Source organism: Massilia norwichensis, assembly GCF_024753245.1.
GTDB classification, from domain to species: domain Bacteria; phylum Pseudomonadota; class Gammaproteobacteria; order Burkholderiales; family Burkholderiaceae_D; genus Telluria; species Telluria norwichensis.
This window is the reverse complement of sequence record NZ_JANUGX010000022.1, coordinates 1-57,671: the sequence shown is the minus strand read 5'-3', so window position 1 is coordinate 57,671 and position 57,671 is coordinate 1. Positions and strand designations below refer to the sequence as shown.

Here is a 57,671-nt window from a genome sequence, read left to right as displayed (position 1 = left end):
CTTCACGCCAGATGTCGAGCATCTGGGGGATGAATTCCGGCGGATCCTGCAGGTCCGAATCGAGCACGATGACAACTTCGCCCTTGGTATGGTCCAGGCCCGCACTGAGAGCGATTTCCTTGCCGAAGTTGCGCGACAGGTCGACCACGGTGACATGCGGATCGGCGATCCGCAAGGCATGCATCAGCGCCAGAGTGTTGTCGCGGCTGCCATCATTGACGAGCACGATCTCATAGTCACAGCCGATACTGCGCATGACTTCGCTCACACGGCGGTGGAATTCACCCAGCACTTCCTGCTCGTTGTAAGCAGGGGCGACGACGGAAATACTCGGCATCGCACCCGGCGCGCGCGGTGCCAACGCCGGATGGGAGGACGCGGCCTGCAATTGGTCGGCTACCGGAAAATCCATAATTTACTCACGGTGAAATTGATGACGAGAATCGCGACGGTGGCGATTATTTGGGCTAGCAGAAAATGCAGGCCAGCAGCACTGAGCATCGCCACCAGCATGCCGTTAAGCACAGCACCAACCATGGCCATCAGGGCAAAACGAGGCAGGGTTCGCGCATGGCTATGTTGATTGTCGAAGGTATAGCGGCTGTTGATCAGATAGACCGTACAAGCGCCGGCGGTCGCTCCCACGAAAGCGGCACTGCCTGCCGGAACACCGAACTGCGACACCAGCATGATCAGAATCACGTAATGGAGCGCAGTGCCTGCACCGCCAGCCGCCACGAATTTCGTGAACTGTATGCCAAGATTCCTGATCAATGGAATCTTGTAGGAAGGCTGGGAAGGTTTAAGCATGGCAGGTAAATACGGAGAAAATAACTTTATATTAACATGGGGCAAAGTTTATTACGTGTAAATAGTGAATATGCGTGACTAAATACCACAAATGAAAAGAGCCGCTCCAATGGAGCGGCTCTTTTCTATTTACGTTCAGGCGCAAATGCTGTGTCTGCCGTGCTTACTGCGCTTCGTAAGCACCGATGTCGAAGGCGCCCAGTACTGGGCGCGCCATGCCGGCGGCGGTGTGCTTGTACTGCGCAACCGGCTTGAGAGATACACCAGCGCTCGAGCTACCCGGCACCGAACCGGCATTGGTCACAAGCGTATTAGCCAGCGGACGCAGGTCCCATGCCGAACGGTTCACGAAGCCCGGCGACACCGAACGGTAGTTGGTTTTCTGCACAGCACTGGTCTGGGTGGTCAGGGTACCGGTACCGCCAAAGATGTTGTTTTGCAGAAGAGCCGCAGTGGTCACGCCCGAGCCGATCTGGACGAAGGTACCGCGCGAGCTGTCGTCGTTCAGGAAGGTGTTGTTGACCACGTACAGATCTTTCCCCGGGTTGCTCGCGCCTTCTTCGCCATAAGCCAGCATAGTCGGGTTGCTGTGGCTTGCCGGTTGTTGGATCACGTTGCCGATCACATAGCTGGTGCCAGCGTTCGGCAGGTCGATCTCGTAGCTCGGTTTGCCAATCGCGGTGCTGCCTGTAACGCCGGACGAGAAGCGGTTGTAGACGATTGTGTTGACGCGTGCGCGCGATTTCAGGTTGTGGCCGACATTCGCATCGTGCGAATAGTTGTAACGGAAGGTCAGGCTACCGACGTTGCCGATGTACAGATTGTGACTGTATCCGTCACCGTAGCCGTTATGGCCAAATTCACTGTACTCGATCAGGATGTTGCTAGCGGTGTTCACACCGGTCAAGATGCCGTTCTCGTTATCGTGCAGGAATGCGTTACGTAGCGTGAAGCCGGTGCCTTCGAGCCGTAGTGCGGCGCCGTTCTTGTCGGCGACCTTAGCACCGTACATCTCGACGTTATCGACGGTGACGTTGTTGCCGGAAACGACCCAGATACCTTTGCCCATGGCGTTTTTGCCGTTTGCATTGATTTTCGGACGGCCATTCACGCCGCGGATCGTGAGGTTGCTGGCAGCGATGCCGCAGACGTCGCCGCTATAGGTGGTGTTGCCGGTGATTTCGACCACGTCGCCGCTCTTAGCGACAGCAAAGGCTTTGCAGGGACTCGCGTAAGTCTTGCCTGGGCCGACGGGGAGCGTGGCGGCTACAGCAGAAGAAGTGAATACCAATCCGATAAGTATTGCCGGGACACAGCGGGTGGTCAAACGGATTTGAAACGACGATTTGATTTGATAACGTTGCATGAATATCCTTAAACCCAAACTTTGTTCATTATCGAAACAATTTTTCTCGGAAACACAACGGTTAAATTACATGACGTAATGAATTATGTTAAGTAACCATATGTAACATAATTGTTGTAATAATGAAATTATATGAGTTGCGTTTCACTATGAAAATTCCTCCTGTACCAAGTGTGAATGTTACAGAAAAAAAATCTGGTAGTTGCTAAATTGCGACATTAAGTCACATAAAAAGTTAATAAAAAGCCGAGGTACCGACTGGCGGTAACTCGGCTTCAAGCGTAATTAGAATTAGCGCGGAACGATGGCGAACTGCGGTCCGGTACCGTAGTTTGGTTTAACGCTACGGTTGGCAAACACAGTCCAAGCACTCTTGCCTGCAGAACCGCCGACTGTCGCAGCGTAAGCAAGCGCAGGTTGCATGTTTGCTGGATAACCTTCGGTCGAAGACGCGTAACCTTTCATTTCGCCCACTTTCAGGCCGAGCTTACTTGCCATTTCTGAGCTGTTGCACTGCAAAGCCAAAATGTCTGCCGTGTGGCTGGCCGTGTAAGTCTGGGCGATCGTGTTATAAATCGGGCTGTTCGACGAATCACGTACGTTCAAGGCGTAGATAGCGCCGTCGATCCAGCAAGTTCCAGCACCAGTCACGCGCAGGATTGGGAACTTCGATTTCCAGGCCAGCAGGGCGTCTGCCTTGGTAAAGCCGAGCTCAGCGGTATGGCCAACTGCCGAGGTAAAGAAGTCATCCTGCCATGGCGCAAGGCCTCTGCCGTTATTATAGGCAAATGCATGGCTGTCGGTCAGCGCACCGAGCGCATTCGCGCCCGAAGCGTTGGTGTAGGTCGTGTTATAGAAATCCAAGTTGTCGTTGACGATGTTCAAGAACGTGGCCTTCAATGGATTGCCGTCTGGCGTAGCGTATGCTGCTTCCGCCGCTGTACGCAAGGCCCAAGCTTGACCACGGATCTGCTCATTCTTATATAAACCCTTACCAAATTGACGATATGACGGATTCGACTGGAACGAATTCCACATCGCCCAGAACTGCAGTTCTTCTAGATAATAGTAATCACCGGTAACGAGGTAAGGAACATATGCAAAGTTTGGCTGGTGCGCCGGATCATGAACGTTTGGCGAAGCACAGGCCGAGGAGGATGCGCATGCTGGGAAGGCTTCATACTGGCCGATCGCCTTGTTGTAAGTGTCAGTGCGCTGCCCATAGACGGTCATGTATGGGTGATCTGCCACACTGATCGGATACCCTGTCTTGCGGTCGCGATAATGTGAAGACCAGCTACCGGACAGGTCGGCAGTGCCCAACGTCACGTCTTTCGCACGCTTGTCCATACTCAAGAGGTAAGCGACAGTCCAGCCCGGCAGTAAGCCAATATCCATACGACCGCCAGTACCTGGCATGCTAGGATTCGCAAGGCCAACAGCCATCGGTTCGGTGATCGCTCCGGTCCATTTACTCTTGAAACCTGCCAAAGTAGTTTCAGGAATCACGACACTCCGATCATAGTTCGGCAGTGCGCGTGAATTGATCAGGTAAGTCGTGTCGTGCTGGAGGTTCACCGTCGGCTCCACAGTGTTGTACCAGAACAGCTTGCGCCAGCGAGCATGGTGATAATGGGTCATCGATGCCTTACTGTAGACCGCCTTCCCACCCACGATGACACTTGCGTCATAGGTAAAGTTCTGCGGGGACGGCTCATATGCCCAGTCGTTTTCGACGACAACGTCGACACGTGCTTTATTTGCACCTGCATACCAGCGAATGGCGAAACGTGCCGAGAGATGAGGATGCTCGGCACCGCTACTCGTGCGCAATGGTGCTGAGACTTGCCACTCGGTAGCAACCGGCCCGCTCAACCAAGTGGTGGGTTTGGTGCTCTTGAGCAGCTCGTCGGCGGATGCATAATAATCAACGCCGCCGATCTTAGCGTGCACGGAAGTGCTAAAACCGTTGCGCAGCAAGGCATCGATGCTGGTGCTACCAGCGGGTGCAGATCCACCTTTGACCAAGCTCATAGTGCGGGTGACGTTAGCGGCCAAGTTAGGCAGCACCGCCGAGATCACGGCATGGCGCACTGAACCGTCAGTATGCTTGGCCTTGACGTCAACTTGCAGTGGCACGGTGGAGCCATCGTCGAGGCGACCGGTCAGCTGCTCGCCTGCTTGCAGGTGACCGACGGCAAATACTTGGCCGAAAGTGAGCGGCACATTAGTCTGAGCAGCGGTGCCAGTATTCTGAATGCCGATACTGGTGATTCCAGTGCCAACGACTGACGCCGGCATTGAAGTCGTTGGAGGGACAGTCGTGGTGATCGGACCGTTCAGTACATTGGCAGCCAGGCTAGACGAAGCAGAGCTGCTCAGCATGCCAGCGCTTTGGGTGACGGAAGAATTCTGGGATTGGTCGCTACCGGCGCCGCAGGCGGCCAGAGCAGCAGAACATGCAATAACGGAGAGACGACGAAGCGTCGAGAGTTGGTGATGGAATTTCATCTTAATTTCCCTGATTAAGCTCTGTTTCAATGGATATCTTCTTTTTGTACGAAACAGGTTACCCGACAGAAATTAATGACGCACGGAAAAATTACGGTTTTTTTGTGAAATGTCCCCCTGAGGCAACGAAATATTTTCCCTTCTATAACAAATATTGTTCGGTTTAAATGTCGAAAAACTATTTTTTTGCCAACCTGAAATATTTCAGCCGAAAAAAAGCCGCCTTTAGAAGGCGGCCTTTTTGGCGATGGGGCGGCTTACTTCGCAGCTGCCACCATGTAGTCGACGGCGCTCTTGACATCGGCGTCTGGGGCGCTTGACCCGCCTTTCGGCGGCATCACACCCGCTTTACCCTGGAAGCCCTTGATGGCGTGCTCGTACAGGACATTGGTGCCTTGCGCGATACGCGGCGCCCATGCGGCCTTGTCACCGAACTTCGGCGCCCCTGCGACGCCGGTACCATGGCAGGCCACGCAAGCCGAGCTGTACAAGGTCTTGCCTGCTGCGCTTGCCTGTGCAGTGTCGGCTGCGGCAGCGGGAACGGCAGCCGTTGCCGCAGCAGTCGCCGGAGCAGGGGCCGCAGCCGGCGCAACGGGAGCAGGTGCCGCTGCCGCTACCGGCGCAGCGGCGCCAGCCTGGGCGTTGGCGGCCGGCGCTTCCGGCTCCTTGAATTTGGCGCCGCTCTGGTTGGTCATGTAAACGACGGCGCGGGCTACTTCGATATCGTCCAGGTCCGGATTGCCGCCCTTGGCAGGCATAGCGCGGATACCATTGACAGCGTGCTGGACCAAAGTGTCATAGCCTTGTGCGATGCGGGCGCTCCAAGCGCCGCCGTCACCCAGCTTCGGTGCGCCTGCTGCGCCGCTGGCATGGCAGGCAGCGCAAACTGCAGTGTAGACAGCTTGGCCGTTCTGCAGGACCTTCGGTGCATTCATATCCTTGAGCACAAAGCCTTCCTCAGCAACGGGGCGCAGGCGCGCAGCGGTTGCCTCGGCATTCTGTCCGTCCGAACCTGCTCCAGCCCGAGGGTGATTGGTGACGAAGACCACTAACAAGATGATGCCGATAACAATGACCAGGAAAAATCCTGCTACTGCTGCAATCAACTGCTTGGGGGTCCTGATGAAAGACTGGTGCTCACTGTGGTTTGCGTCGCTCATGATTTCCTTATAAATAAAAAAACCTGCTGCGTCCGGCACTTGGTCCAACCTCTACGACAGATGGCTCGAACCGGCCGATTATAGATCGAAAACAACTTAATGGAAACGCAATTTCTCCCACAGCAACGTGCTCTCCATAGACGTGGCGCTTGAAACTCTGTATCCTTCGCATCACTCCTGCGCGGCTGTAGCTCAGTGGATAGAGTATTGGCCTCCGAAGCCAAGGGTCGTGGGTTCGATCCCCGCCAGCCGCGCCACTTCTTTAGGAGATCACTGGTTTACCGAAACGCCTGCCGTTGAAATACCGCTCTCTATTGGTGAGCGGAGTTCGGTCCCAGAACTTCTATCAAGCTCTTGAGAGTCCTCCGATCCATCGCTGCCATGCAGCAGCCGCAACGGCAGTTTCGCTGCCGACCAGTCCCGCTGATCTCGTAATTTATAGGCCGCATACCGGCAGGTCGGTCGCTTCAGGAGCGCTCTGGCCTGCTGTGGCTGAGCCATAATCCACTGGTTGACCAGTTCGGACGCCGTCTCCGGCAGCTGTTGCGCAGGCAGGCGCTGCACTGTCATGTGTTCGCGCAATGCGCGGTTTTCGAGTTCGCCCTGGGCCTGGCGCAGGATGCGTTTGAATTGCGCTTTGATGTTACGGAAAGCGAAGGGGACGTGGCCGGGGATGTCCCAAGTGGCGTCGGCCGCCACGACGATGCGCTTCGGCTCCCAATTCACACTTTCTGGCGCCAGCTTAAGCAGCAGCAGAGCGCCGACCAGCGAATCGGTTCGGTACAGCCCCAGCGGCAGGCGCAGGCCGCGCTCCCTGATGCCGACCATGGCTTCGCTGCTCAGCGCATGCATATTGCCCTGGAAGCCGCCGTGCTGAATCATGTATTGACGGGCTTTCGCGGCCGAACGGCCGACGCTCGGCACCCCGGTCACGCCAAGCGCTTCCGGAGACTCGGCAAGTCGTCGTCTCAGGGCGGTAAAGGCGTCGCGCCGAGCCGCCACATAGCCGTCGACGAAATAAGCGATTTCGCTGCCGGGCCAGATGTGGTGCACGTACTGATTCCAGGCATGGGCCTTATCGCCGACTGCGATCGACCAGACGCGCACCTTGCTGGGACCTTGCTCCAGGGCGCCGGACCGGACCAGTGCGGCAGTCTGTTCGGCCAGGTCTGCATTGCCATTGATGACAACATCGATGACTGCCCCATTGGAGGCGCATGCTGCCAGCGTTGCCGTAATGCAGCGGGTCAAGATATCGATGGATTCACGGGCCGCGATGATCGCAACTGTCCAGGGGGCAATGTTGTTGTACATGTTGGGAAAATATTGAAAACGAGTAAATTATTCTACGTTAAAGTCGTAGCCTGATGCTATTCTCGTCGATGGCGAATACGGCGCCATAACAAGGCGCGCACAATAGCCGCAAAGAAAAACTTGATTTTACGAAAATGCTAAAATTGCATCTGGGCCATGAGTGAAGCTGGACGGTATGCATGCGGCCCGTGTAGAGCCTAATCTCGACGACGCAAGCGTATCTGAGAAGGAGTGCGGGATAGCGCGTGACGGGAAAACCGGTCTCATTTATCTTGTTGGTTTCTTGATATTTCTTAAGACATTTTGGTTGTGGCGCAACAGAGTGGCCAGCATTGCTTGGTGTCACATGTTGTCTTAATACTATTAAATAATAGTAAAATTCCATCTATAAACGGAACGTAATATGAAAGCAGATGAGATCGTGGCAGTAGTGGGTCTGGGCTATGTTGGCCTGCCCCTAGCCGTAGAGTTCGGCAAGAAAGCGAAGACGATTGGTTTCGACCTGTCGGTGTCGAAGGTCGAGAACTACAAACGGTTCGTGGACCCGACCGGTGAAGTGTCGACCGAGCAGCTAAAGGCCGCGCAACACCTGGAAGTGACCACCGATCCATCGCTGCTTTCCCAAGCCGACTACATTGTGGTCGCCGTGCCGACCCCGGTCGATATCGCCCATAACCCCGATTTCACCCCGCTGGCCGGCGCCAGCAAGACCGTCGGCAAGCACATGAAACGCGGCGCGATCGTCGTGTTCGAGTCGACCGTCTACCCGGGCGCCACCGAGGAAGTCTGCATTCCGATCATGGAAAAAGAGTCGGGCCTGAAGTGGATGGAAGACTTCCACGTTGGCTTCTCGCCGGAGCGCATCAATCCGGGCGACAAGGAACACACGCTGACCACGATCCTGAAGGTCGTGTCCGGCGACGACGAAGAAACCCTGGACAGCATCGCCAAGCTGTATGAATCGGTGGTGACGGCCGGCGTGTACCGCGCGTCCAGCATCAAGGTGGCCGAAGCCGCCAAGGTGATCGAGAACACCCAGCGCGACCTGAACATCGCCCTGATGAACGAACTGGCGATCATCTTCGACAAGGTCGGCATCGACACGCTGGAGGTCCTGAAGGCCGCCGGCACCAAGTGGAACTTCCTGCCCTTCCGTCCGGGCCTGGTGGGCGGCCACTGCATCGGCGTCGACCCGTACTACCTGACCCACAAGGCCGAGATGGTCGGCTACCACCCGCAGGTGATCCTGGCCGGCCGCCGCATCAACGACGGCATGGCTAAGTTCGTCGCCGAAAAGACCGTCAAGTCGATGATCTCGTCGGGCTTCCACGTGAAGGGCTCGAAGGTCAACGTGATTGGCCTGACCTTCAAGGAAAACTGCCCGGACCTGCGCAACTCGAAAGTGGCGGACATCGTCCACGAACTGGAATCCTACGGCTGCGAGGTGCACGTCTACGACCCGGTTGCCGAAGCCGACGAAGCCCAGCACGAATACGGCATCAAGCTGGAACGCTGGGAAGACCTGCCGAAGGCCGACGCCCTGGTCGTCGCCGTGCCGCACAAGGAAGTGCTGGCGCGTTCGCTGCTGGACTTCCAGTCCAAGCTGAACGACAACGGCTGCTTCATCGACGTCAAGTCGCAGTTCGATCCGAAGGCGATCAGCGAAGCCGGCTACTGCGTCTGGCGCCTGTAACGCGTACCAGAACTGACGCCACCTGCGCGGCCGCGCCCACGCGGCTGTCCGGCCTACGCAGGTGGCAACCCAGCGGGCCCGTTTCGGCCATCAGCCCGCGTGACTTGTAAGAGTGTTTCCAACGTGAACAAGATTCAAGACGTCCAACAGCAGTTGCGCCAGCACAGTTACCATTGGCTGGTTACCGGCGCTGCCGGTTTCATCGGCTCGAACCTGGTGGAAGCGCTGCTCAAGCTTAACCAACGCGTTACCGGCCTCGATAATTTTGCTACCGGACACCAGCACAACCTCGACCAGGTGCGTGAGCTGGTCGGTGAGGCAGCCTGGTCCAACTTTACGTTCCAGCAGGCCGACATCCGCTCACCCGAAGATTGCGCACGCGCTTGCACCGGTGTCGATTTCGTCCTGCACCAGGCCGCGCTCGGCTCGGTGCCGCGCTCGATCGCCAATCCGCAGCTGACCAACGAAACGAATATTTCCGGTTTCCTGAACATGCTGGTGGCAGCGCGCGATGCCAAAGTGAAGCGCTTCGTCTACGCCGCCTCCAGTTCGACGTATGGCGACCATCCGGACCTGCCGAAGGTCGAGGACCGGATCGGCAAGCCGCTCTCGCCCTACGCCGTGACCAAGTACGTCAACGAGCTGTATGCCGATGTATTCGGCCGTACCTATGGCTTCGAATCGATCGGGCTGCGTTATTTCAACGTGTTCGGTCCACGCCAGGATCCGAACGGCGCCTATGCCGCGGTGATCCCGAAATGGGTCATGGCGCTGATCCGCAACGAGGAACTGCGCATCAACGGCGATGGCGAAACCAGCCGCGATTTCTGCTATGTCGACAACGTTGTGCAGGCAAATCTGCTGGCGGCAATGGCCGGCAGCGACGCCGCCAACCAGGTCTATAACGTCGCGCTGAACGACCGTACTTCGCTCAATCAGCTGCACACGATGATGACCGGGCTGCTGGCCGCACGTTTCCCGCACGTGGCCGCGCACAAACCGACCTATGTCGACTTCCGCAAGGGCGATGTGCGCCACTCGCAGGCCGACATCAGCAAGGCCGCGACCCTGCTGGGTTACGCGCCGACGCACCGCATCGGCGACGGCCTGAAGCAGGCCATGGACTGGTACGTCGACAATTTGCCGCGATAAGCACTGCAGTATGAGTTCTGTATGTAATAAGAATACCGGAGGCTACCGTGCTTAGGATCTCTAATCACTACGTGTCGAAGATCGTCTTCGTCCTGTTGTTCGTCGAAGTGCTGGTGCTGCTCGGGGCCGCTTATGTCGGCGCCGCGGTGCGCTTCATGGAATTGGGCCAGCCGCTCGGCCTGCCGAACGTCGAGAACCTCGATCACTTCTTCACCTCGGCCATCGCCTTCACCGCCGCCATCATTTTCAGCATGAGCGCGATGGGTATGTACCAGCTCGACTTCAACGAAGGCCTGCGTCATCCCTTCTTCATGAAGCTGATGCCCTCGTTCCTGATGGGCTTCCTGATCCTGACGCTGGTGTTCTACGTGGCGCCCGACCTGTATTTCGGCCGCGGCATCCTGGCGCTGGTGTTCGCGATCGCCGCCGCCGGCATCTTCATCGCGCGCATGGTCTTCTTCAAGACCTCCGAACTGCGCTTCCTCGAGACGCGCATCCTGTTCCTCGGCAGCGGACCGCTGGCCAAGGAATGCAGCGACCTGGCCCTGCAGAGCACCAGCTACCACCGCTACAACATCACCGGCTTCATCCCGACGCCGAACGAAGAACTGTGCGTGCCCTCGGAAAGCCTGCTCAATGGGCGCGAAAGCGATACGCTGGCATCGCTGGCGCGCCAGTACAACGTCGAGGAGATCGTGGTGTCGGTGCAGAACCGCCGCGGCGGCTTCCCGATCAAGGAACTGCTCGAGTGCAAACTGGCCGGCCTGAAGGTGACCGACGCCGCCACCTTCTTCGAGCGCGAAACCTGCCAGATCCGGGTCGACTCGCTGCAGCCGTCCTGGCTGGTGTTCGGCGGCGGCTTCGACCAGAGTTTCGTGCGCACCTTCATGAAGCGCAGCTTCGACATCGTCTGCAGCGTGATCATCATGCTGCTGACCTTCCCGCTGATGCTGCTGGCCGCGCTGGCCGTCAAGCTCGAAGACCGCGGTCCGGTATTCTATTCGCAGGAGCGGGTCGGCAAGGACGGCAAGACCTTCTTCGTGCATAAATTCCGCAGCATGCGTACCGATGCCGAAAAGGGCGGCAAGCCGCAGTGGGCACAGCAGAACGATCCGCGCATCACCCGCGTCGGCAATTTCATGCGCAAGACCCGTATCGACGAGCTGCCGCAGATCCTCAACGTGTTCAAGGGCGACATGTCCTTCGTCGGCCCGCGCCCGGAACGCCAGTACTTCGTCGACCAGCTGATCGAAGTGGTCCCGTATTACAATGTGCGCCACAGCGTCAAGCCGGGCATCACTGGCTGGGCCCAGGTCCGCTACGGCTACGGTTCGTCCGCCGAGGATGCCCTGCAAAAGCTCCAGTACGACCTGTACTACGTGAAGAACAACAGCCTGTTCCTCGACGTCCTGATCCTGATCGATACCCTGAAGGTCGTGCTGTTCCGCAGCGGACGCTGAGCTGCTCCGACAGATCATCGTGACCAATATCGCCGCCTATAGTTACGCACTGGCCGCAGCCGGTTATTTGCTGCTTGGTCTGCTGGTGCTGTCGGGCTGGCGCGCCCGCGCGCAGCGCGGTCCGCTGTCCTGCGCCTGCCTGCTGACCGCGTTGTGGGCCGCCGTCCTGGCCTGGGATGCCAGCCAGGAGCGGCTCTGGACCACGGTTACCGGTTCGCTCGAAGTGCTGCGCGACGGCGCCTGGTCGGTGTTCCTGGTGGCGCTGCTGGGCCACTGGCGCGCCGAGAACAGCCGGCTGCCGTTCAGCCTGCGGCCCTCGCTGTTCGTGGCCGGCTGCGCCTATCTGGTACTGCTGGTGGCGATGCTGGCCGGGCACTGGCACGTCGAACTGCTGAACGCCGTCGGCGGACTGTCGGTGGTGACTGCGTTTGCCTGCCTGGGGGTGTACGGCATGCTGCTGGTCGAACAGGTGTACCGCAACAAGACCATCGAAGAGCGCTGGGCGATCAAGTTCGCCTGCCTCGGCATCGGCGGCATGTTCGCCTACGACTTTTATCTGTACACCAACATGATGCTGTTCCGCGAGCTGAATCCGGAGCTGTGGAACGCGCGCGGTGTGATCAATGCGCTGACCGTGCCGTTGGTGACGGCGTCGATGCTGCGCAGCAGGGCCTGGAGCACGTCCTTCGCGGTATCGCGCCGCGTGATGTTCCATTCGGCGGCGCTGTTCGGCTCGGCGATCTACCTGCTGGCAATGGGATCGGCCGGTTATTACCTGCGCTTCTTCGGCGGCCGCTGGGGCACCGTGATGCAGGCCGGCTTCCTGTTCGGCGCGATCTGCCTGCTGCTGGTGATCCTGTTTTCCGGCACCTTCCGCTCCTGGCTGAAGGTCTCGATCAGCAAGCACTTCTTCACCTACAACTACGACTACCGCGAAGAGTGGATGCGCTTTACCCGCACCCTGTCCGAACGCGGCCCGAACCTGGGCGACCGCGCGATCCAGGCGATGGCGGCACTGGTCGAGAGTCCGGGCGGCGCCCTGTGGCAGCGCAGCGACGCCGGCACGTACGAGCCGCGCGCGCACTGGCACGTGCCGGCGGTCGGTACCACGGAACCGGTCAACTCGCCGTTCTGCCAGTTCCTGGAAAGCACCCAGTGGGTGGTCGACCTCGACGAGTTCGTGCTCCATCCCGACAAATACGAAGGCCTGGCGGTGCCGCAATGGCTGCTGGACTATCCGCGCCGCTGGCTGGTGGTGCCGCTGATCCTGCACCAGAAGCTGTTCGGTTTCGTGCTGCTGCAGCGCGCGCGCAGCCGGCTCAAGCTGAACTGGGAAATCACCGACCTGCTGGAGATCGCCGGCAGCCAGGCCGCCGGCCACCTGGCCCAGGAAGACGCGGCGAATGCGCTGATGGTGGCGCGCCAGTTCGAATCCTTCAACCGCATGTCGACCTTCGTCGTGCACGATTTGAAGAATCTGGTGGCGCAGCTGTCGCTGATGAACGCCAACGCCGAAAAGCACAAGGACAATCCCGAATTCCAGCGCGACATGCTGGAAACCCTGAACCACTCGGTGCAGAAGATGAAGCTGCTGCTGCAGAAGCTCTCGCGCACCGAGAACGCAGAAAAGCCGCTGCCGCTGGCCGTCGAACAAGTGGTGCGCCAGGCGGTGGCGCTGAAGAGCGCTTTCGAACCGCGTCCGCAGCTGGTGGTGGCGGTGCCGGGCATGAAGGTGATGGCGGACCGCGAGCGCCTCGAGCGCGTGGTCGGGCACCTGATCCAGAACGCGATCGAGGCCACGCCGCCGCACGGCCATGTCATGATCCGCCTGGGCCAGCGCGAGGAGGGTGCGCATGCCGGCGCGGTCGAGATCGAGATCGCCGACACCGGCCAAGGCATGAGCGAAGAATTCATTCGCGAGCGCCTGTTCAAGCCTTTCGACTCGACCAAGTCGGCTGGCATGGGCATCGGCGTGTTCGAAAGCCGCGAATACATCACCGAGCTGGGTGGCATGCTGGAAGTCAGCAGCCAGCCCGGAATCGGCACCACATTCAAGGTCGTGCTGCCGCTGTACCACGAGCCGGCGCCAGCCATGCTCAGTTGAGCGATGCCTGAGAGAGGATATCCATGACCCAAACCAAACTGAAACTCCTGATCATCGAAGACGATCCCGGCCTGCAGAAGCAGCTGCGCTGGAGCCTTGACGCCTATGACGTCGTGGTCGCGGGCGACCGCGAAGCCGCACTGGCCCAGATCCGCCGCCACGAACCGGCGGTGGTCACCATGGACCTGGGCCTGCCGCCCGACCCGGACGGCTCGACCGAGGGCCTGGCCACCCTGCAGCAGATCCTGGCGCTGGCGCCGGACACCCGCGTGATCGTCCTGACCGGCAACCAGGACCACAACAATGCGGTCAAGGCGATCGGCATGGGCGCCTACGACTTCCACCAGAAGCCGGTCGACCCCGAGGTGCTGAACCTGGTGATCCAGCGCGCCTTCTTCCTGCACAACCTGCAGCAGGAAAACCGCCGCATGCAGCAGTCGCAGGCCGATTCGCCGCTGTCGGGCGTGATCTCGCGCGACCCCGGCATGCTGAAAGTCTGCCGCACCGTCGAGAAGGTGGCGCCGACTTCGGCTTCCGTGATGCTGCTGGGCGAATCCGGCACCGGCAAGGAAGTGCTGGCGCGCGCCGTGCACGCGCTGTCGCCGCGCTCGAAAGAACGCTTCATGGCGATCAACTGCGCAGCGATCCCGGAAAACCTGCTCGAGAGCGAACTGTTCGGCTACGAGAAGGGCGCCTTCACCGGCGCCGCCAAGCAGACCAAGGGTAAAGTCGAACTGGCCCACGGCGGCACCTTCTTCCTCGACGAAGTCGGCGACCTGCCGATGCCGCTGCAGGCCAAGCTGCTGCGCTTCCTGCAGGAGCGCGTGATCGAGCGCATCGGCGGCCACGAAGAGATCCCGGTCGACGTGCGCATCGTTTGCGCGACCCACCAGAAGCTGAAGGACTTGTGCGCGCAGGGCCGCTTCCGCGAGGACTTGTATTACCGCTTGTCCGAGATCGTGGTGACCATCCCGCCGATGCGCCAGCGCGAAGGCGATGCCGCGCTGCTGGCCCACCATTTTAAAAACAAGTTCTGCGCCCAGGAGTCGCGCTCCTCGCTGCATTTCGCGCCGGACGCGCTGGCCGCGATCGAAGGCTATGCCTGGCCGGGCAATGTGCGCGAAATGGAAAACTGCATCAAGCGCGCGGTCATCATGGCGGACGGGAACACCATCGTCGCCGAAGACCTGGGCCTGCCCGACGTCGACGCCGAGGAGTCGCCGCTGAACCTGCGTCAGGTGCGCGACGAGGCCGAATACAAAGCCATCGTGCGGGCGCTGGCGCGCGCCGACGGCAACATCGTCAAGGCCTCCGAGATGCTGGGCGTCAGCCGCCCGACCCTGTACGACCTGATGGGACGGCACGGGATCAAGGTCGCCGCGTGAGGCCTGCGCCACGCAGGACCCGCCGCTTGCGTTTCACCCATGTGGTCTTGCTGCTCGGGGCGACAGGCTTACTGGCGCTGGCCGGCGGCCTGCTGTTCCTGCAGGGGCAGGGCATCACCCCGCGGCAGCTGGCCCCTTACATCGAAAAGCGCAGCAGCGGCCACAATCCACTGATCACTGGCGCGGGCCGGGGCATCGCCGCCATGCTGCTCGGCCTGGACCGCGGCGATGGGCCGGCGCTGCGGCCGCCATCGTCCGCCGGCGCGCAATCTGCCGCCGCTGGGGAGGAAGGTGGTGCGCGCAAGCTAGTCCGGTCGGGCGAGGAGGTTCGGCGCGCGATCGCAGTCGCTGTGCCCGGGGACGTTATCGTGCTCCTGCCTGGGGCCTACCGTATTCGAGGTGATGTCGTCGTCACACGTGCGGGAAAGCAAGGTGAGCCGATCGTCGTGCGCGCCGATCTGCCGGGCAGTGTGATTATCGAATTCGACGCTGGCGAAGGCTTCCGAGTGTTAGCTCCATACTGGCGTTTCGAAAATTTGACCATTCACGGCGTCTGCTCCCATCAAGAGTTCTGTGAGCACGCTTTTCATGTGGTTGGCGGCGCTCATCACTTCGCGGCCGTCAACAACACGATCCTTGACTTCAACGCTCATATCAAGATCAATGGCGAAAACGGGCGATTTCCAGACGCAGGCTTGATTGAATCGAACACGCTCACTAATTTAGTACCGCGACGCACCGAATCGGCACCGGTTACGCCGGTCGATTTGGTAGGGGCAAATGATTGGGTGATCCGGCGCAATCTGATAACCGACTTCGTTAAGGCTGGCGGCGACCGCATCAGCTATGGCGCCTTCGCCAAAGGTGCCGGCGTCCGTAACCGCTTCGAGCAAAATGTGGTGCTGTGCGAACAGCGCCTGCGTGGACTGCCGGGGCAGCGAATCGGCCTGTCCTTCGGCGGCGGCGGCACCGGCAAGCAATACTGCCGCGATCGCAAATGTGTGACCGAACAGGATCAAGGCGTCATGCAGGCGAACCTTGTCGCGTCCTGCTCGGACGTGGGCATATACCTGAACGCGAGCGCGGGAACTCAATTGAATGTCAATACGCTGGTCGATACGGCCGGCGTCGACGTGCGCTTTCCGGAAAGCAGCGTCAAGGCCGACGGCAATTTGGTCGACGGTACGATCCGCAGCCGCAACGGTGGCCGGGTGCATGCGGGCGACAATTTGGAAACCCCGATCATGCTGAGCTACTTTGGCTATCATCCGCTGCGCAGGTCGTTTACGGCACCGCCGCGCCATACGGCCGACGCAGCGAACACGGCGCTGGATCTGTGTGGTGCCGCGCGCGGATCTGTACGGCGCTATGGCGCCTTCGAGGATGTTGCGGCCTGCTGGCGTAACGCCGTTAATGGCGACGCGCGCTAGGCCGCGCGCAGCCAGGTGGCGGTCCAGTCCACCACCTGCTCGTGCCACTCGCGCCGCGAGCAGGTATGGTCGGCGCCGGGCAGCGTGTGCCGGGTGACCCGCGCGCCGGCGAGCAGGCGCGCCCAATCGTCCGAAGCCGATGGCAGCCCGGCAAATTCCTGGGCCGTCAGGTCGGCGCCGCTCAGCATCACCAGGATGCTGCCCTTGAACTGCCGCAGCGCAGCGTGCATGCGCTCGGGCAGGCTGGCACTGCCGGCTTCCTGCTGTGCGGACGGGGCAGGGCTCTTGAACGCGGATCGGACCAGGCCCACGAACGAGCCGGTGGCCTGGCGCAGGTCGAACTGGCCGGCGGCGATCTTTTTCCAGAGGCCCGGATCCAGCACCCGGCTGCGGTAATAGTGCTTCAGGGTCGCCTTGGCGGCGCCCTCTTCGGTCCGCACCCAGGGATTGAGCAGGGCCAGGCCGGCCACGCGCGGGTCGCCGGGCGCATACAGGGCGGCGGCCGAGGCGCCGTCGCACAGGCCCCATAACACCACGTCGGTGAGGCCCGGCGCCTGCGCCAGGAAACAGTCGAGTGCCGCGCGCAAGTCGTCCTGAATCTGTTCGAAATCGCGCGGGATGCCTTCGCTGTCGCCCATGCCGCGGTAGTCGAAGCGCATGGCCGGGATGCCGGCTTGCGCCAGGCTGCGCGCCAGCAGCGTGAACTGGCGGTGGCTGCCGGTACGTACCTGCGGGCCGCCGACCACGATCAAAACGCCGCGCGAAGCCGCCTGCGCCGGCAGCGACAGCACACCGTGCAGCCACGCGCCGCCGCAGGTAAAGCGTACTGCGCGTTCTTCAGGCTGCATGGCTGGGCTCCCGGTAAAGCGCGCCGGTGGCGTCGAGCAGCGCAGGGCACTCGCTGATTTCCGGCGTCGTCCAGAACGGCTCGCCGTGCACCACCTGCAAGCCGAAATCGATGCGCTGGGCGCGCCAGTTCGCCGCCACCGCGCTGGCTGCGGGCGGCAACGGGCGGCCGGCGGCGGTGACCTCGAACCAGTCGATGCGGCAGCCGCGCGGCGCCAGCACCGAAGCGTCGAGGCGCTCGATGGCGGCCGCCATGGCCGGCGCCAGTTCGTAGCCGGCGACCTCGAGCGGCTTGCCTTGCTCGAGCTGCTGGCGCAGCGCCTTGGTGCCGCCGTTGCCGGCGCCGTCCTGCAGCAGTTCGGCGGCCACGCGCATGCGCAGGAACTGGGTCAGGAAGCCGGCGCCGCTGGTGACCGGCTGCCACAGCAGCAGGGCAGGCGGTACGACGGCGGCGCCGGCCGCATAGTCGAGCGCGAGCAGGGCGCCCAGGCGCAGGCCCCACAGGCCGGCCGGGCGCCCGAGCCGTTGCTGGAGCCAGGCGCGCGCCTCGTCGACGTCACGCTTCCAGCCGTCCCAGCGGGCATCGCCGAAGTCGCCGCTGCTGTCACCGCAGCCGTGCAGGTCGATCTGCAGTACGCCGACGCCGAGCGCGGCCAGGGCACGCGCCTGCAATGCCGCCATGCGGCGCGACTTGTTCATCTCTTCGGCGAACGGGTGCAGGTAGACCAGCGCGCCCCGGCATTCGCCGCGCGGCGCATGGAACAGGCAATAGCGGAAGCCATCCTGCACCGGCAGGAAAAACCCCTCGGCCGGCGCACGTTCGGGCGCCGCGTTCGCCGGCGCCATGTTCAAGCGGCTTTCTGGGCCACGAAGGCGGCCAGGCTGCCCAGCGTTTCGAAGGTGCTGGCGCTGATGTCGTCGTCGTCGATGGCGATGCCGAAGTGTTCTTCGAGCGCGCCGATCAGGGTGACCACCGCCATCGAGTCGAGTTCCGGCAGGCTGCCCAGCAGCGGCGAATCGGCGTCGAGGCGGGCGCCGGCTTCGCCGAGGTGCAGCACGTCGATCAGGACATTCTTGACTTCATTCAGATACATGGGTACTCCATTCGTGCAGGCGGCGCAGGCCCGGCCACCGGTAATAATTGACATGGTACATAGTGCGCACCTCCTCCGTCCAGCGCAGGTGCCATTCCATGACCCGGCCGTAGAATTCGATCCGGCGCAGCCGGCCTTCCTCGAACAGCGCCCGCGTGGCTTCCTCGCGCATCAGCAGCGTCGGCGAAAACTGCTTCGGCACGCTCTCGTCGTAGGCGGTCTTCAGCACGACGATGATGTCCGCGTCTTCGATGCACAGGTCCATCGCGACCAGCTGGTCATTGAAATAATAGCGGTAGACCCGGCCGGCGCCGCGCCGGCAGAGCGCTTCCAGCATGCTGCGGTAGTAGCGGCCCTGGGCATCGTCGGCATGCACCGCGGTGCCGCTGCTTTCCTTCCAGCCCGAACTCTCGAGGCGCGCGTAGTCGGCCACCGCCTGCGCCATGTCGGCCGGGTCGCGGCTCACCCGCAGCGACAGCGCGACGCCTTCCTTGTCCAGGCGCGCGCGCTGCTTCTTGAGGTTGCTGCGCAGGTTCTTGCCGCGCGCCTGCCAATAGTCGTCGAAGCTGCCGGCCAGCGTCACCCTGGCGGTGTCGATATAGTCGAAGGTCGATAACTGCGCCGTTTGGTGCGGGCGCGGCGCCAGGGCCGGGTCCATCTGCGTCAGGCCGAACACCAGCGGCAAGCTGGGCAGTGCACGCATGAGGCTCGCCAGCAGCGCCGCGAGCTCCAGCTGCGGCTGCTGCAGCCACAGGCCCAGCGGCGCCTGCGCCGGCTGGAAGGTGGCCCAGCTGCCGCGCCGCGACGGCGTCACGATCGCCATCGCCACGACGGCGCCGTCGTGTTCGCAGATCGCCAGCAATTCCTTGCCGCTGCCGAACTGTTCGAGCAGAGGCAGGACGAAATCGAAGGCCAGCAGCGGCGAGGCGGCCGCGGTGCGGTGCAGGTCCTGCCATTGCCGGGCAAAGCCGGCGATGCCCGCGGCGGGCACGGTTTTCCACTTCATGCTTGCAAGGCCTTTCCGAGCGCGTCGATCAGCCAGGACAACTCTTCCTCTCGCAACTCCTGGTGGCAGGGGAAAGACAGCACGTGGCGCGACAGCCGGACGCTGTTGGCGCACACGTCTTCGTCGACGCCTTCCCACAAGGGATGGCCGAAGCGCGTGACCGGCACGCCCGCCTCCTGCACGCGCCGATAGAGGCGCTCGGGATCGTCGGCCAGCAGCGGATAGACCCAGGGGCAGACGCCGTCCGGCAGTACGGGATACAGCGGACGCACGCCCGGCAGGCCGCGCAAAGCGGCATCCAGACGGGCGTAGTTGGCACGGCGCAGCGCCGCGATCCGGCCCGGCGCGATCAGGCGCAGCAGCGTGCGCGAAAACCAGGACGAGCGCTTGTCGATCCAGGCCGGATCGAGGTCGAAGCTGCTGTCGGACGAAGCGGGGGCCAGCGCCGGCGCCGGCGCAGCGGCTGGCCGGCGCCGCTTGGCCATGTCGCGCAGCGTGTCCTTGAGCCGCAGCGGCAGCCACAGCGCCGCGCGCGCAGCCGGCAGCCGGCCGTAGACAAACCCGTTTTCGAGGGAATTGAAGGCCACCTTCGCTTCGAAGCCGGCGCCCGCCGGTTGCAGCGTAATCCGGTCGAGGCTGTGCCGGCTCGAGACCAGCGCGCCGCCTTCGTAGATCGGGAAGAATTTCATGCTGCTGCCGATCGCATAGTCGCCGGTGGCGCCGATCGGCTTGCCGCGGTAGCTGCCGATGAAGGCGTGTGCGCAATCTTCCAGCAGTTGCACGCCGCGCGCGTCGCACAGCGCGCGCACCGCCTCCACCGCTTGCGGAAAGCCGAAGTAGTGCGTCACCATCACTGCGCGGGTGGCCGGGCCGATCCTGGCCGCGAGGTCGTCGAGGTCGAGCGTGGCATCGGCGCGCAGGCGGTAGAACACCGGCGTGGCGCCGCGCCACAACACCGGCGGGATCATCGACGGGCTGTGCCAGGCCGGCACCAGCACTTCGTGCCCAGGGCCGACGCCCATCTCGCGCAAAGCCAGGGCGATGGCGACGCGGCCGCTGGTGACCAGCCGCGCCGGCCCGGCGTCGAGCAGGGTCGGCACGCGCGCCGCTGCCGCGCGGCGGAACGAGGCGGCGGACAGGATCGGTGCGGGTGGAACCAGCGGACGGGCATGACGGGTGGAAACCATGCCCGAGTATAGCCCTAGTGGTGAAAAATTTGCCACGAGACACGTTGGCGCCCGAACTTAGTAGGGGGCTCCCGGCGCAAACTGTTAAGATGCCCATCTGCACGACATACCATCCCTCTATGCCTGACCTGATCCACGATTTCATCTTCGATTCCGCGCGGCGCACGCCCGGCGCCGAAGCGCTGGTGCACGGCGGACAGCGGCTCGACTACGCGGCCCTGGCCGGCACCGTCGGGCGGGCTGCCGGCGCGCTGCTTTCCACCGGTATCCAGCGCGGCGAGCGCGTCGCCGTTTACCTCGACAAGCGCGTCGAGAACGTGGCGGCGATGTTCGGCGCCGCCCTGGCCGGCGCCGTGTTCGTGCCGGTCAATCCGCTGCTCAAGGCCGAGCAGGTGGCGTATATCCTGGCCGACTGCAACGTGCGGGTGCTGGTCACCTCGGCCGAACGCCTGGCGCAGCTGGATGCGGTACTGGCCGGCTGCCCCGAGCTGCACACGGTGCTGGTCGCCGGCGCGGCGCCCGCGGCCGGGCTGCCGGCGGCAGCCGGCACGGCCGCGGTGCGCGCATGGGACGAGGCCCAGGCCCAGCCGGATCCGGCGACGCTGGCGCAACGGCGGGCGATCGACGCCGACATGGCCGCGATCCTGTACACCTCGGGCAGCACCGGGAAGCCGAAGGGCGTCGTGCTGTCGCACCGGAACATGGTTGCCGGCGCTTGCAGCGTGGCCAGCTATCTCGAGCTGACGCCGCAGGACAGGGTCCTGTCGGTGCTGCCGCTCAGTTTTGATTATGGCTTGTCGCAGCTGAGCACCGCCTTCCTGACCGGCGCCACGGTGGTGCTGATCAACTACCTGTTCCCGCGCGATATCGTCAAGGCGGTGCAGCAAGAGCGCATTACCGGGTTGGCGGCGGTGCCGCCCTTGTGGATCCAGCTGGCGGCGCTGTCCTGGCCGGACGATTGCTCGCTGCGCTACCTGACGAATTCGGGCGGCGCCATGCCGCGTGCCACGGTCGACGCACTGCGCACTGTATTGCCCGCTGCGCAGCTGTTCCTGATGTACGGCCTGACCGAAGCCTTCCGCTCGACTTACCTGCCGCCGTCGGAACTGGCGCGCCGGCCCGATTCGATGGGGCGGGCGATCCCGAACGCCCAGGTGATGGTGGTGCGCCCGGACGGCACGCCATGCGCGCCCGGCGAACCAGGCGAGCTGGTGCACCGCGGCGCGTTGGTCTCGCTCGGCTACTGGAACGATCCCGTGAAAACCGCCGAGCGCTTTCGGCCGGCGCCCGGGCACAACCCTGCTTTGCCGCTGGCCGAGATGGCGGTGTGGTCGGGCGACACCGTGCGCATGGACGAGGAGGGTTACCTGTACTTCATCGGCCGCAGCGACGACATGATCAAGGTGTCCGGCTACCGGGTCAGCCCGACCGAGGTCGAGGAAGCCGTGCACGCCAGCGGCCTGGTATTGGAAGCCGCCGCCTTCGGCGTCGCGCATCCGGCGCTGGGCCAGGCGATCGTGCTGCTGGCCGTGCCACGCGAGGGCGTCACCGCCGGCGACGTGCTCAAGGAATGCCAGCGCCGCCTGCCGGCCTGGATGGTGCCGGCGCACGTGGCGCTGCACCAGGACCAGTTCCCGCGCAACCCGAACGGCAAGATCGACCGCAAGCTGCTGCGCCAGCCGTATTCAACGATGTTCAGTTCTGATCAGTGAGCCCCTCATGAGCACTTCCCCCAAGCGTCCGGTCCACGCGGCGCAGACCCTGTTTCCGGTCGTCGACGGCTGTCTGCAGGTGGGCGGCATCCCGCTGACCCGGCTGGCGCAACGCGTCGGCCAGACCCCGTTTTATGCCTATGACCGCGCACTGGTCACCGAGCGGGTGCGCCATCTGCGGGCCAGTCTGCCGGCGGCGATCGGGCTGCATTATTCGATCAAGGCCAATCCGATGCCGGCGCTGGTGCAGCATCTGGCCGGCCTGGTCGATGGGCTGGACGTTGCCTCGGGCGGCGAACTGACGGTCGCGCTGGACACCGGCAAGGACCCCTCGCACATCAGTTTTGCCGGTCCCGGCAAATCGGAAGCGGAGCTGACCCGGGCGGTGGCCGCCGGTGTGCACGTGCACGCCGAGTCGGAACGCGAGATCCGGCTGCTGGCCCGCATTGGCGATCAACTCGGCATGCACCCGCAGCTGGTCCTGCGCATCAATCCCGACTTCGAACTGAAAGGCTCGGGGATGCGCATGGGGGGCGGTGCCAAGCAGTTCGGCATCGATGCCGAGGAGGCGCCGCGCATGCTGGCGCTGGCGGCGGAATTGGGCCTGACGGTGCTCGGCTTTCACATCTTTTCCGGTTCGCAGAGCCTGAAAGCCGAGGCGATCGTCGAGGCCCAGGCGCAGACCATCGAGCTGGCGCTGCGCCTGGCCGACGCCTGCCGCGATCCGGTGCGCGTGCTGAACATCGGCGGCGGTTTCGGCATTCCGTATTTCCCCGGCGAGTCCGCGCTCGACCTGGCGCCGATCGGCGAGCGCCTCGAGCAGGCGCTGCCGCGCGTGCAGTCGGCATTGCCGCAGGCGCGCCTGAACATCGAACTGGGACGCTACCTGGTCGGCGAGGCCGGTGTGTACGTGGCGCGCGTCATCGACCGCAAGGTCTCGCGTGGCCAGGTGTTCCTGGTGACCGACGGCGGCCTGCACCACCATCTGGCGGCCTCCGGCAATTTTGGCCAGGTGATCCGCAAGAATTACCCGGCCGCGATCGGCAACCGGGGCGGACAGGAGGACATCGAAGTGGTGTCGGTGGTGGGGCCGCTGTGCACGCCGCTCGACCTGCTGGCCGAGAAGATGGAACTGCCGCGCGCCGAGCCCGGCGACCTGGTGGTGGTGTTCCAGTCCGGCGCCTATGGCCTGAGCGCCAGTCCGGGCGGCTTTTTGAGCCACCCGGCGGCGCTTGAAGTGTTGGTTTGAAGTCCGTTAGCCGATGTTCTTCGCAACGTCGAACTTCTGTTCCAGCATCAATCCATCCATGAAGAACTTGGTTGCCCAGTTTGGGTAACGGTAGGTCATGTACTCGCCGTTAATCGGATGTGAACCCTTGAGTGCACCGCGCACAGCGGTGTCCGGCGTGTTGAGATCCTGGATGCTCATGTTGAAGTGGTTTGCGCGGATCGCCGGTTCCTTGAGCGTATTGTCGCCAGTGATCTGAGCCAGGCGTAACCAATTGATCGCCATCTGCGAATTGCCTGTGACGCAGGTCCAATCCACGCGGGTCTTCCAGTCTGGCAGATAGCGTGCTGGCAGCGCCCCGTCTTCGCGCTGGCGCGCTGCTACCAGTTTCGACATCCTCACTGCGCGCTCAATCAGCTCCTCGCGACCGGCAGCGACGCCGACCTCGAGGATCCCGCGGATCGAATACGCAATCGTGTGTGTGAGCGCGCTTTCGTCTTCCATCTTAAGCAGGCAGTTATCAGGCAACCACTCGTTGGCGAAGGCACGACCAACTGCCCAATCGACATTCTTCACGGCCGCAGCCAGCCAGCGTTCCTCGCCCAAAGCTTCGTAGGCGCGCACCAATCCAAAGGCCGATCGGGTGTTATAGCTGTTGAGTTTAGACGTGGCGAACGGCGAGGCGAAACGGCGCCATGCACCATCTTCGTCCTGTGCCGCGACTAGCCAGTCAGAGGCCCGGGTCAGCGAGCTCTTGAAGCGTTCATCACCTGTCTCGAGCCAGGCCTTGGCCCAACCGAACAGTACTTGTCCGGTATTGAAAATGGTCGGCGCGACGATCTCGGCTGACATCGTGCCGGCGCGTACCCCGCCGTCTTCCATCTGAATCTCGCTTTCCCATAGCGCCATTCGGCGGGCTGCTTCGGCATAAGCCGGCGCGTCATACAAGCGCGCGTAGTCGTACAGGGTAGGGATGGCATAGCCAGTGGTCTCTGGATAGGAGGCATTCCAAGTACGCTGGCGTACGTCATAGCTGTGCGCCAGCCCGTCGTCCGGTGTGGCCTGCTGGGCCGCCAGCAACCAGTCCGCCGCTCCCTTCAAATGGGCCTCGATCGAGCTGATCGGGTACACGGCCGCGCCGATTTTATCTTTGATGAGCTGTTTGATATGTTTCATGTCGGGGATTATTCAAAAAGGCGGGCCTGGCCGCAGTCAGGCAGCTCTTTACTATACTGCAAATCTTGTTGATCTCGCCACACTTTAGATTTCCAAACGGCAGGCCGAGCATGCGTCTGGCGGTCAACAGTGCCGCGTCGTCTGGGTAGTCCGCACTGACTGGCTGCAGGTAGCCGACGCGGGTTTCGACACCACACCAAGCGAGGTTTTTGCGTAGTGCCGCTAGATCGACCCAAGCCGGCAGGTCCAGCATAATGCGCGACAGGTAACGTCCTGGCGCGTATTGTGGAAAAGCGACATCGGGCAGTTCTGCCAGAGCGGCGTGGTACGCGGCGGCGGCCTCGATCTTGGCAGCGCGGATGTCAGCCAGCCGTCGCAGTTGTACCAGTGCGATTGATGCTTCCAGGTTGCCGATACGCGCTGGTCTTGCCGTCGTTTTGTTCACTCCGCCGAGCAGGCTTCGCACACGCGCTAGGTAATAGCCGCTGTTGCCGGTGTAGCGCGACCATAAATAATTCCAGACGAAATCAACAAAGGCCGCGGCACGCCCATGCGGGGCTGGCAAGGCTTGCACACTGTCGCGCAATAACGGGTCGAGCTTTGGATTGTTCACCAACAGCACACCGCCTGAGCCGCGCACACCGGTCACGATTGCCTTCGACTGCGCAAAGCTGACAATGCCGACGTCGCCAAAGCTACCGAGCAGGCGCCCTCCGCTGCGTTCGCCAACGACCTGGGCCGCGTCGTCCACCAGAAACACGTCCGCCTGGCGGCAGTCGGTCTCAATCTCGGCAATCTTTGCCGGGCAGCCAAACATATGCGGGGCGATGACTGCCAAGGTCGAGGGCCCAAGCGCTTCGCGCACAGCTTCGGGCAACAAATTGAGGTCTGCGCCCACCTGCACGGGTATGGGCACCAGCCCCGCCTGTTCGATCGTACTGACCACGCTTGGACAAATATATGCGGGTACCAACACTTGGTTACGCGCAGGCCGCAGTGACTTGAACAAGGCCAGCGCCATGTCGATGCCTGTATGTCCATAGTTGACCGGGTAAGCCGTCGAGGGCGTGTATAGTGCGGCAAAGGCAAGCGCCAGGCGCTGCGGCGCCGATCCCTTGTTCACACGTCCAGTAAGTAAGCAGCCGGCAGCAACGGCGTATTCGCGCCACGACCAGTCGGCGTAGTGTAGTCGGTGGTGCATTACGCCATACGTCCCAGTTTGGCGCTAATACGGCCGACGATCAAGTCGACCCACGGGCGCGGATCGTTCCAGCGCCAGTAAGCATCGCAAACAGTGTGGTCGCGCGAGCGTGGATCCGTGTTCCCAGTCTCCTTGAGCGACCAGCGGTCCGTCACCGGTTCGCGCCAGACGCGCGGTACCGGTACCTTCGACGGTACCACTTGGGGCAGGTCAAGCTCGTAGCGGTAGGCCGCTGCCGGGATATTCACACCATTCAGGGATGCCACCTCTTCCTGGAAGTCGGTACGCGCCACGGTGGGCTCGACCATATAGAAGCGACCGTCGCGTTCGTCGCGCTTGTATTCCATGCTGCCCATACCTGTGAAACCGACCTGGGCGAAGAAGGTGGTCGTCATCTGGTCGAGCTGGTCAGCCACTTCCCATGCGGCGGTACAGCTGGCGGTACCACCAATTCGCGGCGGCCATGCGCGGATCTTGCGGCCCGTAAACGAGCTGACTGGCTTGCCGTCTTCACCAACGTACTGCAGGCAAAAATAAACTTCGTTGTCGGCGCCCTCGATCCATTCCTGCACCACCATGTCGGCCAATATTGGAAAAATTTCCTCATATAGATCGGCCACCTCGGCCGGCGACATTACCTTGTACGCTTTTTTAAAGCGGGCACCGTAGCCATAATCCTTTTTGGCTGGCTTGAACACACAGGGAAACTTGAGCGCCTCGATGCGCGACAGGTCGGCCTTGGATTCCAGCCGCACGGTTCGCGGAACTGGGGCACCGACCGCTTCGGCCAAATCCTGAAAGCCCTGTTTGTGCATCAAGGCCATCAGGCGTTCATGTTCTGGCATGCGCAGATGGAAGTACGGGGCCAGGATGTTTCGCGATGCCGATACCTCGTCGACTGTTCGTTCTTCGGTCACGAATAGCATCAGCTTCTCACCATACTGCCGGGCCAACGCGACCATGCGCTCGACGAAGGCCGGGCCCGCAAGTGCCTCGCACAGCAGTTTGCCGCCGTAACGCGAGCGCATGGGCGGCGATTTGGGGTCGGTGCCGACTACGATGACTGGAATATCGACGGCACCCAGGCTACGCACAATGCCCAGGGCATTCAAGCCATCGCCGACGACCACCGCCGGCGGCTTCGCATTCTTGTTATCAGGACGATTCATGATGTTTGGTTATAGGGTAATTGCACGATTGAAGGGCCAGCACGCCAGCTTGCTCTCGGAAATGCCGAGGTCGATCATCACCTGACGAATCTCTGCAAGGCCGCGCTTGTCGAACTGGACGATCCAAAGCATGTAGGCGAGCGCGCCACTAACTACCTCTGCAATCAACATCGGCAACGACGGCATACCGATTGCCAGCATTGCTGCACGCAGTCCCAGCACGACCACGGCCATGGCCGCCGCTGCCGTCAGGACTGGAAGCAGGGTGCGGTAGTACTCGCTCATCTTCATGCCACTCACCTGCGAGATCAGGTATAGCAGGCGAACCGACAGCAGCGGATATACAACCATCCATACTAAGGATACGCCGCGCAAGCCGTCGAGCGTGGCACCGCCGACGACTGCAGCAGTCATCGCGATACCGCACATGAGCGTGTAGCCGGACAGTTTTCTCGCGTTGCCCGTGGCGATCAGGACCTGTGACAGGAGTGGGTCGACTGACTTGATCAGGCCCATCACGCATAGTGCACCGAACGGTACCAGCATGCCGTTCCACTTCTCTCCCAACAGCACGGCGATTAGCTCGTGCGAGCAAACCAGCATGCCGATCAGGGCAGGATAGGTGACGTAGGCAACGCCGCGTGTGATATGCAGGATAAAGGCGCGTAACTGGGGCAGGTCGCTTTGCAGTTTGGCAAACAGGGGAGAGGCAACGTTCGTTGTCAGTGTCGTGATCTGGCTGGTTGGCAGTGTTGCAAGTGAGAACGCCATGTCGTAGATGCCGAGTGCGCGCTCGCCCAGCACGCGACCGATGATGACCTTGTCGGCGTTGCTGTACATGTACCAAAAGATGCGTGTCGTGGTCACGTGTAGGCCGTACATGACAATGCCATAGGCAGCGCGCATACCGAAGGCGCCGCGTGGGCGCCACGATGACAGCCAGAATGCGCCAGCCGACTGAACCACACTCGAGGCGACAAAACTCCATACCAGTGCCCATGCGCCCATCCCGCGCAGTGCCAGGAACAACGAGATGCCGGCTTGGACAAAAACGGCTAGCACATTGATCCCGGCCACCGCCTTGAAGTTCATTTCTTTGCGCAAGAAGGCTAATGGCACCGTGCCAATGGCTCCGAAAATGAAGGCGCTGGCGAGCACCGCAATCATGGGCTGCAGCTCAGGTGCACCGAAGAAGGTCGATGCCGGACCGGAAATCAATACAGTGATGATAAACAGTACTACGCTAGCCAAGATTGAAAAGGCAAAGCAGCCGTTGACTTCGGCTTCGCCGAGTTCCTTTTTCTGGACGATCGCCGCACCGATTCCAACTTCGTTGAAAAAGCCGACGAAGCCGACCAATGTCATGGCCATCGCCATCAACCCGTAATCGGCAGGGCTGAGCACGCGAGCCATGATCAGGGTCGATGCGAGCGATACCACTTTACCCAAGGCCCCGCCCAAGCCGAGGTGACCCATGGCTTTTACTGTTTTTGCACGCAGGTCAGCGCTCATATTGTTCCGTTTCTTGTTACTTAATTGTTGGATTTCGGGCGGCTGTCGGCGTTTGTCAGCGCGGCTTGGGCGAATACTTCTGCCAATTGCCCGGCGCGACGCGCGCGCGATGAGGCGGAAACTAGTTCCGGACTGGCCACGTGGGCTTCGCCACGTTCGACCTCATCGATGAAGCGGCCCATCACCTCGACGATCTCCTCGGCGCGGTCCATTGACGCCAAGCTTGAGAAACCGGCCGCGCGCAGCACACGTGCGGTCTCGCCGGCCGTATCTACCAATCCCAGAATTGGTTTACCAGCCCGGAAGTATTCGTAGATTTTGGCCGGAATCTGGGTGTTGAAGGGCGTGCCCTGGAAGACCAGTAGACCATCAGACGCCAACATTTCTGCCAGCGCTTCGCGGTAGGGCACCGGCGGCGCCACCTCCACGATGTCGGCCACACCGTGGTATGCCACCAGGTTTGCCATTGTTTCCACGTTGCCGGGTGCACGCAGGATCATCCGTACCCGGGCCGCGTCTGCTTTCCCGGACTTCTTAAGCATCGCGACTGCCCGTAGAAATTCGCTGGGGTCACGGCCATCCTGATACAGCACGCCGCTATGAACAAACGTTAGGCGCCGCGGACCTGGCGCCGGTGCTGGCAATGGCGGGATCGATGCGATGGCCGCGCCGAAGCCGTCCTCGTCATAGCCGTTCTCGATCACGTTGAATTTCGAGGGCGACACATGCGGATAGCGTTCGAGGTAAGAATTCATTGCGCTGTGGGTGGTAAAGACCGCAGCCTGGCAGCGATGTATCGTCTGCCGCTCAATCCATTGGTAAACCCGGCGCTGCATCCCTGCCGAGGGATACGAAGGCTGGATCATCGGATCGCGAAAATCGGCCACCCACGGCAGCCCAGTAAGGCGGTGCAGTGTCAGGGCGATCAGGTGCGCGGTCGAAATCGGAAAAGTCGACCAGATCACCTGCGGACGGTAAGTCCGGATCAGGGACAAACCGGCCGGCACCGCGCCGAAGAACCAGGAAACCCAGCGATCCGGCAAGGCCAACAGCCCCAGGTAGCGGCCTTTGATGCCCATGTGGTATTTGGTATCGAGTGCGAATGCGCGGCGCACCACTTGGCCAGTCGGCAGGCTGGATAGCTGTGAGGGGTTCTGCTGGCGATACACGCGCGGATGGGCCGATAGCACCATCGGTTCCCAACCGTGTTTGCCCAGATGTTTGAAGAAACTCAGGGTACGCTGGATGCCGCTGCTGATGGCTTCCGGTGGAAAGTGGAAGGCGATCAGCAGGACGCGTTTGTTCATGTGTGCAAATTTCTCGGATTGAAGCGCCGGGGTAGCAGGAACCGTCGTTTGCTTGTTGGAGGTTAAAGCGGCACGGCGGGTACTAGTTTCGTTACCTAACATCATTTACTCCTGGGCCAGCCAGCGCAGCAGGCGCAGCCCAAACAAAAAGGGGTTCGCGTCCCATGGTCGGCTACGCGGTAGTTGGAACAGGTCGCGCCCGCGCACTGCCGGGCCCACTTCGGTAGAGAATGCCGCAGCAAAACCTGCGCTGCGTACCATTTCCTTGTGGCGCTCGTCGAAATCCTTGCCGACCTTGCCGTTCGGGTAAGCGAAGTAGCGCACCGGCGTGCCGGTAATGTCTTCCAGGTCGCGCTTGCACTGTTCGATCTCGTGGCGCGCCGCTTCATCGCTGAGGGAAGTGAGGATCGGATGCGAGACGGTGTGGCCGCCGATCTCGAATCCCTGGCCCGCCATGGTACGGATCATTTCGGGGGTTAGCATCAGGTTGTCGGCGCGGCCGCCACCGACCATCGCCATCAGACGCTCGGTCAGCGCCTGCCGCTCTGTCGGCGGCCGATACTTTGCATGGGCCGTCAATTCGTTCAACAGGTTTCTGCGGTCTTCGCTGGTGCGCAATTCGCGCATGCCGAGTCCGGCGCTGCACAGGTCGGCGGCGCCGTCGGGCAGACGCCGCACCGCGTCGGCGATGATCTCGTTCCACATGGCGCCCGAGTCCAGGTAGGCGGTCGAGACGAACACCGTGGCCGGCAGCCCGAACTCCCTCAACACAGGCAGGGCCAGGTCGTGGATCGAGCGGTAGCCGTCGTCGAAGGTGATGCAGATGGCGCGCGGCGGCAGGCGTCCGGCTGCCAGCCTGGCCATCGCGTCGGGCAGCGACAGCACGTTGAAGTAGCGCGCAACGAGGCGCATCTGCCAACGGAAGGTATCGACGGTCGGCTCGTCGTCGAGCAAGGGGTCGGGCTGGGCCAGGATGCGATGGTAATTCAGTACGCACAGGCGCTCGGCATCTTCGAATGGCGTGAACATGGTACCGACGGTGCGGATCAGGCGCGCCGGCAGGCTGCTCGGAACGTGGAGTGTCGTCATGCGGGCCTGCTTTCCAGGGCTGCCGGCGCGGATTGCGCGGCAGGTGCCGGTTGCCGGATCGGCAAAGCGTCTTTTGAGATAAGCACTTTTTCAAGTAATACCAAAATGATCACGACATCATAGAGCAGGTCGGCATAGGCCAGGGTCAGGAATGCACCACCGGCGCAGTAGCCGAGCAGGCTGACCTGGCACATCGCTGCCAGGTCGGAGGCCCATTTCAGCTCCGGATTGTTCTTACAGAAGCGCATCACCCGGCTACCGGTGCGCCAGGCCAGGAACAGGAAGACCAGGAACAGGATCAGGCCCACGATGCCGTGCTCGCCCAGTACCTGGAAATACAGGCTGTGCGGAGCATGGACGTCGTTCGGGTCGGGCGCGTAGATCCGGAACATCCGCGGGGTGAAGGTCAGGAAACCGCCGCCCATGAAGTTGTCGGAAGCGATATTGATGGCAAAACGCCAGGCATTGACACGCCCCATTGCGGAACCGTCTTCCTTGTATTCGCCGATCGAATTCATGCGCCCGAACCACTGTTCCGGCATAAACATGACCACCAGGGGCACGACCAGCAGCACCAGGGTGCCGGTCACCATCTTCTTGCGGCTCTTCAGCCACAGCATGACCAGCATCGCGCCGAAGCCGAGCAGGGCGCCGCGCGAGTACGAACCGAGTACCGCCGCGATGGTGAGCAATGCCAGCAGGGCCCAACCCCAGCGCAGCCAGCGCCGCTTCTCTTGCAGGTACAGGTACCAGACCAGCGGCACAATAGTCAACAGTGCCAGCGCCAGGTCGTTGTTGTCGGCGATGTAGGTACCCGTCGGTCCCATCACGCGGCTGCTGCCGCCCGACATGATGGTAAACAGGCCGCCCTTGAAGCCGTAAAAGCCGAGCGACAGGATGACGACCAGCGCGAACAGCCTGGTGTCCTTGGTGTTGTTGATGGCGCCCATCGTGACCAGCGCGAAGAACAGCGTCTTCATCACACGGTTCCATTCGCCCCAGGCGCGTTCCTGCTCGAAGGCGAACGGTGTGGTAATGGTCATCCACGCCATGAACAGGATCAAGGTGATGACCAGGGCGTTCCGGGGCAGCTTGAACTGTCCCGGGCGCATGAACAGCGATACCAGCGTCAGGCCGCCAACCGCCGCTACCCAGGGGAAGCTGAAGGCGAAGCCATAGGTCAGCCGGTGCGGATTCATCAGCGACAGCCAGGCGAAAGTCATGACGCCGACGGCTGGCCGTTTCGGGATTTGCAGCATCAGGCCGCAGATGACCAGGGCGATCAGGACGTCACGCATGGCAGTACGCTCCCTCGCGCCGGGCCAGCGTCTCGAAGATGGCGAGCTGTCCGGCGGTGGTGTCGTCCCAGCTGAAACGCTCGGCGTAGCGGCGGGTCGCAGCGCGGTCCGGATAGTTGGCGCGCAGCGCCTGCACGCCCTCGGCCACGCCGCGGGCGCTGAGTTCGTTCATCAGCACGCCGGCTTCCGGCGCCGCCACCACTTCCGGGGTGCCGTACACGCGGCTGGCCACCACCGGGGTACCGCAGGCCATGGATTCGAGCAGCACGTTGGCCCAGCCTTCGCGGCTCGAGGCCAGCACCAGGGCGTCGGCCTGGTGATAGTGCTGCACCAGTTCGGGCTGGCGCACGGCGCCGAGGAAATCGACACGTTCGCTGACGCCGAGTTCCTGGGCCAATTGCACCAGCTTGGCGCGGTCCGGGCCGTCGCCGGCGAGGCGCAGGCGCACGTCCGGCAGCAGCGGCAGCGCGCCGATGATCCGTTCCTGGCCCTTGACCGGCACCAGGTGGCCGACCGCGAGCAGGGTGAACGGCGCCTGCGCCGCGGCACGCGCGGCGGGATGGAACAGCGCCAGGTCGACGCCGTTGCGCAGCGAGGTCACGCGTTCCGGCGCGACGCCGAGCGCGATCACTTCTTCGCGCAGGGCATTGCAGACGGTGATCACGTGGCTGGCGCTGGAAGCCGCCCACTGGATCATGCGGCGCGGCAGGCGGTAGTTCGGCAGCAGCGTGATGTCCGAACCGCGCGCCGTGATCGTCACCGGCTTGTTGAAATAGCGGCCGAGCATGGCGGCGGCCACGCCGTCCGGGTAGAAGTAGTGGGCGTCGATCACGTCGAAGTCGAAGCCCTCGTCGAGCAGGCGGCCGATGGCGGCGCGGCTGGCGGCGGCCAGCAGTGCCGGCGCGACGTTCATGCCGATCTTCGGCAACACCGGATAGCGCGGGTGCAGCACCTCGATGCCGGAACGCTGTTCGTGGCGCGGCACGGCCGCCCACGCGGCCCAGGCGCCGAAGCGCGGGTGACGCGACGGGAACCAGGGCACCGGTGCGACCACGCGCGATTCGACGCGTCCGCTGGCCACCAGGTGGCGCAGCCGGGTCTCGACGAAGATGCCGTGCCCGGGTTTAACGCTGTTGGGGAACAGGGTGCTGAAAGTCAGGATCTTCATGCAGCTTGCAGCCGGTCAGGCCGCCATAGATGTTCTTGTAGCGCGCGACGCTGACGCGCCAGTTGCGCTCGGTTTCGACGTAATGGCGTCCGGCCGCGCGCAGCGCCGGCCAGGATGCCTGCGCCTCCAGCAGGCCGCTCAGCTTGTCGGCCAGGGCGGCCGGGTCGTCGGCCTTGAACAGCACGCCGGTCTTGCCGTCGGCGATCAGCTCGAGGTGGCCGCCGACGTCGGAGGCCGCCAGTACCCGGCCCTGGGCCATGGCTTCCAGCGGTTTCAAAGGCGTGACCAGATCGGTCAGGCGCATCGACAGGCGCGGGTAGACCAGCACGTCGAGCAGGTCGTAGTACTTCTGCACCTGGTCGTGCGGCACGCGGCCGGTGAACACCACCTTGTCGGCGATGCCGAGCTCGCGGGCCTGGCGGCGCAGGGCTTCGTCCTGCGGACCACCGCCGACCAGCAGCACGCGCAGGTCGGGCTGGCGCGCCACCAGCGCCGGCACCGCGCGCAGCAGCACGTCCAGGCCTTCGTAGGCGTAGAAGGAACCGATGAAGCCGACCAGGCGCGCGCCGGACAGGCCGAGCTGCTGCTTGAGCTCCAGATCGGCGCTGCCGCCCACCGCGAACTTGTCGATGTCGACCGCGTTCGGGATCACCGTGACCTTGTCGGCCGGGATGCCGCGCGCGACGATGTCCTTGCGCAGGCCTTCGCAGATGGTGGTGACGGCGTCGGCGCGCTTGAGCGCCCAGGTCTCGAGCGCGCGGGTGGCGCGGTAGCGCAGGCCGAATTCCTTCGAGGTGCCGTGGTCGACCGCGGCGTCTTCCCAGAAGGCGCGCACTTCGTACACGACCGGGATGCCGAAACGGCGGCCGGCGCGCAGGGCGGCGACCGCGTTGAGCGAGGGCGAGTGCGCGTGCAGGACGTCCGGCTTGATCTGCGGGATGATCTCGGCCAGGCGCCTGGTCAGGCCGTCGATCACCTCCTTCTGGTTCAGCACCGGCAGCTTCGCCAGCGGACCGGTCGAGGTGGGGGTGCGGTAGAAATGCAGGCCGTCGCTGGTTTCTTCCAGCATGTCGCCGGCGTTCTGCTTGGAGCCGGTCACATGGAAGGTTTCCCAGCCGAGCGCGCGCTGTTCGCGCAGGATCGCGCGGGTGCGGAAGGTGTAGCCGCTGTGCAGCGGGATCGAGTGGTCGAGGATGTGCAGGATGCGCATTTACGCTGCCTCCATTTCTTTGCGCAGGAAGGCTTCGAACATCAGCACCGTCCAGATCGAGTGGCTGTAGTCGCGCCGGCCCGATTCGTGCATCTCGACGATCTCGATCAGGAAGTCGGTATTGAAGATGCCGGTGCCGGCCAAAATCGGCCCCAGCAGCGCGTCGCGCACGCGCTGGCGCAGCGGGCCGCGGAACCAGGCCGCCAGCGGCACCGCGAAGCCCTGCTTCTTGCGGTACAGGATGTCGTGCGGCAGGTAGCGCTCCATGCTCTTCTTGAAGATGTACTTGCCTTCGCCGTTCTTCAGCTTGATCGAGGACGAGAGGCCGGAAATCCATTCGACCAGCTCGTGGTCGAGCAGCGGCACGCGCACTTCGAGCGCGTGCGCCATGCTGGCGCGGTCGACCTTGGTCAGGATGTCGCCCGGCAGGTAGGTCTTCATGTCGAGGTACTGGATCAGCGACAGCGGATCGTCGGTCGGCGCCTTGGCGGCATGCCCGCGCATCACGTCGATCGCGCGGTAGCCCTGCAGGCGCTGCTGGAACTCGGGGGTGAACAGGCGCTTGCGCATCGCGTCCGACATCACCGACATGCCGTGGAAGTAGCCTTCGACCAGGTCGCGCGCCAGCGATTCGAAGGTGGTCTTGGCGCGGAACACGCGCGGCGCCCAGTCGGCCTTCGGGTAGTAGCGGCCGAGCGGGCCGAACACGTTGCGGCGCAGCGCCGGCGGAATCTTCGAGCGCACCGCGTCTTCCGCCATGGTCAGGCGGTAGCGGCGGTAGCCGGCCAGGTTCTCGTCGCCGCCGTCGCCCGACAGCGCCACCGTCACGCGCTTTCGCGCCAGCTGGCACACGCGGTAGGTCGGGATCGCGGAGCTGTCCGCGTACGGTTCGTCGTACAGCGCGGCCAGGGTGTCGAGCAGCGCGTAGTCGTCGGTGTCGACGGTTTCGACGTGATGGTTGGTCTGGTACTTGCGGGCGACCTGGTCGGCGTATTCGGATTCGTCGAAGGCCTTGTCGTTGAAGGCGATCGAGCAGGTGTTCACCGGTTCGTTGGTGAGGCCGGCCATCATCGCCACCACCGCGCTCGAGTCGGCCCCGCCCGACAGGAAGGCGCCCAGCGGCACGTCGGCCTTCAGCTGGCTCTGCACCGCTTCGCGCACGCGCACCACCAGCTCGCCGGCGGCGTCGGCTTCGGTCATCTTCTCGTGCGCCTTGAACGGCACGTCCCACCACTGCTTCGGCTGCGGCAGCGGCTGGCCGATCCGCACCGTCAGCGAGAAGCCCGGCGCCAGCTTGCGCGCGCCGGCGTAGATGGTCTTCGGCTCGGGCACGTAGCCGTAGGCGAAGTAATCCTCGACCGCGGTCGGGTCGATCTCGCGCGACAGGCCCGGGTGGGCGCGCAGCGACTTCAGCTCCGAGCCGAAGATGAACATCCCGTCCGGCAGGTGGGCGTAGAAGAAGGGCTTCACGCCCATGTGGTCGCGCGCCATGAACATGGTCTGCTGCTTGCGGTCCCACACCGCGATCGCGAACATGCCGCGCAGGTGGTGCACGCATTCCTCGCCCCAGGCTTCCCAGGCGTGCAGCACGGCTTCGGTATCGCTGTTGGTGCGGAACGGGAAGCCCAGCTTTTCCAGCTCGGCGGTCAGTTCGCGGTAGTTATAGATCTCGCCGTTGAACACCACGCCGACGTCGCCGGCGGCGTTGAACATCGGCTGCTGGCCGGCGGCCAGGTCGATCACCGACAGGCGGCGATGACCGAAGCCGACGCCGGGTTCGGTATAGATGTCGCCCTCGTCCGGACCGCGGTGATGCTGGGTCTCGTTCATCCGTTTGAGCAGCACCGGGTCGATCGGGCGCGCTCCGCGGGTATCGAAAATGCCGACTATTCCACACATGATTTGATGGGCTTCCTGAATGGGGTTTTACGTTCGAGCAGGCTGTCGTAGAGCGCCTGGTAGCCGGCGACCATCGCCGGCATTGAATAGTGGGACATGACGCGCGCGCGTCCGGCGGCGCCGTGGGCCTGGGCCATGGCCGGCGCACGCACGTAGCGCGCCAGCGCATCGGCCATGGCGTCCGCATCGCGCGGCGGCACCAGTTGGCCGGTGACGCCGTCGGCGATGACTTCGGGCACGCCGCCGACGCGGGTGCCGACCACGGGCAGGCCGCTGGCCATCGCTTCCAGCACGCTGCCGGGCGTGCCTTCGGCGATCGAGGAGATCGCATAGATGTCGAAGCCGCGCAGGATGTCCGGCACGTCGTAGCGGGCGCCGGGCAGCCACACCAGGCCTTCGAGCCCGAGCGCGCGCACCTTCTCGCGCAGCGCCGGCAACAGCGAGCCTTCGCCGACGATCGCCAGGCGCAGGTTCGCGGCCTGCTCCGGCAGGCGCGCGCGCAGCAGGGCGAAGGCGTCGATCAGGGTGGCATGGTCCTTGACTTCCGTGACGCGGCCGACCGTGCCGATCACCCGGCAGTCGGGGCCGAAGCCGAAATCCGGGCCTGTCTCGTCCCCCGCCAGCGGGCGGAAGCGCTCGGCGTCGATGCCGTTGGCCAGCAGGCAGCTCTTGCTCTCGGGTACGCCGATCACCTCGCGGTTCCAGGCCAGCATGTCGCCGGAATTGGCGTAGCAGTGGTCGTAGAACGGCAGCATCAGGCGGCGCAGGAAGTTGTGCTTGAGGTTGCGGCCTTCGGGATCGGCGGCGTCGCGGCCGTGCAGGCCGTTGATGCGGATCGGCACGCCGGCCAGCAGCGCCACCGGCGCGTATTCGATGGCGGCCAGGTTATAGGTGTGCAGGATCGCCGGTTTCAGGCGGCGCAGCAGCTTGAACAGGTCGGCATGCGTGGCCAGCGACAGGCCGGCCTCCTTGTTCAGGGCGTAGACCTCGACACCCGGCTTGGTGATCTTCCTGGCGAAGTCCGTGTAGCGGGTGAGCGCTACCACCGCATGGCGGTAGGCGCCGGCCGGCATGCGGTTGATGCGCTCGACCAGCAGGGTTTCCAGCCCGCCGAAGTCCAGCACGTAGGTCAGGTGGACGACCAGCGGTGCACTCGTTTGCGCATTCATTGGGTCTTGTCCCAGCCGCGCAGACGGGCATGCAGCGTCGTCAGGTCGAAGGCCCAGTTGACGCCGATGCGGCGGATGTTGAACAGGTCGATGTCCGAGCCGTTCAAGCCGCCGTAGGCCGAGAAGCAGGCGGCATAGCCCAGCTTCTTCATCATGTCGACGCGGGCCGCGGTGATGTGCTTTTTGCGGCCGTAGGGGAAGGCGATGAAGACCTGTTCCTGGCCCAGCTCCATCCGGATGTCGTTGAGCGAGCCCTGCAGCTCCTCGAGCGCGAGCTGGTCGTCGATCTCGGCCAGGTTCACGTGGTTGCGGGTGTGGCTGCCGAAGTGCAGGCCCCAGTCGCGCATCCGGCGCACCTGTTCCCAGTTCATGTTATCCAGCCCGAAGCCCAGCGCGCGCATGTCGTGCGCGAACGGCTGGTTGGTGCGGATCATCTCGGTGCTGATGAAGAAGGTGCACGGCACCTGGTGCTTGAGCAGGATCGGCGCCGCATTCTCGTAGTTGTCGAGATAACCGTCGTCGAACGAAACCGCGATCACCGGCTTTTTGGTATTGCGCGGAATCTTGCCCTCGACGATCTCCTTCAGCGACACGGTCGTGAAGTGCTTGGCCACATAAGCCATGTGCTGGTCGAAGCGTTCGATGCCGATCGTGACGTGGTCGCGGAATTCGTCGCTGACGCGGTGGTACAGCAGGATGATCACGCGCTGGTCGTTGGCGCGGCCGTGCAGCCAGTTCACGACCGGCATCCAGGCGTGCGCATAGGCGCCGAACAGCATCTGCTTGGCGGCCCGCTTCACCAGGTTGCCGCGCGAAGGATCGCGCGCGGCCAGCTGTTTCTCGACCCTGGCCTGCAGCGCGAGCGGAGGACGGGTATTGGTGCGGCCGCCCTGCGGCTGCGGCTTGAACACGGCGCTGCCGTCGAACATGCGGCCGACGGCATCGGTGACGAGTTCGACGCCGAGGCGGTCGAGCTTGACCTTCAGGCCACCCACCGTCGAATAGCGGTCGACCGGCACGCTGCCTTCGAGCAGGATATCGCCGGTGTCCAGGCCGACGTCGACCTTGTGGACCGTGCAGCCGACTTCCCGGGCGCCGTCATGCAGCTCCCAGAACGCCGGCGGCATGCCGCGGTAATCCGGCAGGCGCCCCTTGTGCAGGTTGATGGTGCCCATGCGCGGCAGCGTGAACAGGGCCGGCTTGAGGATCGGCGCCCCCAGCGCCACGCCGAGGTCGGCGCCGAAATCGCGCACCCAGGCGCAGGCCTGCTCGCCGTTGATGGCGGGGACGCTGTGGATGCGGATGCGCGGATGCCGTTTCAGCGCCTCCAGCGTGAAGTTTTGGCCGGGGCGGTCGGCGCTCTGCTGCGGCGGCGGCGACTGCAGGCGCGCAGCCGCGAGCTGGACGATTTCCGCCGACTGGTAAGGAATCCAGCGCCAGCCGTGGCGGCGCACATTACGCCACTGATTGCGCAGCAGTTGCGCCGGCGTCTTGCGTGGCGCGTGCAACAGGACCGCGATCTCGGATGCCGGGAAGCGTTCGGCGAGCGTCATGACGCTCCAACGAACGTTGAAATCAAGGCGGGCTGTAAAAATTATGATGCGCATGTCTTCTTGTTACTTTTTCTGTTCAATGTTGGCGCGCGTTATCGAGCGTTTCATTGATAAGTTTGTAATTGTCTAACAGAAATGAACGGAGTGTCGCACGCGCTGTATCGGGGTGCTCATCGAAGGGCGCAGACAGCATCACAGCCGCACCGTCGTCGCCTCGTAACAACAGTTTCGACTGCGCCTGCAGCAGCTTGCCGACCGCATTGCTGGTGGTTTCGCGCTCGCCGACGCGCATCCAGTCCCAGACCACGATCGCATGGCCTTCGCGGCGCAGCACGGTCTCGCGCACGGTCAGCGTGGCGCCGCCGAGGTTTTCGGTGCGCTTGGCGGATGCCGTCTCGTGCCAGGCATCCTTGTAGCCGGCCAGGCGGTTCAGGGAGCTGATCAGGGATTTCTCGCGGTCCTGGTTGCGGTAGTACAGCACGGTCAGGGCGACCGGCGTGGCGCCGTTGGCATAGCTCTGGTGGACGGTAGCGTCAGCGGCCATGTAGTCCGGCTTCCAGTCGGTGAATGCGGGGGCCGCGGGCCAGCTCACCGGCACCTGCGCCAGCTGGACCGGCGCCGGGTTGTGGTTGGCGTGTGCGCCATACAGCGCGAACGCCGGCCACAGTGCGCACAGGGCGATCACGCCGCCGGCCATCAGCGGCAGGCGTGCGCCGGCAGCACTGTCGGCCATGCGCGCCGGGGCGGCTTTGGCGGTGTCGGCAGGCGTGACATCGGTGTCTTCGCGCCAGTAGCTGCCGATCCAGAACATGATGAACATGACCAGGCCGAAGAACAGCCAGCCGTAAATGATGTGGTCGACGCCGGTGGCCAGTTCCATGCCCGACAGGTGGCCGATCATCACGATCATGTAGGCACGCAGGCCGTTGGCAAGCACCGGCACCACCACCGACAGACCGATGAACAGGGCGCGCCGCGTCACCGAACGGTAGGTCAGATAAGCGTACAGGCAGCCCAGCGTGATCGAGGAGATCAGGTAGCGCACGCCGCTGCAGGCCTCGACCACCGACCAGTTCCCGGTCGGCAGCTCGAAACGGGTGCCGCTGCGCAGCACCGGAATGCCGGTGGCCTGCACCGCAGCCACCGTGAAGTCGGCGGTGAACTGGATCAGCGGGCCGACGAAGACTTCGCCGAAGGGCACCGCGAACAGCAGGAACAGCAGCGGGAAGGTGAAGGAACCGGCCAGGCGCGGGCCGAGCAGGGCCAGCACCGCGACCGGGATCATCGCCACGAAAGTGTATTGCGACACCACCTGCACTTCGCCCAGCTGGGCCGCCAGCCAGCCGGCGCCGAGCAGCGCCAGCAGCACCAGCGCCGGCGCATACGGCCTGGCCGGATACAGGCTGAAGTTGGCGCGGCGGCGCCAGATCAGCCACAGGCTGATCGGCAGGATCACGTAGCCGTGGGCGAAGGTCTCGGAGCTGTTCCAGATCGAGACGATCGAGCGCACGGTACCGAAGTACAGGGCGAAGGGCGCCAGCAGGGCCAGCACCAGCAGGACCAGCGAGGAACGGGCAAGCGGCGGCGTGCCCAGGCTGGCATCGGCGGCCACGCCGGGTGGGGGATTGAGCATCATTCCAGGTTCTCTCCAATGCAGGCAAGATTGCTCGACCAGCTATAGCGGCGCTGGACCTTGGCGCGCGCGGCCTGGCCGATCGCTTCGCGGGCGCCGTCCTGGCTGGCCAGCAGCGCGTTGACGGCGTCGATGAAGGCGCGGGCGTCTTCGGCCAGCACCAGTTCGGTGCCCGGCTCGGCGTCGATGCCTTCCAGCGCCTGCGGCGATACCACCACGGCGCGCGCCATGGCCATCGCTTCCAGCACCTTGTTCTGGATACCCCGCGCGATACGCAGCGGCGCCACCGCCACCGCCGCGTGGGCGATGTAGGGACGCACGTCCGGTACCGTGCCGGTTACCGTCACGCCCGCACGCTGGCCGAGCGCCTGCACCGCGGGGTTGGGACGCGAGCCGACGATGTAGAAGCGCAGGTCGGGGCAGCGCTCGCGCAGGGCCGGGAACACGCTGTCGCAGAACCACTGGACCGCGTCCACGTTCGGCCAGTAATCCATCGCCCCGGTGAACACCAGCGCGCGCTCACCGGCAGCGTAGGGGCTGGCATCGGCCTGATCGGGCGAGAAGTAATCGGTATCGACGCCGTTGTTGAAGTGGCCGATCTTGGCGGTGCTTTCCGGCGCCAGCTGGCGGAACAGGTCGGCCTCCGGAGCGGACACGAACAGCGAGGCGTCGTAGTCGCGCGCCACCTGCCGCTCGTAGTCGAGCAGGCGCGTGGCTTCGTAACGGTACAGCAGATTCATCGGAAAGGATTTCTTGTCCGCGTACTGGCGCCATTTGTCGGAGTCGACGTCGCAGAAATCGACCACCCGGCGCGCGCCGCGAAACGGATCGGCGTACTGCGCCATCGCCGACGAGAACACCAGCACGCGCTCGATGCCGTGCGCGGCGACGGTCTCGCGCACCCAGCGCGCCATGGCGGCGTCGCGGTAGTACTCGAGCGACAGCGAGCGGTTCTTCAGCAGCGCGAACAGGCTTTTGGCACGCGCCAGCAGCGGCTGCATGCGGGCGAAATGGCTGCTCGCGCACAGCGCCTCCACATGCGGCACGTATTGCCAGTCGTCCGGGTCGTCCACAAAAGTGGCCAGGTGGACCCGGTAGTGTTTGGCCAGATGCTTGAGCAGGTGGTAGGAACGGATCTTGTCGCCCTTGTTGGGCGGGTAGGGGATCCGGTGGATCAGCAGGAGCAGGTCTTCCACGATGTCGGTCCAGTGTCAGCCCAGGTTGCGGACGATGTAGGGGCCCATGAAATTCGCCACCGGCAGCGGCAGCTTCTTCCACATCTTGATGAACAGCTGGTATTTCGGGTTCAGCGGATTGTTGTCCGGCAGGGCGGTGGCGCCATACAGCTTGTACTCGTAAGGCAGGTGCTCGGCCGTGAAACCCCAGTTCTTCTTGAAGTCGTAGGCACCGGTGCCCAGCTTGCTGCGGCCGAAATCGAAGATGCGGCAGCCGCGCGCGGCGGCGGCCTGCATCAGGTTCCAGTACATGAAGTCGTTGCCGGCGACGCTGCGCGCGATGTCCATGCCGCCGCCGTAATAGGGCACGACCTCGTCGCGCCAGTAGAACGACAGCACCGAGCCCACCAGTTCATCCTTGTCGGTGAGGATGGTGCGCACTTCGCACTCGTCGCCGAAGGTCTTTTGCAGCAGGGCGAAGTATTTTTTCGGGAACACCGGGGTGCCCAGGCGGTGCACGCTGTGCGCATAGGCTTCGAACATGCGGTCGACGTTGTCCTCGACCACGCCCTTCAAGCCCAGCTTGATGCCCTTGCGGACCATCGCACGCTGCTTGCGCGGGATCGCGTTCAGGTTGGTTTCGTCGTCGGCGCTGATCTCCTTGCGGAAGGTGACGTACAGCTCCTTGGTGTGCCAGGACGCGTCGTCCGGGTGGAAGCGCCGCATGCCGCGGTATTCCAGGTGGCCGACGCCCAGCTTTTGCGCCAGCGCGTGCGCGGCCTGGTCGAGCAGGGGACGCGCCGCATCATTGGTGGCGGCAGGACCGCCATAGACGCAGAACGGCATCGCGCCCAGCGAATGGCCGAACAAGCGGCTCCTGATCTCGGCCAAGGAGAGGACGCCCTGGATCTGGCCGTTCTGCTCGACGTAGTAGAACCAGGTCTTGATGCCGAACGCCGTTTCGATCACCGCCTGCCAGCCGGACAGGTGGAAGAAGGTGGCGTCGGGGCAGGCGCGCACAAAGGCGTCCCAGCGCGCGCGGTCCTGCGGCTGCATCAGGTGCACGGTCAGCGGACCGGTTGCCGGCGCCGCGTTTTTGACTACTGCTGCTTCGATGATCGAGTTCATGCTTGATTCAGAAAAATGCGGTCCATGCGATCCCAGGCGAAGTCGCGTGCCAGGGCTTCCAGGCGGTTTTCCATCCGGTCGATGTTGATGTAGTGGCGGAAGCGCGACTTGGCATCCAGGCCTTCCGGGCGCGGCTGCTGGGTGTCGATTTCCCACGGGTGGAAGTAGAACAGCGCCGGCTGGCGGTCGTCGCGGTTGACCTTGGCCATCATCCAGCGCGACAGCGCGTAGGGCAGCAGGCGGAAGTAGCCGCCGCCGCCGGCCGGCAGGTTCCGCTTCAGCATCTGCACGGTGGTGATCGGTACTTCGAGCAGGCCGTCCGTGCCGTTCGGGTAGAACGCGAAGCGCGGCGCTTCCGGCATGCCGTAGTGGTCGTGCGCGATCGGGTAGATGCTGGAGCTGTAGCGGTAGCCGGCTTCCAAAAGTTCATCCAGCGCCCACAGGTTGGCGCGGCCGATCGAGAAGCTCGGTGCGCGGTAGCCCAGCACGGCCTGGCCGCCGATGTCTTCCAGCAGCGCCTTGGCGGAGCGGATGTCGTTGGCGAATTCGGCGCGCGACTGGTCGGAGGCGCGCAGGTGGCCGTAACCGTGGCTGGCCAGTTCATGGCCGCCGGCGACGATGCGGCGCACGACCTGCGGATAGCGCTCGGCGATCCAGCCCAGCGTGAAGAAGGTCGCGCGCACGCCATGACGCTCGAACAGCGCCAGGATGCGGTCCATGTTGGCTTCGACGCGGCACTCGCGGCTCGGCCAGCTGGCGCGGTCGATGTAGGGCGCGAAGGCGGACACCTGGAAGTAATCCTCGACGTCGCAGGTCATCGCGTTGCGGATGCGTTCCCCCGGCGCCGGCAGGCGGCGTGGGGCGAGCTCGACCATGTTCATTCTTGGTTGTCCATCGGCTGGGTTACCGCCCCCTGGGGCGTGGCGACGATCTTCTTCAGGATCGACAGTACGGAAACGATCGATTTTTCGAGGCGCATCATGCGTTCGTCCAGCACTTCGACGCTGGCCACGCGGCGCTCGCCGACGCGCTGGTCGAGCGTGCGCAGTTCCTGGTTCAGGCCGCCCAGGCTGCCGGGCAGGGCTTCCGCCACCGGCGCGGGCGCAGCCGCCTGCCCCTCGGGCACCTGGAATTCCTCGCTGATGTCGTTGATGACGGTGTTGACGTCGGCCTCGGTAAAGGCGTGCATCTCTTCCAGGTAGCCCATCAGCAGCACGCGGTCCATCAGTGTGTTGACCTTGCGCGGAATGCCGCCGCTGTAGGCGTAGATCGCGGCGTGGGCGCCATCGTCGAAGGATGGGTCGCCGTTCCAGCCGACCGTGGCCAGGCGGTGCTCGACATAGGCGCGGGTCTCCTGCGCATCCATCGGGCCCAGGTGGTAGCTGGCGATCACGCGCTGGCGCAGCTGCTGCATGCCGGGGCTGTGCAGGGTGGCGCGGAATTCGGGCTGGCCGAGCAGGAAGGTCTGCAGCAGGGATTTATCGTCGGTCTGGAAGTTCGACAGCATGCGCAGCTCTTCGACCGTGCGCGCCGACAGGTTCTGGGCTTCGTCGATGACCAGCAGGGCGCGCTTGCCCTGGTGGTCGACGTCGCACAGGAATTTTTCCAGGCGCGTCAGCAGGTCGGTCTTGCTCGCGCCTTCGTACGGCAGGCCGAACGCCGACACCACCATGCGCAGGGTGTCGTCCGGATCCAGGTGGGTGTTGACGATGTGCGCGGCGACGATCTGGTCCGACGGCAGGCGGTTGAACAGGTTGCGCACCAGCGTGGTCTTGCCCGCGCCGACTTCGCCGGTGACGATGATGAAGCCCTCGCCCTGCGACAGGCCGTACTCGAGGTAGGCCATGGCGCGCTTGTGGCCCTTGCTGCCGAAGAAGAAGTGCGGGTCCGGGCGCAGCTGGAAGGGTTTGGCGGAAAATCCGTAATAGGTCTCGTACATCGCTGCTCCGATTAGAACTGGGCGGAAAGGGAGGCTGACAACGCGTTTTCGCTGTAAGTCCGGCCGGTGCCGGCGCCACTGCCGCCGCGCACGTGGCGCAGGTCGACCGCGGCGTTCAGGCGGCGGTCGATGCGACGCGCCAGGCCGACCCGCAGCTGGCTGTGGTTTTCGGTAAAGCCGGTGTCGAGCGAGCTGACGCGGCTCAGGCTCGCGCTGGCGGTGGCCGACGTGCGCGACGACAGGCGGTAGACGAACACGCTGTTGACGCCGCGCTGGCGGGTGTTGTCGTTCAAGGTGGCCAGCTGGCTGCCGAGCAGTTCGCTGTCGCTCTGCTGCAGCGACAAGGCGGTACGCTCGCTCTTGTACACGGAGGTCACCAGGCTGCTGTGCGCCCAGTTGAAGGCGACCGCGGCCTGCAGCTGTTTCTGGCGCATATAGCGGTTGCTGAGGTAATTCACGTTGTTGGCCAGGCTGGGCGGCAGGCCGGTCGCCTGCAGGTAGGCCTGCACCGCCTGCTGGCGCAGCACCGGGTCCGGGATCGAAGCGCTGAACAGGGTGTCGAGCAGGGCGGCGGTATCGATCGTCGACGGCAGCAGGAATTGCTGGCGGGTGGTGGTGATCGCGTCGCTGTAGTTGATGCTCCAGACGCTGCGGCGGCTACGGTGGCTGGCGGCCAGCGATCCGGTCTTGCCGAAATAGCGGCGGCCGTAGCTGAGCTGCAGGCTGGTGCGTGACGACGGCGTCCAGATGAAGCCGCCGGTCCAGTTGCGGCCGCTGGTGCGTCCACCCAGCGATTGGTAATCGTATTCGTCGTAACCGCCGCTGGCGGTCAGGCTCAGGCGCTGCGAATAGCGCAGGCGCAGGTTGGCCAGGGCATTGCTGGATGACGAAGGGCCGGCTGCCCGGTTCTGCATTTCCTGGTGGTTCACCGACAGCCCCCAGCCGACGGTATGGAAGGCGGTGCCGCTGTTGAAGCTGAGGCTGCCGCTGCTGGACGTGCTCGAACCGAAGGCGTTGCGTTCGCCGGCATCGACGCCGTCGCGCGAATAGCGCAGCAGCATGTCGACCACATTGCCGTAGTGATGCTGGACGTAGGGGCTGATGCGCCAGCTTTTGACGTTGGTGCGGTTACCCGTCGAGTACAGGTTGTCGCTGACCTGCGGCCCGAAGGCCGAAATGCTCTGCGGGCCGCCGGCGGCATACACGTCGAGGAAGAGATCGTCCGCCAGCTTGGCCAGGGCCGCGGCGCTGTAATCGTAGCTGCGGTCATTCAGGTTCGGCAGTTCGCCATTCGTGTACGCGAACTGGTGCAGGCGGGCCGAGGCCGCAGCCTGCAGCCGCGCGCTGCGCTGGGTCAGCGCAAAGCCGCCCATCGCTTCGCTGACGAACTGGCCGTGTGCGCGATCGTCGGGCTGCAGGTTGACGTTGTCGGTATAGGTTTCGGTCACGCCCGCACTCGGGACAAATTTCCAGTCGGCGCGACATTCGGCCGACAACAGCAGTGCCGCCAGGGCGAGCGGCGTCAGCAGCAGCGCCCGGTCCGGACGCTTAGCCGTAGTGATAGTCATACGTCTCTTCGATGCCGGGGAGGTCCCTGGTCTTGTTATAGATGAGGTTCACGTTGTTGAAGCCTTCGAGCTGGCTCAGCGCTTCCTTGACCGCATGCTGGGTCGTGGTCTGGGCTTCGACCACCATCACGATCTGGCCCATGTGCGAAGCCAGCACGCGCGATTCGCTGGTCAGCAGCAGCGGCGGCGAATCGAAGATCACGATCCGGTCCGGATAGCGGTTGGCGATCTCGTTGACCAGGTTGCTCATCGTCGAGCTGGCCAGCAGCTCGGTTGCGCGCGGCGTGCTGGTGCCGGCCGGCAGGATCGACAGCGTATCGACGTTGGTGCGCAGCAGCACGTCGCCCATGTCGAGCTTGTCGTCGACCAGGATGTCCATCAGGCCGCGCTGGGGCGGCAGGCCGAGGGTGCGCAGCACCGAGGGACGCGCCACGTCGGCGTCGACCAGCAGTACCGTGTGGTCGAGTTCCATCGCGATGCTCATCGCCAGGTTGATCGCGGTATAGGTCTTGCCTTCGCCCGGCAGCGAGCTGGTCACCATGATCAGGTTGCCCGGCTTCTCGCCCGGCTTGCGCTCGCCGAAGGCGCGCTGCAGCAGCGGGCGCTTGATGATGCGGAAGTCTTCCAGCAGCGAGGTACGGCCGCCGGCCGCGGTCACCATGCCCAGATCGCGCATGCGTGCCAGGTCCAGCTCGACGCGGCGGGTGCTCACCTTCGGGGCCGCCGGCTGCTCGTTGGCGATCGCCGGTGCGGCCGGAATCGCGTGCACGGTGTCGTGGATGACGGTGTCGGCCACGGTCACGGTCGGGATCTCGGTCGCGCTGTGGAGCGCGGCGGCTTCGATCTGGCCGACAGGGCTGGCGGTGGCAGCGCTACGCTGCCGGTCGATGCGGCTGGCCGCTTTTTCGATAATGCTCACGTGGAACTCCTTGCAATCTTTGCGGGGCGCGCCGCGATTAAAGCGTGGGGTGGGACAGGATGGCTGCCATGCCCGCCCCATACACGCCGAACAGCACCAGCACCGACACCCCGAGGGCGGCCAGGCGGCGTTTGCGGCGTACGGTCTGTTCCGCGGTCCAGTTCATGCCGATCGAGCCGAGCACCGGCAAGCCGGTGACTTCGCGCAGGGAGGCCTGGCTGAGGAAGGTCGGACGCAGTTGGCTCATCAGGAAGGCGACGGCAATGCCGGCGACCAGGGCAGCGGCGAACACCAGCGAGAACAGGCGCAGGCGGTTCGGGCCGGTCGGCTGGGTCGGGACGGTCGGCGGGTCGATCACGCGGAAGGTCAGCATGTCGGTGGCCGACGACAGGTCGCCCGACAGGCGCGCCGATTCGCGGCGCTCGAGCAGCTTCTGGTAGTTGTCCTTGTTGACCTGGTAGTCGCGGTTGAGCTGGGCGAGCTGGGCTTCGACTTCCGGCACCAGGCCGCTCTGGGTGCGCAGGCGCGCCACGCGGGCCGAATACTCGTCGACGCGGGTGCGCATCGAGGCCACATGGGCTTCGGCCTGCGACAGCGACACGCTCAGCTGCTGCAGCATCGGGCTATAGCCGGCGCCCGGATCCGCGCTGCGCTTCTTCTGCTTGGACAGGTCGGCCTTCTGCGCCAGCAGCTGGTCCAGCAGGCGGCGATTGGCGACGATGTCCGGGTGCTGCTCGGTGTACTGCAGGCGCAGGGCATCGAGGTTCTTCTGGGCGGTGGCGATGCGGTTTTCCAGTTCCGGATCGGTGACCGGGATCTCGATGTCGCCCGGCTTGCCCGTCTTGCTCGGTTCGCCCGAGATCTGGCGGCGGATCGCATTGCGGGCCTGCTCGGCCTCGGCCAGTTCCAGGCGCGCCTGGCTCAGCTGGTCGGTGGCCTGGATCAGCTGGCCGCTGAAGTCGCCGCCGCCTTCGCGCGGCAGCAGGCCCATGTTCTTGATCTTGAACTCTTTCAGCTGGTTCTCGGCGGCGCTCAGCTTCTCTTCATACGACTTGATCTGGTCGTCGATGAATTGCACGGCCTTTTCCGAATCCTGCTTCTTGCCACCGAAGCTGCCCTCGACGAAGATGGTCAGCAGCGAGGCCACGATGTCCTTGCCCAGCTTGGGATTGTCCGCGGTGTAGGTGATCGTATAGATGTCGTCGCGTTCGGTGCCGGCGATCTTGATCTTCGACACCAGGTCGTCGACCATCTTTTCGTGTTCCTTGGTGTCCTTGGCCTTGACGTCCAGGTCCACCATGCGCATCAGTTTCTCGACGTTCGGGCGGCTGATCAGGGTGCGGCGCATGAACACCACCTGCTGATCCAGGTTGGGCAGCGTGGTCATGCCCGACAGCAGGGGCTTGAGGATGCTCTGGGTGTCGACGTAGACCCGGGCCGAAGCCTCGTACTGGTTGGGCAGGCGCATGACCACCGCCCAGCCGATCACGGCGATCGTCCAGGAGATGGCGACCGCATACCAGCGGTATTTGCCGATTGCTTTAAGGAAGTTCAGGAGGGTGGCTGTGATCTCTGCCATCTTGTCAATCTCACCAAGAAAGATCCAGGTTCATGTAGTGATCTGGATCAAAGGAACGGGAATACTCGCATCATCGCTTGTAGTCAGAGCAATTGCAATTAAGCACAAGAAAAATGTGAAGAGCTCAACAAGACGTACCCGGGCTACAACACAAATTCCTTTAAGAAACCCGGACTTAGCGCTCTTTTCGCATTGAATTTGTGAAATTATGCGTTTGGGCAACGAGAGCGGCGACGTGTGAAGCATTCATGAAGTAGACTTGCGAAATCGCAACTTTCTAAAAAAGACTGCTTCATTGTAATGTCTAAATTGCAAAAAGGGGTGCACGGTTGGTGCGCTAACGAAACACCTTCACGCGGCCGTTTGTATTTACTCGCCGTTGCCATGGCCACATGCTTGTTGAATCCGGTCATCGCCGCGGATTTGACTGCGTTGATTCCTACAATCAAGCGTTCGATCGTCGGCGTCGGCACCTTCGAACGCACGCGTAGTCCTTCTACCGTGTTCTTCGGTACCGGCTTCGTGGTGGGCGATGGCCTCAGCGTGATCACCAATGCGCACGTGGTGCCCGACACGCTGGATGAGGCCCGTATGGAGCAGCTCGGCATCGTGACCGGCGACGGTGACATGGTGCGCTTCCGTCCAGCCCAGCTGGTGGCGCGCGACACCGAGCACGACCTGGCCCACCTGCGCCTGAGCGGTCCGCCGCTGCCGGCGCTGAAGCTGGGCGATTCGGACAGCGTGCTGGAAGGACAGGCACTGGCCTTTACCGGCTATCCGCTCGGAATGGTGCTGGGCCTGCACGCGGCCACCCACCGCGCCACGCTGGCCGCGATCACGCCGGTCGTCCGGCCCTCCTTGAATTCGCGCAAGCTCGACCCGCGCCAGGTGGCCCAGCTGCAGCGCTCTTCCTTCGATGTCTTCCAGCTCGACGGCACGGCCTATCCGGGCAATAGCGGCAGCCCGGTCTACGATCCGGCCAGCGGCGAGGTGTGGGGTGTCATCAACGCCGTGTTCGTCAAGGGACTGAAAGAGACCGCGATCACGAACCCGAGCGGGATCACCTATGCGGTGCCGGTAAAACACGTGAAGAATCTGATGCAACAGAAATGACGCTTTGGGAAAGATTTCTCGTGTGCGAGCCTTTTCTCAAAGCACTATGTTATACAATACATCGCCGTTAGCGGCTTATTAACATTTTGCGTTCGATGAAGGGGAATGACGTGGGTAAGTACAAGGCGAACCTGATCAAACATACGGCCGTGGCAGCCGCCACCGTGCTCGCACTGGCACTGGGCGGTTGCGCCACCCGGGCCCCGCTGCCGCCGCAAACCCAGGTTACCAACCCCGACTACCTGATCGGACCGGGCGACAGCGTCAACATCATGGTATGGCGCAACCCGGAGGTGTCGATGTCGGTGCCGGTCCGTCCTGACGGCAAGATCACCACGCCGCTGGTCGAAGACCTGCCGGCCGCCGGCAAGACCCCGACCGAACTGGCGCGCGACATCGAAAAGGCGCTGGCCAAGTTCATCCAGCAGCCGGTCGTGACCGTCATCGTCACCAACTTCGTCGGCAATTTCAGCGAGCAGATCCGTGTGGTCGGCCAGGCTGCCAAACCGCAGGCCCTGCCGTACCGTCGCGACATGAGCCTGATGGACGTGCTGATCGCGGTCGGCGGCGTGACCGAATTCGCTGCAGGCAACCGTGCCAGCGTGATCCGCACCGTCGACGGCAAGCAGCAGAAATTCAATGTGCGCCTGGACGACCTGATCAAGGAAGGCGATATCTCGGCAAATATGCCGATGCGCCCGGGCGACGTGCTTGTTATCCCTGAAAGTTTCTTCTGATTATTTCGCGTCGATAATTTTTACACTTGCCTGCGTTCCGGCATACAATAGAAATTTCCGGGTAGTATTTCAGGCACTAAGCGCCTGATTTGAAATAATTTTTTCGGAATAAACTTTTCGTGGCCCGGAACTTGCTTTTCATGGGAAGTAAAGAACACTTCGCGTGATCGCAACAACTATCTGGGGATACCGTACGTGGCTACCGAAAATCAAGAAAACAATGGAAACGCGGCGCCGTTGTCCTTGAGCGAACGTGGTGCCACGCGGCGCAGACTGGCCAAGGCCGGCGTCGGCGCTGCCGGCGTCCTGATGACGCTGGAAAGCCGCGCCACCATGAGTCCGATGATCTGCAAGTCGCCGTCGGGCGCGCTGTCGGGCGGGCTGAGCAGCCATTACGGCCCGGCGCCCGTCTGCAATGGGCTTTCGCCAGGCTATTGGAAGAACCATACCGGCGCCTGGCCTTGCTCGACCGATACCTGGTTTGCGGATGTGTTCTATGTCTCGGGCAACCGCAGGTACTGCACCGTCAAACAGAAAAACACCAGTTACCTGTGCTCGACGATGCTGGGCCTGTTGAGCCCCCAGCGCTTCGACAAGTACAACCTGGCGATGCACGCGATCGCCACCTACCTGAATATCCGCTCCGGGAAAATCAATTTCCTGTCCGTCGAGACGCTGCTGGCAATGTGGTACGAAGTGCAGACCAAGGGCTATTACAGTCCGACTGTCGGCGTGAAGTGGTCGCCCGAACAGGTTAAGAATTATCTGCAGGCAACCCACGACTGACGAGGTGGCGAGTAGCATGTGGCGTGTGGTGCCGGGACAATCGCTTGTCTTCCGGGAATGGGACGGCGAAGCCGTGCTGTACAACGACTTGTCGGGCAACACCCACCTGCTGGACGGCGGCGCCGTCGATGTGCTGCTGGCCCTGCGCGCCCAGCCGCTCGACGCGGCCACCCTCGCGGCGCGCCTGGCCGACCGCTTCGACGCCGATGCCGATGCCTTGCCGGCCGCGATCGCAGACATGTTGACCGACCTGGCCAGGCTCGACCTCGTCGAATCCCTTCCATGCTGACCGTCGCCGACCTGCCGCGGCGCGAGCTGGCGGCCCGCCTGGCCGGCCCGGGCCTGGTGCTGCGTACCGGTCCCTTCGCCAACCGCATCCGTAGCGATATCCCGCAACTGCGCGATGGCATCGCGCTGCTGTATGCCGACTACCCGGTCGATGCGCCCGGCGGCTTTGCCGACTTCCACCTGTCGCTGCGGCGCGCGGGCGGCCTGCGCCGGTTTTTCCGTCCCCAGGTCTGTTTCTCGCACGAAGGCGTGAGCCCCTTCAAACCCTTGCCGCTGGCGCAGGCCTTTCCGATGTTCGAGTGGGTCATGAACTGGTGCGTGACGCACCGCGCCCATTCCTGGCTGATCATCCACGCCGCCGTGCTGGAGCGCCATGGCCGGGCGATCATCCTGCCGGCACCGCCCGGCTCCGGCAAGAGCACCCTGTGCGCGGCGCTGGTCACGCGCGGCTGGCGCCTGCTGTCCGACGAGATGACCCTGGTGCGCCTCGACGACGGCGCCGTGCTGCCACTGCCGCGCCCGGTCAGCCTCAAGAACGAATCGATCGGCATCATCCGCGCCTACGCCCCGGATGCAGTGCTCAGCCCACCGGTCGAGAACACCAACAAGGGCACCATCGCCCACCTGAAAGCGCCCTCGGCCAGCATCGCCCGCGTGGGCGACGTCGCACAGCCGGCCTTCATCGTGTTTCCGCGCTACGAAGCCGGCGCCCCGGTCACGCTGACGCCGATGGGACGGGCGCGCGCCTTCATGGGCGTGGCCGAGAACGCATTCAATTACCAGGTGCTGGGCATGCGCGGCTTCACCGCACTCGGCCAGCTGATCGACGCCACCGCGGCCTTCGAATTCCGGTACAGTAAACTGGACGACGCCGTCCAGTTATTCGAACGCATGGCCAGGGACGGCGCATGAAGACCTTGCCGGTTTTGCTGCGCGTACTGCGCGATCCCGCAGCCGCAGTCGGGCTGGACGCCGCCGGCTGGGACCTGCTGCTGCGCCAGGCCCTGAACGCCGACATGAGCGCCATCCTGCTGGTGCTGCTGGAAGACGCCGGCCTGCTCGAGCAGGTGCCGAAGGCGGCGCGCAGCCACCTGGAATGGGCGCGGATGACCGGCGAACGGCATGCCCGGGCGGTGCGCTATGAAGTCCTGCAGATCGGCCGGGCCTTGTCCGGCCTGGGCCTGCCGCTGATCCTGCTGAAGGGTAGCGCGTATGCGCTGGCCGGCCTGGCGGCGGGGCGTGGCCGGCTGTTTTCCGACATCGACATCCTGGTGCCGAAAGCGCAGCTGGGCGAAGTCGAGGCGGCCCTGATGCTGCACGGCTGGGCCGGTACCCACCAGGACGCCTACGACCAGCGCTATTACCGCGAATGGATGCACGAACTGCCGCCGATGGAGCACCTGCGGCGCGGCAACGTCATCGACGTGCACCACGCGATCCTGCCCGAGACCGCGGCAGTGCGGCCCGATCCCGCCAAACTGCGCGCAGCCGCGGTCGCGCTGCCCGCGCTGGACCCAGGGATGCCGCCCCTGCACGTGCTGGCGCCGCACGACATGGTGCTGCACTGTGCGGTGCACCTGTTCTCGGAAGGCGAGTTTTCGCATGGCACGCGCAACCTGTTCGACCTGCACCGTTTGCTGCTGGAGTTCGGCAGGCAGGATGGCTTCTGGGATGGCTTGCCTGCGCGCGCGCGCGCGCTGGAACTGGGGCGACCGCTGTTCTATGCGCTGCGCTACTGCCGTCGCCTGCTCGGCACGCCGATACCGGATACGGTCTTGCGCGCGACCGCGGCGGAAGGGCCGGCACAGCCATTGCGCGCATTGATGGACAGCCTGTTCCTGCGCGCACTGCTGCCCGCGCACCCCAGCTGCGCCGATGCCTTCGCACCACTGGCCCACGGCCTGTTGTATATCCGCGGCAATTGGCTGCGCATGCCCTTCTTCATGCTGACGCGCCATTTATTCCACAAAGCCTTCCTTTCTCCTGACGCAAAGCCAGTGCACTGATAATATAAAAAAATTATTGATCGGCAACCATTTCTGATGCGAGGACGACATGGGAAGCGCAGAGAACAAGTGGGTAAGGCTCCAGGATCTGCAGCACTTCCTGGCGGAAGGCAGTCTCGACGATTGCCTGCAGCATCAGGCGGCGCTGGCCGCGCAACTGCTGGGCGCCGGCAGCTGCTCGATCATGCTGCTCAACAGCGGTGCGCCGGGGCAGCTGCGCATGACGGTCCTGGCCCGCGCCGGCAACCTGCCGGATGCGGCGCTGACCGGCTCGGTGGGGCAGGGTGAAGGCATCGCCGGCCGGGTGCTGGCGAGCGGCGAAGCGCTGCTGGTCGAGGATATCGCCCGCTCCGAGCTGGCGGGCCTGGCCCAGGGACGCGAAGGCATCGGCTGCAGCCTGATGTGCGCACCTTTGCGCATCGACGGCAAGATCGTCGGCGTCATCAATGTCGCGTGCGCCAAGGACGGTCCCGCCTTCAGCCAGAGCGACCTGCAATTGCTGAATATAATGGCGCTTTTTGTCGGCAAGTCGATCCAGGTGCAACAATTGCAACGCTTACTGGACTCGCGCTTTTCCCAATTGGCATTGCTGCAGGAAGCGCGCGACCAGGTCCAGGACAAAGTGCGCCTGGCCTACCGCAACCCGGAAGACGCGGCGAAGATCCTCGCCCGCTCGTTTTTCAAGGAGATGACGAAAGCCGGTTTCGAACCCGGCCAGATCGTCAGCGCGGCAAGCGAACTGATCGAGCAACTGAACCTGAAGCTGAAGCATCCCGATTCCTGACCTTTTGTTTTCGATTCCCTGATCCATGCAAGACACCACCAACCAACTGGCGCCGGCCATCGACGCCTGGCAGGCCATGCTCGGCCCGGACAATGTGCTGCAGGGCGACGCAGCCGTCCAAGCCTGGGGCGCGGACACCACCGGCGCGGCGCGCCGGCTGCCGGCCGCGCTGCGCATCCGCGACAGCAAGCTGCTGCCGGAAGTCATGCGCATCGCCCAGCGCTTCCGCATTCCCGTACACCCGATCAGTACCGGCAACAACTGGGGCTATGGCACGGCGCTGGCGGCGCGCGACGGCTGCGTCATCATCGACCTGTCGCAACTGCGCGCGATCCTGCACTTTGATCGGGAAATGGGCGTGGTCACGCTCGAGCCGGGTGTCACGCAAGGCATGCTGGCCGAATTCCTGGCAAAGAACGATCTGCCCTTCATGGTGCCGACCACCGGCGCCGGTCCGCACTGCAGCCTGCTCGGCAATGCACTCGAGCGCGGCTATGGCGTCACGCCGATCACCGACCACTTCGCCGCGGTGACGGACCTCGAAGCGGTGCTGGCGGACGGCAGCCTGTACCGCTCGGCCATGCGCGAAGCGGGCGGGGAAGACATCGCACGCCTGTTCAAATGGGGCATCGGTCCGTATGCCAGCGGCCTGTTCACCCAGAGCGGCCTGGGCATCGTCACGCGCATGAGCATCATGCTGGCGCGCCGGCCGGAGAAGGTGAAAGTCTGCCTGTTCAGCCTGAAAGACGACAGCCTGCTCGAGCCGGCGATCGAGAAGATCCGTACCATCCTCGGCCGGCTGCCGGGCACGGTCGGCGGCCTGAACCTGATGAACCGGCACCGCGTGCTGGCCATGTCGGCGCCGTATCCGGCCAGCCAGGTCGGGGCCGACGGCCTGATCCCGCCGGACGTCATCGAAGCGCTGGGCGGCCAGTACCAGATCCTGCCGTGGACCGGCTTCGGCACCCTGTACGGCACCGCGCGCATGGTCAAGGCGGCGCAGAAGGAAATCCGGGCCGAGCTGAAAGGCGTTGCCAGCCGCCTGCTGTTCCTGAGCCAGGACAATGCGAATACCTTGTTAAAACTGTCGCGCTGGATTCCGGGGCCGGCCGGGCGCCGCCTGTCGAGCACCGCGTCGACGCTGGCCAGTTCGATGGAACTGGTGCTGGGACGTCCGAACGAGACCGCCTTGCCGCTGGCCTACTGGCGCAATCCGCAGCCGCATGGCGACGGGCCGCGCGATCCGGCTCGCGATGGTTGCGGCCTGATCTGGTACGCGCCGCTGGTGCCGATGCGCGGTGCCGGCGCGCGCGCCTATGTGCAGACGGTGCGGGAAATCACCCGCCGCCACGGCATCGAGCCCTTGCTGACCTTCACGTCGCTGAGTGACAAATTATTCGACAGCACCGTGCCGCTGTTGTTCGACCGCAATTCTCCAGCCGCGGTGGCCGCTGCCCAGGCCTGTTACCGCGAGCTGATCGCCGCCGGCCGCGAGCGTGGCTGGTTCCCTTATCGTCTGGCCGTGGATGCCATGCCCGAATTGCAGGGTTGGCTGGACGATTCGGCGCGCCTGCACGCGCGCCTGCGCCGGGAATTCGATCCGCATGATTTGCTGGCGCCGGGACGCTATCACGTGTAGTAAGCGCAGTGCTCAGCCGTTGTGTTAACTGGCGCACTGTCGGGTTATTTTACAAATTCTGTTAACTGAGGAATGCCCATACGCCATAATCTTAATTTCCTAACAATAATTCGCTTCAAGATCAGTGACTTATAAGGTACTTCTTCAAGCTGGCACGCAGGTTGCTTATATACCTGTGCTGTCGTTAATCATCAATTGAATTCCAAATATTGGAGAGAACATGAAGAAGTTACTCGCATTCGCCGCCGGCACCGTCATGAGCATGAGCGCTTTCGCTGCCGCTGCACCGTCCACCCTGCCGGCCGGTCCGGTCTACCTGAAGTTCTCGGGTCAAGAACAAATCGCCATCAACGGCGCCACCACCTACGCTGGCAGCCAGGAAATCAACTGGGGCGTGATCATCGTCTCGACCGCCGAAAAGGGCGACGTGAACACCCCGCATGACGCGGTGGATCCGAACGGCGACATTTTCTACGTCAACGGTCAGGGCGGCCAGATCACCGGTATGTTCTACGACATCCGCCAAGGCGCAGCATCGCCGACCAACCCGTTCCCGGCCACCGGCGGCTACCTGGACCTGTACTGGCGTGACCTGTCGACGATGAGCAAGTCGTCGGTCTCGAACAACGACATCGATCCGAGCGTCCGTTGCGGCTTTGACTGCGCAACCGGCTTCACCGAAGGCCAGTTCCTGGCCCGTATCATGTTCGATACCGGCATGGACATCGGTAACCCGACCAACACCATCGTTGGTAACCAGGTTCCGAGCAGCAACGGCTTCTCGGGCCAGGCTGACTCCTACGGTTCGATCGTGGAAAGCGCTGGCGGTCTGTGGGCCAACCAGCTGGATTCCGACTGGTTCGTGACCCAGCTGGGCGGTCTGCGCGATCTGCGCTTCAAGAACAGCTACAACTACAACAACAAGTGGAACAGTGGCGACAACATCCTGGGCGCACGTATCGACGATCCGGCCCAGGCATTCGCCCTGCCGGAACCGGGCGCTCTGTCGCTGATGGGTCTGGCAATGGTCGGCATGGGTGCCGCTCTGCGTCGCCGCGAGAAGAAAGCTGCCAAGTAATTTCTGGCGCGCTCACGAAAAGGCCTCTTCGGAGGCCTTTTTCTTGTGCGCTCAGCATGAGCGCACTCTTGTGGGTGAAAGTCCCACCGT

Annotated in this window: 48 protein-coding genes and 1 tRNA gene (1 of these 49 running past the window's edge); 18 read left to right on the top strand and 31 right to left on the bottom strand. The window is 63.5% G+C overall.

All coding sequences use genetic code 11. The annotated features are described in order from the left end of the window. The 5 genes from NX782_RS17640 to NX782_RS17620 all read right to left on the bottom strand — a co-directional run. Nucleotides 1-412: the beginning of a glycosyltransferase family 2 protein gene (locus NX782_RS17640; RefSeq protein ID WP_258846789.1), read on the bottom strand. The gene continues 638 nt to the left of window position 1, outside the view; the window shows 412 of its 1,050 coding nt (coding positions 1-412); it begins with the start codon at nt 410-412; its stop codon lies off the left edge, out of view. After that, on the bottom strand, nt 397-810 hold the full coding sequence (locus NX782_RS17635) for a GtrA family protein (protein WP_258846788.1): 414 nt from the start codon (nt 808-810) through the stop codon (nt 397-399). Before NX782_RS17635 ends, NX782_RS17640 begins: the two co-directional genes overlap by 16 nt. 163 nt (nt 811-973) lie before the next feature. Next, entirely contained in the window at nt 974-2,176 is a 1,203-nt protein-coding gene (locus NX782_RS17630; protein WP_258846787.1) for a right-handed parallel beta-helix repeat-containing protein, read from the bottom strand. 291 nt (nt 2,177-2,467) lie between these two features. Further along, on the bottom strand, nt 2,468-4,687 hold the full coding sequence (locus NX782_RS17625) for an RIFT barrel domain-containing protein (protein WP_258846786.1): 2,220 nt from the start codon (nt 4,685-4,687) through the stop codon (nt 2,468-2,470). A gap of 257 nt (nt 4,688-4,944) precedes the next feature. Beyond that, entirely contained in the window at nt 4,945-5,847 is a 903-nt protein-coding gene (locus NX782_RS17620) for a c-type cytochrome (protein WP_258846785.1), read from the bottom strand. A 181-nt stretch (nt 5,848-6,028) separates the two neighbouring features. On the opposite strand from NX782_RS17620, the gene NX782_RS17615 reads away from it, so the two are divergent. Continuing rightward, nucleotides 6,029-6,104 (top strand) — tRNA-Arg (locus NX782_RS17615). 13 nt (nt 6,105-6,117) lie between these two features. On the opposite strand, the gene NX782_RS17610 is transcribed toward NX782_RS17615, so the two are convergent. After that, nucleotides 6,118-7,161 (bottom strand): hypothetical protein, encoded by a 1,044-nt coding sequence (locus NX782_RS17610; protein WP_258846784.1) that lies wholly within the window; start codon nt 7,159-7,161, stop codon nt 6,118-6,120. A gap of 403 nt (nt 7,162-7,564) precedes the next feature. Between NX782_RS17610 and NX782_RS17605 the strand changes: the two genes are divergently transcribed. The 6 genes from NX782_RS17605 (at nt 7,565) to NX782_RS17580 (ending at nt 16,385) form a co-directional block, all read left to right on the top strand. Beyond that, nucleotides 7,565-8,854 (top strand): nucleotide sugar dehydrogenase, encoded by a 1,290-nt coding sequence (locus tag NX782_RS17605; protein WP_258846783.1) that lies wholly within the window; start codon nt 7,565-7,567, stop codon nt 8,852-8,854. A 123-nt stretch (nt 8,855-8,977) separates the two neighbouring features. After that, nucleotides 8,978-10,006, top strand: a complete 1,029-nt coding sequence (locus NX782_RS17600) for an SDR family oxidoreductase (protein WP_258846782.1) — start codon at nt 8,978-8,980, stop codon at nt 10,004-10,006. Nucleotides 10,007-10,053: 47 nt separating this feature from the next. Beyond that, entirely contained in the window at nt 10,054-11,466 is a 1,413-nt protein-coding gene (locus NX782_RS17595; RefSeq protein ID WP_258846781.1) for a TIGR03013 family XrtA/PEP-CTERM system glycosyltransferase, read from the top strand. 19 nt (nt 11,467-11,485) lie between these two features. Beyond that, a complete protein-coding gene (gene prsK, locus NX782_RS17590) occupies nt 11,486-13,570 on the top strand; it encodes an XrtA/PEP-CTERM system histidine kinase PrsK (RefSeq protein WP_258846780.1) in 2,085 nt (694 codons plus the stop codon). 23 nt (nt 13,571-13,593) lie between these two features. Next, nucleotides 13,594-14,955 carry a PEP-CTERM-box response regulator transcription factor gene (gene prsR / locus NX782_RS17585; protein ID WP_258846779.1) on the top strand — a complete coding sequence of 454 codons (1,362 nt, stop codon included), beginning with the start codon at nt 13,594-13,596 and terminating at the stop codon, nt 14,953-14,955. Between the two features lie 26 nt (nt 14,956-14,981). Next, nucleotides 14,982-16,385 carry a chondroitinase-B domain-containing protein gene (locus NX782_RS17580; RefSeq protein ID WP_258846778.1) on the top strand — a complete coding sequence of 468 codons (1,404 nt, stop codon included), beginning with the start codon at nt 14,982-14,984 and terminating at the stop codon, nt 16,383-16,385. Here NX782_RS17580 and NX782_RS17575 read toward each other — a convergent pair. The 5 genes from NX782_RS17575 to NX782_RS17555 are packed head-to-tail and all read right to left on the bottom strand — an operon-like array spanning nt 16,382 to nt 20,518. Beyond that, the gene (locus NX782_RS17575; RefSeq protein WP_258846777.1) at nt 16,382-17,233 is read right to left on the bottom strand and encodes a hydrolase 1, exosortase A system-associated; all 852 of its coding nucleotides are present in this window, start codon (nt 17,231-17,233) and stop codon (nt 16,382-16,384) included. The two genes, NX782_RS17580 and NX782_RS17575, sit on opposite strands and share 4 nt — an antisense overlap. Beyond that, on the bottom strand, nt 17,223-18,077 hold the full coding sequence (locus tag NX782_RS17570) for a hydrolase 2, exosortase A system-associated (RefSeq protein WP_258846776.1): 855 nt from the start codon (nt 18,075-18,077) through the stop codon (nt 17,223-17,225). Before NX782_RS17570 ends, NX782_RS17575 begins: the two co-directional genes overlap by 11 nt. A gap of 2 nt (nt 18,078-18,079) precedes the next feature. Continuing rightward, nucleotides 18,080-18,325, bottom strand: a complete 246-nt coding sequence (locus NX782_RS17565) for an acyl carrier protein (protein WP_258846775.1) — start codon at nt 18,323-18,325, stop codon at nt 18,080-18,082. After that, nucleotides 18,312-19,331, bottom strand: coding sequence for a GNAT family N-acetyltransferase (locus NX782_RS17560; RefSeq protein WP_258846774.1), 1,020 nt, complete (start codon nt 19,329-19,331; stop codon nt 18,312-18,314). The genes NX782_RS17565 and NX782_RS17560 overlap by 14 nt, the downstream gene beginning before the upstream one ends. Next, entirely contained in the window at nt 19,328-20,518 is a 1,191-nt protein-coding gene (locus NX782_RS17555; RefSeq protein WP_258846773.1) for an aminotransferase class I/II-fold pyridoxal phosphate-dependent enzyme, read from the bottom strand. The genes NX782_RS17560 and NX782_RS17555 overlap by 4 nt, the downstream gene beginning before the upstream one ends. 119 nt (nt 20,519-20,637) lie before the next feature. On the opposite strand from NX782_RS17555, the gene NX782_RS17550 reads away from it, so the two are divergent. After that, nucleotides 20,638-22,230, top strand: a complete 1,593-nt coding sequence (locus NX782_RS17550) for an acyl-CoA ligase (AMP-forming), exosortase A system-associated (RefSeq protein ID WP_258846772.1) — start codon at nt 20,638-20,640, stop codon at nt 22,228-22,230. Nucleotides 22,231-22,237: 7 nt separating this feature from the next. Then, nucleotides 22,238-23,479, top strand: coding sequence for a pyridoxal-dependent decarboxylase, exosortase A system-associated (locus tag NX782_RS17545; protein WP_258846771.1), 1,242 nt, complete (start codon nt 22,238-22,240; stop codon nt 23,477-23,479). Nucleotides 23,480-23,485: 6 nt separating this feature from the next. Here the strand turns inward: NX782_RS17545 and NX782_RS17540 are convergent, their stop codons facing one another. From NX782_RS17540 to NX782_RS17445, 20 genes are all read right to left on the bottom strand, one after another. Beyond that, on the bottom strand, nt 23,486-24,634 hold the full coding sequence (locus NX782_RS17540; protein WP_258846770.1) for a hypothetical protein: 1,149 nt from the start codon (nt 24,632-24,634) through the stop codon (nt 23,486-23,488). Next, nucleotides 24,603-25,835, bottom strand: coding sequence for a DegT/DnrJ/EryC1/StrS family aminotransferase (locus NX782_RS17535; protein ID WP_258846769.1), 1,233 nt, complete (start codon nt 25,833-25,835; stop codon nt 24,603-24,605). Before NX782_RS17535 ends, NX782_RS17540 begins: the two co-directional genes overlap by 32 nt. Further along, complete coding sequence (locus tag NX782_RS17530) at nt 25,835-27,004, bottom strand: carboxylate--amine ligase (RefSeq protein ID WP_258846768.1); 1,170 nt, start codon at nt 27,002-27,004, stop codon at nt 25,835-25,837. The genes NX782_RS17535 and NX782_RS17530 overlap by 1 nt, the downstream gene beginning before the upstream one ends. Before the next feature lie 9 nt (nt 27,005-27,013). Next, nucleotides 27,014-28,516 carry a lipopolysaccharide biosynthesis protein gene (locus tag NX782_RS17525; RefSeq protein WP_258846767.1) on the bottom strand — a complete coding sequence of 501 codons (1,503 nt, stop codon included), beginning with the start codon at nt 28,514-28,516 and terminating at the stop codon, nt 27,014-27,016. 20 nt (nt 28,517-28,536) lie between these two features. Next, nucleotides 28,537-29,823 carry a glycosyltransferase gene (locus tag NX782_RS17520; protein WP_258846766.1) on the bottom strand — a complete coding sequence of 429 codons (1,287 nt, stop codon included), beginning with the start codon at nt 29,821-29,823 and terminating at the stop codon, nt 28,537-28,539. 105 nt (nt 29,824-29,928) lie between these two features. Continuing rightward, nucleotides 29,929-30,912, bottom strand: a complete 984-nt coding sequence (locus NX782_RS17515) for a polysaccharide deacetylase family protein (RefSeq protein WP_258846765.1) — start codon at nt 30,910-30,912, stop codon at nt 29,929-29,931. Then, a complete protein-coding gene (locus NX782_RS17510) occupies nt 30,909-32,210 on the bottom strand; it encodes a putative O-glycosylation ligase, exosortase A system-associated (RefSeq protein ID WP_258846764.1) in 1,302 nt (433 codons plus the stop codon). The genes NX782_RS17515 and NX782_RS17510 overlap by 4 nt, the downstream gene beginning before the upstream one ends. Then, on the bottom strand, nt 32,203-33,378 hold the full coding sequence (locus tag NX782_RS17505) for a glycosyltransferase family 4 protein (RefSeq protein ID WP_258846763.1): 1,176 nt from the start codon (nt 33,376-33,378) through the stop codon (nt 32,203-32,205). The genes NX782_RS17510 and NX782_RS17505 overlap by 8 nt, the downstream gene beginning before the upstream one ends. Further along, nucleotides 33,335-34,588 (bottom strand): TIGR04063 family PEP-CTERM/XrtA system glycosyltransferase, encoded by a 1,254-nt coding sequence (locus NX782_RS17500; protein WP_258846762.1) that lies wholly within the window; start codon nt 34,586-34,588, stop codon nt 33,335-33,337. Before NX782_RS17500 ends, NX782_RS17505 begins: the two co-directional genes overlap by 44 nt. Beyond that, nucleotides 34,589-36,487, bottom strand: coding sequence for an XrtA/PEP-CTERM system amidotransferase (locus NX782_RS17495; RefSeq protein WP_258846761.1), 1,899 nt, complete (start codon nt 36,485-36,487; stop codon nt 34,589-34,591). It abuts the gene before it with no gap. After that, nucleotides 36,475-37,656, bottom strand: coding sequence for a TIGR03088 family PEP-CTERM/XrtA system glycosyltransferase (locus tag NX782_RS17490; protein ID WP_258846760.1), 1,182 nt, complete (start codon nt 37,654-37,656; stop codon nt 36,475-36,477). The genes NX782_RS17495 and NX782_RS17490 overlap by 13 nt, the downstream gene beginning before the upstream one ends. Continuing rightward, nucleotides 37,653-39,209 (bottom strand): polysaccharide deacetylase family protein, encoded by a 1,557-nt coding sequence (locus NX782_RS17485; RefSeq protein WP_258846759.1) that lies wholly within the window; start codon nt 39,207-39,209, stop codon nt 37,653-37,655. The genes NX782_RS17490 and NX782_RS17485 overlap by 4 nt, the downstream gene beginning before the upstream one ends. Before the next feature lie 76 nt (nt 39,210-39,285). After that, nucleotides 39,286-40,845, bottom strand: a complete 1,560-nt coding sequence (gene xrtA, locus NX782_RS17480) for an exosortase A (RefSeq protein ID WP_258846758.1) — start codon at nt 40,843-40,845, stop codon at nt 39,286-39,288. Beyond that, on the bottom strand, nt 40,842-42,038 hold the full coding sequence (locus NX782_RS17475; protein WP_258846757.1) for a TIGR03087 family PEP-CTERM/XrtA system glycosyltransferase: 1,197 nt from the start codon (nt 42,036-42,038) through the stop codon (nt 40,842-40,844). Before NX782_RS17475 ends, xrtA begins: the two co-directional genes overlap by 4 nt. Nucleotides 42,039-42,053: 15 nt before the next feature. Then, nucleotides 42,054-43,145, bottom strand: coding sequence for a FemAB family XrtA/PEP-CTERM system-associated protein (locus NX782_RS17470; RefSeq protein ID WP_258846756.1), 1,092 nt, complete (start codon nt 43,143-43,145; stop codon nt 42,054-42,056). Then, nucleotides 43,142-44,026: an XrtA system polysaccharide deacetylase gene (locus tag NX782_RS17465; RefSeq protein WP_258846755.1), complete on the bottom strand. Its 885-nt coding sequence runs from the start codon at nt 44,024-44,026 to the stop codon at nt 43,142-43,144. The genes NX782_RS17470 and NX782_RS17465 overlap by 4 nt, the downstream gene beginning before the upstream one ends. After that, nucleotides 44,023-45,084, bottom strand: a complete 1,062-nt coding sequence (locus NX782_RS17460; protein WP_258846754.1) for an XrtA/PEP-CTERM system-associated ATPase — start codon at nt 45,082-45,084, stop codon at nt 44,023-44,025. The genes NX782_RS17465 and NX782_RS17460 overlap by 4 nt, the downstream gene beginning before the upstream one ends. Before the next feature lie 11 nt (nt 45,085-45,095). After that, nucleotides 45,096-46,652, bottom strand: coding sequence for a TIGR03016 family PEP-CTERM system-associated outer membrane protein (locus NX782_RS17455; RefSeq protein WP_258846753.1), 1,557 nt, complete (start codon nt 46,650-46,652; stop codon nt 45,096-45,098). After that, a complete protein-coding gene (locus NX782_RS17450; RefSeq protein WP_258846752.1) occupies nt 46,633-47,571 on the bottom strand; it encodes an XrtA-associated tyrosine autokinase in 939 nt (312 codons plus the stop codon). The genes NX782_RS17455 and NX782_RS17450 overlap by 20 nt, the downstream gene beginning before the upstream one ends. 37 nt (nt 47,572-47,608) lie before the next feature. Beyond that, nucleotides 47,609-49,150, bottom strand: a complete 1,542-nt coding sequence (locus NX782_RS17445) for an XrtA system polysaccharide chain length determinant (protein WP_258846751.1) — start codon at nt 49,148-49,150, stop codon at nt 47,609-47,611. A gap of 432 nt (nt 49,151-49,582) precedes the next feature. Between NX782_RS17445 and NX782_RS17440 the strand changes: the two genes are divergently transcribed. From NX782_RS17440 to NX782_RS17400, 9 genes are all read left to right on the top strand, one after another. Further along, nucleotides 49,583-50,263 carry a S1 family peptidase gene (locus NX782_RS17440; protein ID WP_258846750.1) on the top strand — a complete coding sequence of 227 codons (681 nt, stop codon included), beginning with the start codon at nt 49,583-49,585 and terminating at the stop codon, nt 50,261-50,263. A gap of 110 nt (nt 50,264-50,373) precedes the next feature. Further along, entirely contained in the window at nt 50,374-51,000 is a 627-nt protein-coding gene (locus NX782_RS17435; protein WP_370661808.1) for an XrtA/PEP-CTERM system exopolysaccharide export protein, read from the top strand. Nucleotides 51,001-51,243: 243 nt separating this feature from the next. Further along, complete coding sequence (locus NX782_RS17430) at nt 51,244-51,786, top strand: hypothetical protein (protein WP_258846749.1); 543 nt, start codon at nt 51,244-51,246, stop codon at nt 51,784-51,786. 16 nt (nt 51,787-51,802) lie between these two features. Further along, nucleotides 51,803-52,075: an HPr-rel-A system PqqD family peptide chaperone gene (locus tag NX782_RS17425; protein ID WP_258846748.1), complete on the top strand. Its 273-nt coding sequence runs from the start codon at nt 51,803-51,805 to the stop codon at nt 52,073-52,075. After that, entirely contained in the window at nt 52,069-52,986 is a 918-nt protein-coding gene (locus NX782_RS17420; protein WP_258846747.1) for an HprK-related kinase A, read from the top strand. The genes NX782_RS17425 and NX782_RS17420 overlap by 7 nt, the downstream gene beginning before the upstream one ends. Continuing rightward, a complete protein-coding gene (locus NX782_RS17415) occupies nt 52,983-54,080 on the top strand; it encodes a nucleotidyltransferase domain-containing protein (protein ID WP_258846746.1) in 1,098 nt (365 codons plus the stop codon). The genes NX782_RS17420 and NX782_RS17415 overlap by 4 nt, the downstream gene beginning before the upstream one ends. A gap of 49 nt (nt 54,081-54,129) precedes the next feature. Continuing rightward, the gene (locus tag NX782_RS17410) at nt 54,130-54,864 is read left to right on the top strand and encodes a GAF domain-containing protein (protein ID WP_258846745.1); all 735 of its coding nucleotides are present in this window, start codon (nt 54,130-54,132) and stop codon (nt 54,862-54,864) included. A gap of 25 nt (nt 54,865-54,889) precedes the next feature. Then, a complete protein-coding gene (locus tag NX782_RS17405) occupies nt 54,890-56,503 on the top strand; it encodes an FAD-binding oxidoreductase (protein ID WP_258846744.1) in 1,614 nt (537 codons plus the stop codon). Between the two features lie 220 nt (nt 56,504-56,723). Then, nucleotides 56,724-57,581: a PEP-CTERM sorting domain-containing protein gene (locus NX782_RS17400; RefSeq protein WP_258846743.1), complete on the top strand. Its 858-nt coding sequence runs from the start codon at nt 56,724-56,726 to the stop codon at nt 57,579-57,581. The last annotated feature ends 90 nt before the right edge of the window (nt 57,582-57,671 follow it).

Excerpts from the sequence above, each read along its gene's own strand:
- NX782_RS17635 (WP_258846788.1), bottom strand. The coding sequence starts at position 810 with ATGCTTAAACCTTCCCAGCCTTCCTACAAGATTCCATTGATCAGGAAT.
- NX782_RS17630 (WP_258846787.1), bottom strand. The coding sequence starts at position 2,176 with ATGCAACGTTATCAAATCAAATCGTCGTTTCAAATCCGTTTGACCACC.
- NX782_RS17625 (WP_258846786.1), bottom strand. The coding sequence starts at position 4,687 with ATGAAATTCCATCACCAACTCTCGACGCTTCGTCGTCTCTCCGTTATT.
- NX782_RS17620 (WP_258846785.1), bottom strand. The coding sequence starts at position 5,847 with ATGAGCGACGCAAACCACAGTGAGCACCAGTCTTTCATCAGGACCCCC.
- NX782_RS17610 (WP_258846784.1), bottom strand. The coding sequence starts at position 7,161 with ATGTACAACAACATTGCCCCCTGGACAGTTGCGATCATCGCGGCCCGT.
- NX782_RS17605 (WP_258846783.1), top strand. The coding sequence starts at position 7,565 with ATGAAAGCAGATGAGATCGTGGCAGTAGTGGGTCTGGGCTATGTTGGC.
- prsR (WP_258846779.1), top strand. The coding sequence starts at position 13,594 with ATGACCCAAACCAAACTGAAACTCCTGATCATCGAAGACGATCCCGGC.
- NX782_RS17575 (WP_258846777.1), bottom strand. The coding sequence starts at position 17,233 with ATGCAGCCTGAAGAACGCGCAGTACGCTTTACCTGCGGCGGCGCGTGG.
- NX782_RS17570 (WP_258846776.1), bottom strand. The coding sequence starts at position 18,077 with ATGGCGCCGGCGAACGCGGCGCCCGAACGTGCGCCGGCCGAGGGGTTT.
- NX782_RS17565 (WP_258846775.1), bottom strand. The coding sequence starts at position 18,325 with ATGTATCTGAATGAAGTCAAGAATGTCCTGATCGACGTGCTGCACCTC.
- NX782_RS17560 (WP_258846774.1), bottom strand. The coding sequence starts at position 19,331 with ATGAAGTGGAAAACCGTGCCCGCCGCGGGCATCGCCGGCTTTGCCCGG.
- NX782_RS17555 (WP_258846773.1), bottom strand. The coding sequence starts at position 20,518 with ATGGTTTCCACCCGTCATGCCCGTCCGCTGGTTCCACCCGCACCGATC.
- NX782_RS17550 (WP_258846772.1), top strand. The coding sequence starts at position 20,638 with ATGCCTGACCTGATCCACGATTTCATCTTCGATTCCGCGCGGCGCACG.
- NX782_RS17545 (WP_258846771.1), top strand. The coding sequence starts at position 22,238 with ATGAGCACTTCCCCCAAGCGTCCGGTCCACGCGGCGCAGACCCTGTTT.
- NX782_RS17540 (WP_258846770.1), bottom strand. The coding sequence starts at position 24,634 with ATGAAACATATCAAACAGCTCATCAAAGATAAAATCGGCGCGGCCGTG.
- NX782_RS17535 (WP_258846769.1), bottom strand. The coding sequence starts at position 25,835 with ATGCACCACCGACTACACTACGCCGACTGGTCGTGGCGCGAATACGCC.
- NX782_RS17530 (WP_258846768.1), bottom strand. The coding sequence starts at position 27,004 with ATGAATCGTCCTGATAACAAGAATGCGAAGCCGCCGGCGGTGGTCGTC.
- NX782_RS17525 (WP_258846767.1), bottom strand. The coding sequence starts at position 28,516 with ATGAGCGCTGACCTGCGTGCAAAAACAGTAAAAGCCATGGGTCACCTC.
- NX782_RS17520 (WP_258846766.1), bottom strand. The coding sequence starts at position 29,823 with ATGAACAAACGCGTCCTGCTGATCGCCTTCCACTTTCCACCGGAAGCC.
- NX782_RS17515 (WP_258846765.1), bottom strand. The coding sequence starts at position 30,912 with ATGACGACACTCCACGTTCCGAGCAGCCTGCCGGCGCGCCTGATCCGC.
- NX782_RS17510 (WP_258846764.1), bottom strand. The coding sequence starts at position 32,210 with ATGCGTGACGTCCTGATCGCCCTGGTCATCTGCGGCCTGATGCTGCAA.
- NX782_RS17505 (WP_258846763.1), bottom strand. The coding sequence starts at position 33,378 with ATGAAGATCCTGACTTTCAGCACCCTGTTCCCCAACAGCGTTAAACCC.
- NX782_RS17500 (WP_258846762.1), bottom strand. The coding sequence starts at position 34,588 with ATGCGCATCCTGCACATCCTCGACCACTCGATCCCGCTGCACAGCGGC.
- NX782_RS17495 (WP_258846761.1), bottom strand. The coding sequence starts at position 36,487 with ATGTGTGGAATAGTCGGCATTTTCGATACCCGCGGAGCGCGCCCGATC.
- NX782_RS17490 (WP_258846760.1), bottom strand. The coding sequence starts at position 37,656 with ATGAATGCGCAAACGAGTGCACCGCTGGTCGTCCACCTGACCTACGTG.
- NX782_RS17485 (WP_258846759.1), bottom strand. The coding sequence starts at position 39,209 with ATGACGCTCGCCGAACGCTTCCCGGCATCCGAGATCGCGGTCCTGTTG.
- xrtA (WP_258846758.1), bottom strand. The coding sequence starts at position 40,845 with ATGATGCTCAATCCCCCACCCGGCGTGGCCGCCGATGCCAGCCTGGGC.
- NX782_RS17470 (WP_258846756.1), bottom strand. The coding sequence starts at position 43,145 with ATGAACTCGATCATCGAAGCAGCAGTAGTCAAAAACGCGGCGCCGGCA.
- NX782_RS17465 (WP_258846755.1), bottom strand. The coding sequence starts at position 44,026 with ATGAACATGGTCGAGCTCGCCCCACGCCGCCTGCCGGCGCCGGGGGAA.
- NX782_RS17460 (WP_258846754.1), bottom strand. The coding sequence starts at position 45,084 with ATGTACGAGACCTATTACGGATTTTCCGCCAAACCCTTCCAGCTGCGC.
- NX782_RS17455 (WP_258846753.1), bottom strand. The coding sequence starts at position 46,652 with ATGACTATCACTACGGCTAAGCGTCCGGACCGGGCGCTGCTGCTGACG.
- NX782_RS17445 (WP_258846751.1), bottom strand. The coding sequence starts at position 49,150 with ATGGCAGAGATCACAGCCACCCTCCTGAACTTCCTTAAAGCAATCGGC.
- NX782_RS17425 (WP_258846748.1), top strand. The coding sequence starts at position 51,803 with ATGTGGCGTGTGGTGCCGGGACAATCGCTTGTCTTCCGGGAATGGGAC.
- NX782_RS17420 (WP_258846747.1), top strand. The coding sequence starts at position 52,069 with ATGCTGACCGTCGCCGACCTGCCGCGGCGCGAGCTGGCGGCCCGCCTG.
- NX782_RS17415 (WP_258846746.1), top strand. The coding sequence starts at position 52,983 with ATGAAGACCTTGCCGGTTTTGCTGCGCGTACTGCGCGATCCCGCAGCC.
- NX782_RS17410 (WP_258846745.1), top strand. The coding sequence starts at position 54,130 with ATGGGAAGCGCAGAGAACAAGTGGGTAAGGCTCCAGGATCTGCAGCAC.
- NX782_RS17405 (WP_258846744.1), top strand. The coding sequence starts at position 54,890 with ATGCAAGACACCACCAACCAACTGGCGCCGGCCATCGACGCCTGGCAG.
- NX782_RS17400 (WP_258846743.1), top strand. The coding sequence starts at position 56,724 with ATGAAGAAGTTACTCGCATTCGCCGCCGGCACCGTCATGAGCATGAGC.